We start from the raw sequence: 56,450 nt of genomic DNA, 5'->3' as shown, positions 1-56,450 counted from the left end.
ACGCGGTCTCACAGCGACTGCGCGACAGTCTCTCGCTTGCACTGAGGTGTGATTCAGAGACATCGGGGGATGCACGCACAGGCAACCGCAAAACCTCACCGGATCAGGGTGGCGATTGCCGTTCGCAAGCGCGTGCGACACAGGCATGGGCATCCGTCTATGGGAACGACGGACAAATGCGTAACCGTACCGTTGGCGATGGCGGCTCAGGTGCGGCGACGCTGCATCGCCGTGGCACGGGGGTGTTTGCCGGGGTGGACGCGCCCTTCGCCGACGCATGGCGCGCCGGTATGTTCGGCGGACTGGGGCACAGCACGTTCAACACGGGTGCCAGCGCGTCGGGCAACAGCAACGACGCGCAGATCGGCGCTTACGTGAATCGGCGCTTCGGACGTCTGGGCGCCACGGTCGGTGGCGCATACGGCTGGCAGCAGATCGGCGCACAACGCGCCATCGCCATCGGACCCATCTCACAGACCGCGCGGGCGACATACGACGCCGCCGTATGGCAGGTGTTCGGCGAGGCGGCGTGGCGTCTCGACGCCGGGCGCGTCAGCGTCGAGCCCTTCGCAAACGTGGCTTACGCACGCGTGCGCACCGATGCCTTCGATGAATCCGGCAGCATTGCCGGGCTCCATGCCGACGAACAGTCGCACGGCGTCACGTTCTCCACCGCAGGCCTGCGCGGTGAGACCCCCTTCGCCATGGGGACCGGGCTTGCGGCATCGGGACGCTTACGATGGTCGGCCGGGTGGCGTCATGCCTACGGCGCGAACACCCCGGACATGCAACTGGCGTTCTCGGGGACGTCTACAGCATTCACCGTGGGGGGCGTGCCGATTGCCCGCGATGCAGCGGTCGTCAGCGCGGGTATCGACGCTTTCGTGGGCGATACCGTCACGCTCGGCGTGAGCTATTCAGGTCAGTTTGGCGGCAAGGTCAGCGACAACGCGGTGTACGGCAACGTCAACTGGCGCTTCTGATGTGCGCTGGCATGGGGACTCGCCTGTAACGACCGCCTCCGGTAAGCTCCGCAGTATTGCGCGCCCACCCGTTCAGCACACGCTGCGCGCGCTCCCGCGATCACGACCGGAGGCCGTCCCCCATGCCGTCCTACAACATTCGATTCAAGCGCGCCTACGATGCCCCCGATTCCGCCGACGGCCAGCGTGTTCTCGCCGACCGCCTCTGGCCCCGTGGGTTGGCCAAGGTCAAAGCGCACATCGACTTCTGGGCAAAAGACGTTACGCCGAGCACACCACTGCGCAAATGGTTTCATGATCATCCCAACGAGTTCTCCGAGTTTCGGAGTCGCTTCCTCGAAGAACTGTCAGTGCTGGAGGCCGAGCACAACACCATGCTGACCGAACTGCGCGCGCGTCTGAAGGAAGGGTCGGTCACGCTACTCACTGCGGCGCATCGACTGGAAGACGACGAAGCGCATACGCATCTTCACGTCCTCCGTGACTTTCTTGAGTCGCATTGACGACTTTTCGGGTTCGACAGATAAAACGGCATATCGCCGTGCGGCACAGCATTCCGCTGTCTGAAACGACGCGTCACGCTATCGCCTCGTCCGAAACCCGCATGACGCCTCGGTTCCCCCGGTCAACGGGACGGGCCGCACCGGAATTTGCTATAAACGCAGAAAGCGTCATCTGCGACATCGTCTGCGCTGTACCCCCGTGCTGCACCTCTTGCCGTACCTCGTTCGCTTACTCTCGTTGCCACGATGGCAACGTCATGCCTCATGCTTGTTCCACTGATTGTTGCCTGCGCGCTATTCATGGAGAACATGGATTCCACCGTGTTGTCCACTTCCTTGCCGTTGATCGCGAAAGATCTCGGCGAGAGTCCGATCACGCTCAAGCTCGCCCTCACGACGTACCTCATCAGTCTCGCAGTCTTCATTCCGGTCAGTGGCTGGATCGCCGATCGCTTCGGCACGCGTAATGTCTTTCGCATCGCCATCGGCGTGTTCGTCGTCGGCTCCATCTGCTGCGGCATCTCGACCAACTTGCCGGAACTGGTGATCGCTCGCTTCGTGCAAGGTATGGGCGGCGCGATGATGGTGCCGGTGGGTCGACTCGCACTGCTCAAATCGGTGGAGAAGCGCGACATGGTGCGCGCGCTCAACTATCTCACGATCCCGGCGCTGGTCGGTCCGGTGCTCGGTCCGCCGCTCGGTGGCTTCGTCACGACGTACTGGCACTGGCGCTGGATCTTCTTTATCAATATCCCCATCGGGGTGCTCGGTTTCATCCTCGCGACGAAATTCATCCCCGATCTTTATGAGGACGAGGTACCGCCGCTCGACGTCAAAGGCTTCCTGCTCTCGGGCTTCGGACTGTCGATCCTGATGCTGGGCCTGTCGACCATTGGACGTCATCTGATCCCGACGCCGCTCGCCCTCGGTCTGGTCGCCCTCGGCGCTGCGCTGATCGTCGCGTATCTCCGCCACGCGAAAGGGATTGCGCATCCGTTGTTGCGGCTCGATCTCTTTCGCATTCCCACGTTCCGCGCGGGTGTCGGTGGCGGCACGCTGTTTCGCATTGGCGTAGGTGCGACACCGTTTCTCTTACCGCTGATGCTGCAACTCGGCTTCGGCATGACGCCGCTGGAGTCGGGCGCGCTGACGTTCATCTCGGCGGCCGGTGCAATGTTCATGAAGACGCTCTCGCTGCGCATTCTTCAGCGCTGGGGGTTCCGCCGTGTGCTGATGACGAATGCCGTCATTGCGGCGGCGACCATCGGGGGGTATGGACTCTTCACCGACCAGACCTCGCATCTGGTCATTCTCGGCACGCTGTTGTTCGGCGGTTGCTTCCGCTCGCTGCAATTCACGAGTCTGAATGCGATTTCCTACGCCGACGTGCCGGGGCATCGCATGAGTCAGGCGACGAGTCTCGCCAGCGTCGCACAACAGGTGTCGCTCACACTCGGGATCACGATTGGCGCAGCGGTGTTGCAGACGTCGTCGTGGCTGCATGGGCGCGACCATGTGACGAACGTCGACTTCCCGTGGGCGTTCCTCGTCGTCGGCCTGATCGCCGTCAGCTCCACGATCTCGATTGCGCGGCTTTCGCGCGATGCGGGCAGCGAACTGGCACAGCGCACCTGATACGCTTCATGCGCGCACAAAAAAGCCCGAGACTTTACGTCCCGGGCTTTTTCGTTTGCGCGATGTGCCGCTTCTGGCGACACGCACTTCAGCGCATCGCTTAGCGGAAGATCACCGTCTTGTGGCCGTTCAGCAAAATGCGGTGCTCGGCGTGAAAGCGCACCGCGCGCGCGAGTGCGACACATTCCACGTCGCGACCGATGGCGGTCAGTTGCTCGGGGTCCATCGTGTGGTCGACTCGCTCGACTTCCTGCTCGATGATCGGACCTTCGTCGAGGTCGGACGTCACGTAATGCGCCGTCGCCCCGATCAGCTTCACGCCGCGGTCGAACGCCTGATAGTACGGCTTCGCGCCCTTGAAGCTCGGCAGAAACGAATGGTGGATGTTGATGGCGCGGCCCGCCAGCTTCTTGCACAGATCGCTGGAGAGCACCTGCATGTAACGCGCCAGCACCACCAGATCGATGTTGTTGTCTTCGACCAGCTCGAACACCTTGGCTTCCTGGGCCGCCTTCGACTCGGGCGTCGCGTTCATGAGCGGCAGATAGTGGAACGGGATGTTGTAGCTTGCCGCCAGTTGGTAGAAATCCTTGTGGTTCGAGACGATCACCGGGATTTCGACGTTGAGCTGACCGGTCTTGTAGCGGAACAGCAGGTCGTTCAGGCAGTGGCCGATCTTCGACACCATGAGCATGACGCGCGGCTTGATCGACGCGTCGACCAGTTCCCATTCCATCTCGAACTGCTCGGCCAGCGGTGCAAAGTCACGCTGGAGCGACGCCAGATCGGTCTGGCCCGGCAGTTGCTGAAAATGCACGCGCATGAAGAAGCCGCCCGTGAAGCGATCGTTGAACTGCGCCGAGTCGAGAATGTTGCCGCCGCGCTCGACCAGGAAACCGGCCACCGTGTGGACGATGCCGGGACGGTCCGGGCAGGACAACTTCAGAATGTAGCTATTTTCGATCGGTGCCATGATTGCTCCTGGGCAAAGGCTTGCAATGAGCGTTGCAGTGTTGAAATTCGGTGATTCGTCGATTCGATGTCGGTTGCGCGCGCACTCGGCATCAGGCGCAGTCCGGCGCGAACTTACTCGTCCGCTGGCTTGAACAACGCCTCGATACCGGCGCAGTCTTTCACGCGGATCGCGCCTTCGCGCAGCAGGAAGTCGAGGCTCGCGAGGCTTGCATCGACCGTCATCTTGCCGCGCGCGATCACGTCGCGTACGTCGCCCGCCGTGCACAGCCAGTGCGCGCTCGCCTCGCCGTCCTGATTCTCGGGAACGAAGCCGCGCGGCAGCGCAAGATCGTAGACGAAAATCTGCTCGGACTGCACGCCTTCGGGAATTTCCGCAAGGATGTGCAGCGTACGGCCCGGACGCGCTTCGTTTGCCAGATGCGCCGGAATACCCGCTTCTTCCCAGCACTCCTTGACCAGCGTGTCGCCCACGCCAATGCCGTTACCGATGCCCCCAGCCGACAGGTTGTCGAGACAGCCCGGATCGGTGGCCTTGAGCACGCTGCGGCGTGCGATCCACATCTTCGGCGCTTCGCCGACGAAACGAGCGGGTACGTAGCCGTTCACGTGCACGGCGAAGGTGCGCGTGCCAAAGAAGCGCGAAGCAGCGCGTTCGATCCACGCGAGCGGCGCGTCGTACAGACGCTGGCGGATCGCGTAATGCTCGTTGCGCCAGCCGGTGATGCGCCCCTCGGCGGCGAGGGCTTCGATCACGGGTGCCAGCGCCGCCGTGCGGGCTTCGCACGTATCGTGACGCGGATGAATGCGCACGGCGAGCGAACTGATCTCGAACACGTCGGGCCAGCGGCACAGCGACTCCACGTCGCTACGGCGAATCCATCCAAAACGCTGCGAGCCGATCACGAGCGGCAGATGCGCTCGGTCGTCGAAGCGGCGCGCCGCCGCAATACAAGCAAAAGACATACGTCAGAGACCGGACGCGCGCCAGGCGGTGGCGCGCGAAATCGAGGCAAAAGCGGCATTTTACAGAAGCGGCGACGAGTTCGCCCGAAGCGCGGGGATCGACCGCCCCGCGTCGGCACGCATCGTCCGTCGAACAAGGCTTGCCGACTTCGGGCCCGGCGCACGATGCAGCCACACAGACCTTCGGCGTTCAGCCCTTCACCCGCTCGCCTTTCGGGTCATACAGTGCGCGCAACTGCACCCGCGCGTCGAGCAGTTCGCCCGCGAGATCGACCTGATAACGACCGGTCTCGATGTACTCGGTGGACACGGGGCCATCCGGGTTCGTCAGATAGGCGAGGCCCACGGGCGCGTCGATGGTGTGGCCAAAGGCCGCCGAGGAGATGAACCCGACCGGCTGAGCGTCGCGCAACACCGCTTCCCCGCCCCACAGCATCTTGTCGCTCGCCCCGTCGAGCGCGACGCTGACGAGCCGACGGCGTACGCCCTTCGACTTCGCAAGTTCGACGGCTGTGCGTCCCGTGAAAGCGATGTCGCTTGCCAGCTTGCAGGCGAACGTCAATCCCGCCTCGACCGGGTTCGCATCCGGCGTCAGTTCGCGTCCCCATGCGCGATAGCCCTTCTCGATGCGCAACGAATCGATGGCGTAGTAGCCCGCGTCCTTCAACCCGAACGCTTTGCCCGCCGCATGCAACGTCTCGTAGACGCCGAGCGCGAATTCGACCGGCACGTACAGCTCCCAGCCGAGTTCGCCCACATAGGTCAGACGCGTCGCGCGCACCGTCGCGTAGCCGAGATCGATCTCGCGGCTCGTGCCGAACGGGAACGCCTCGTTGGAGAAATCGGCTTTGGAGACCTGCTGCAACAACGCACGCGAGTTCGGCCCCATCAGCGCGAGCACGGCGTACTGGCCGGTGACGTCGACCACGGTGCAGCGCGGATCGTCGGGCAGGCTGGCGATGCGCCGCTCCAGATAGTCCATGTCGCGTGTCGTCTGCGCCGAGCCCGTGACCATCAGATACTGGTCCGGCGCGAGCCGTGTGAGCGTGAAGTCCGATTCGTAGCCGCCGCGCTCGTTGAGCATCGCGGTATAGACGGTGCGCCCCGGAGCCACGGCGACGTCGTTGCTACATAAGGTCTGCAACACGCGTTCGGCGTCGCGTCCCTTGATCAGCAGCTTCGAGAACGAACTCATATCGAACAGCGCCACGGCGTCGCGACACGCGCGATGCTCCTGCGCACTCCACGTGTGCCAGTTCTGCTGACCGAAGCTGTAATCGATGCTCGCCTGTTCAGGTGACGGTGCAAAGAAGTTCGGCCGCTCCCATCCCATCTTGCTGCCGAAGCATGCGCCCTTCGCAAGCAACGTCGCATACAGCGGCGAGCGCCGAAACGGACGCGCCGTATCGAGTTCGCGATTCGGCCACGGCATGGCGTAATGCAGACCCAGCGTTTCCTTCACGCGATCGTGAAGCCATGTGTCGTTGCCGTTAAAGCCTGCGAAGCGGCGGATGTCGACCGGCCAGAGATCCATCGTCGGCTCGCCCGCCACGATCCATTCGGCGAGCGCCATCCCCGCCCCGCCCGCCGACGCAATACCCATCGAATTGAAGCCCGCGCCGACGTAGAAATTCCGAAGCTCCGGCGCTTCGCCGAGGATGAAGTTGTTGTCCGGCGTGAAGGATTCCGGCCCGTTGTAGAACTGGCGGATCTGCGCCGTCTCCAGCGCAGGCACACGAATGAGCGCGTTCTCCATGAGGATCTCGAACTGGTCCCAGTCGTCGGGCAACAACTGGAATTCGAAATTCTCGGGAATGCCGTTCATGCCCCACGGCTTGGCATTCGGCTCGAAACCACCCATCACGAGACCACCGACTTCTTCCTTGAAGTAGATGTAGCCGTCGGGATCGCGCATGACCGGCAGATCGGTATGTACGCCCGCGATACGGTCGGTCACGATGTAGTAATGCTCGGCGGAATGCAGCGGCACGGTCACGCCGCACATGCGCCCCACGGCCTTGGCCCACTGACCCGCACAGTTGACGACGATCTCGGCGTCGATGCGTGCGTGCTCGCCGTCCTTGTTCTGCCACGACACACCCGTCGCCGTGCGGATACCGTTGGGCGACGCCGTATGAATCTGCGTGATACGGGTGTTCTCCGCGATGCGCACGCCCCGGCTGCGCGCACCGCGTGCGAGCGCCTGCGTGAGGTCGGTCGGATTGGCCTTGCCGTCGCCGGGTAGCCACACGGCGCCCACGAGATCGTCGGTGCGCATGACCGGCCAGAGTTCGCCCGCTTCGCGCGGCGAAATCACGTCGCACTGCACGCCGTAGGCGCGCGCCACGGCCGCCGTGCGCTTGAGCTGCGTCATGCGCTCGGCGCTACGCGCCACCGACAGCGAACCGCACTGCTTCCATCCCGTGCCAAGTCCCGTCTCCGCTTCCAGTTCGCTGTAGAGCTTCGTGGAATAGCGGATGAGCTTCGTCATGCTTTCCTGCGAACGCAATTGCCCCACCAGCCCGGCGGCGTGCCACGTGGTGCCGCACGACAATTGCCCCTGTTCCAGCAACACGACATCGGTCCAGCCGAGCTTGGCCAGGTGATAGGCAACGGAACAGCCGACGATCCCGCCGCCGACGATGACGACACGGGCATGAGTAGGCAAGACTGAAGGCATGGACGGACTCCGGAAAGGCATGCACCAGCCAACGCCGGGCAGTGACATGAGGGATGACACGAGACTACTGAAACTTAACGTTCATTGCACTAATTTGCAACAATACAACACATAATGCAAAACAAAATAACGAACACATTGACGGCATCAATGCCGCAATCACGCGTGCGCGAGGCCTGCGCCGACATGCCTTCGCCCGTACGATTTGTGTTTCGCGGTCGTTTACGCAAAAATATACGAAGTATAAATAAAGACGAACCACGCCATGACGACAGCGCACGCTTTCATCGCCACCAGCCTTGACGGTTTCATCGCCCGGCCCGATGGCGACATCGACTGGTTGCTGCAACGAGACGACCCCACCGAGGATCACGGCTACGCCGCCTTCATCGCCGACAAGGACGCGATCGTGATGGGGCGCGGCACGTACGAGAAGGTGCTGACGATGGGCCCCTGGGCCTACGATCTGCCCGTGACGGTGTTGTCGACGCGGCTGGCGAACACGCCGGTTCCCGATGCGCTCAAGGAAAAAGTGCGCTTCTCCGACCTGGCGCCCGGTGCGCTGATGCAGGCGTTGGCGCGGGAGCGGGTGGGCCGGATTTATGTCGACGGCGGAAAAGTGGTGCAGTCGTTTTTGCGCGAGGGGCTGATCGCGGACATCGTCGTCACGACGGTGCCGGTGCTGATCGGTGCGGGGAGACCGCTGTTCGGCGCATTGTCGGAAGATGTCGACTTGCAGTTGATCGACAGCCGTCGCTTTGCGTCGGGATTGGTGCAGTCCGCTTATCGGATCGTCGCGTGACGCGGCCGCGCGGAAGGCCCGCACAGGGCAACGGGGTCACCAGGGACGCAATCCTGACGACGGCGCTCGCGCTGCTCGACGAGGCGGAAACGACCGGTGGAAAGGGACTGAGCATGCGCGCGCTGGCCGGTCGGCTTGGCGTCACGCCCATGAGTCTCTACCATCACGTCGAGGATTACGCCGGGTTGCTGCGTGCGTTGTCGGACGCGGTGTATGCCGACGTGCTCAAAGACCTCGAAGCGGGCCTCGCGTGGCATGACGAAGTGCGCGAAATTCTGATCCGGTATCACGCGGCAGTGCGTCGCCATCCGCAACTGACGCTCGCGATCTTCGCCACGCCCGAGGCATTTGCCGGTGTGACGCGCGAGATCACGGACCGGCTGACGGGGCTGCTGCAAAACCTGACGACGCAAGCGCGCCTGTGGCGGAACATCCTGATCGATCATGCGCATGGCAGTGGCCTGCCCGTTGCGCGCGAGAACGACGCGCCCGCCGCGCCGCCACCCGGCGATGACGACTATCGGCAGGCACTCGATTGTCTGTTGTCAGCGCTCGAGCCGCGACGTCAATAGGGCGAGCAGCGTATCGCCCGCCGCCTCAAGCGCCCCGTCGTTATCGATCACCGAGAGCGGAATGCCTTCAGGGGGTGTCCAGACCACGCTGTGCGCGACACGCTTGTCGAGCGCGTCGCCGGATTCGCGGCCACGCTTCGCGAGACGTTGCGCCCGCACTTCAGGGTCGACGCGAATCTCCACGAGGTGCAGACGTTCGGCATAGCGCGCGACGACTTGCGCCAGGAACGCGCGCGAGCCATTCACCACGACATTCGCGCCCGCATGCATCCACGCGTCGATTTCGACGCCGATGCCGTAACGGCAATCGTGGCTTTCCCAGTCGAGTGCGAAGCAACCGAGCGAATGCCGCATCGCAAATTCGGCGTGCGACAACGCAATGTGGTTCTCCCCTGCCGAGGGCGCACGCGTGATGTAACGATGCGCGAAACACACCGGCGAACGAGGGGACGACATGTGATCGAGCTTCGCTCGTGCGTACGCAAGCAACGAGTCCTTGCCCGCACCGGACGGCCCCATTACGTAAAACAGACGTGCGTGATTCATGCCGCTTCCCTGAAGGCAAAACGTTCGAACATGAGGAAGGGCTCGCCTGGGGTCGGTTGCACGAAGACTGCGAGACTTTCGACGCGCATCGGCCCGAGCGCCTGTACGCGCGGCTGCCACCAGTCGGTGATGAGCGTGGCGTCTGCCGCCGTCACACGGTCGGAGAGCGTGACGTGAAAACGAAATTCGTCGAACACGTACGGATACCCCCACTGCGTCAGCCACTCGCGCTGACGCGACGTTAGCTGTTGCGGATTTCTTTTGGCCAGTTCGACCTCGTTCATCGGTGCACGCAGCGTGTCGAACGCCTGCACGCAATCGGCCGCCAGCGCATTCACCGCCTTCTCGTCGGCAGCGCCTGCCTTCGGACGCAACGCCACGAAGCCGGACGACTTGCCATTGTCGGTGCCGATCACGTCGGTATGAACCGTCAGATCGAACGGCACGTGACGCGCCGCCACCGCCGTCGCAATGCCCGACAGATCGCTCAGTCGCGCCTGCGGTGCGAGCCGCATCGGCGCTTTGAGCGTGGCATGCAACCCATAGCGGCGCGGATCGACGGTGAGGTCGTGCAGCGAACGCGATAAGCCAGCCACCGTCGGCGCATGAAGCGTGCGCGCCGTGATGGCGTCACGCCCGAGCCAGCGGCTGCCTTCGTTCCACCAGCACGAACCGGCAGGCGGCGCGTAGTAGATCGCAAAGCGTGCCACCGACAAGTCGAGTTGCCGTCGCTGCAGTTGCTGTTGCTGTACTTCGTTCATTCGGTCGGCCCCTGCACCACAAGCTGCATACGATCTGCCGGGAAGTAGGCAATGCCGTATTTGATCGGCTTGCCTGCTTCGTCCACATCCGTACTTTCTACGCTCAGCACGGGCTGCTGACGGTTGATCCCGAGGTGACGAGCGATGTCGGCGTCCGGCATGCGCGCACCGATGCGACTCTCGAGACGCGTGTAGTCCTTTACGCCAAAGATAGCGAGCGTGGCGCTGATCGTCTCATGCTCTGCGAACACCTCCGGAAAGTCGGGAAAGCGCGACGCCGGAAACCAGTTCTCGCTGTACGCCAGCGGCAGTTCGATGCCTTGCGTGTCCAGACTGCGCCGCGCCAGCTCCAGCCGATAGACCGGTGCGCCTGCACGCAGTCCGAGCGCCTGCGCGACACCCCCTTCCGCCTTGAGCTTGTGCGCAGAAATGATCTGCTGCGCGGTCTTCAGATTGTTCTGCGACAGGTTCTCGGTAAAGCGCGTGCGGCGCCCGATCACATAACCGATGGCGGCCGCCTGCACGAAGGTGCCGCGTCCGTGCTCGACGTTCACGAGACCCTGCTCGGCCAGACCGAGAATCGCGCGGCGCACCGTGTGACGGTTCACCCCAAAGCGCTGCGCAAGGTCCGTCTCGCTCGGCAGACGGTCGTCAGGCGCACCTTCGCCATAACGACGCTCGCCGATTTCGGTGGCCAGAATCTGCGCGATCTGCCGCCACACCGCAACACCGCCGCCCCGTTCGAGTTGTGCTGTCATCAAATTGACACCCCGGAAAGTTGTAATGAGGCCGCTAGCAGTCCCCATCTGACGTTGTTGCGATCATATACACGTCTATACGACTAGACAAATATGTCAATCACATCTCCCGACACCCCACATGACGAGGACGGCGCCACCCCGCAGAAGCAGGCGGACCGCGCCCGGTGGCTTGCGTTGTTTGCACGCGCCACGCACGACGAACTCGACGACGCCATCGCCCGTTGCCCCGACGCCCCGCAGTTCATCTGGCTGCGCGCCCCGCAGACCGGTCTCGTGCTGGTGCAGGGCCGCGTGGGTGGCAGCGGCGATCGCTTCAACCTCGGCGAGACGACCGTCACGCGTTGCACGCTGCGTCAGCAGGACGGCGTGGTCGGCACCGGCTATGTGCTGGGTCGCGACGCCGAGCGCGCCGTGCGTGTGGCGCGTCTGGATGCCCTGATGCAAATGCCGCAGCACCGCGCCGTGCTTGCCGCCGGTCCACTCGCGGCGATCTCTGAACGTCTGGCCGCCACCGCAGCGCAGAACGACGCCGACGTGGCGGCCAGCCGCGTCGAGTTCTTCACCATGGTCCGGGAGGCCTGAATGTTGACGGCAACCATGCCCGACTGGTCGGCACTGCAACCCGGTTTCGACGATCCGGTCCACGACGCTCAGGGCGTCTTCCGTGCAGTGCTCGATGCCCTCGCCCGCCCCGGTCAGTTGCGCCAGGTCGGCCAGCGTCTCGGCCATAGCGACGAAGCCAGCATCGCTGCGCGCGCCACGCTGCTCGCGCTGGCCGACGCCACGACGCCCGTCTGGTTGCAATCACCGCTGGGCGAAGTGGCCAGCGCCCTGCGCTTTCACACAGGTGCGCCGCTGCTCAGCGGCGAAGCGGGTCTCGCGCAAGCGCAATTCGCGTTGCTCACCGATCCCGCCAGTTGCCCGGCCCTTGAGCGCTTCGCCTTCGGCACGGCCGAATCGCCGGAACACAGCGCCACGCTGATCGTCGACGTTCCCGCACTAAGCGTGGGCCACACCGGCGACGGACTGCATCTGCTGCATCTGCTGCATCTGCGGTTGCGCGGCCCAGGCATTCAGACCCATGCGGACGTCACCGTCGGTGGTCTTGACGCCGCCTTCTGGCAGGCGCGCGCCGCACTCGCGTCGCGCTTTCCCGCCGGTCTCGACCTGTTGATCGCCGCTGGCGACACGGTGCTCGGGCTGCCGCGCACCACGCATGTGGAGGTTTGCTGATGTACGTCGCAGTCAAAGGTGGCGAGCGCGCCATCGAACAATCCTGGGACCTGCTCGCCAAGGCGCGGCGCGGCAATCCCGACATCCCCGCGCTCACCGTCACGCAAATTCGCGAACAGATGCGTCTCGCAGTCTCGCGGGTAATGAGCGAAGGTGCGTTGTACGACGAAACGCTCGCAGCGCTGGCCATCAAGCAGGCATCGGGCGATCTGGTCGAAGCGATCTTCCTGCTGCGTGCGTATCGCACGACATTGCCGCGTCTGGGCACCACGAAACCAATCGATACGGCGTCGATGCGTCTGTCGCGCCGCATCTCGGCCACGTTCAAGGACATGCCCGGCGGACAGGTGCTGGGGGCCACGTACGACTACACGCAGCGTCTGCTGGACTTCGCGTTGCTGGCTGAGGGTCTTGACGGCGAGACGTCCGACGCACCGCTCGCTGGCGAACGTTGCGCGAGCGCTGCAGCGACCGCAGCGCCACGACCGTGCGCCGCGGCCGAGATCCCGGACGTGCCGCCCATCGCGGCCACCACGCGCGTCACCGACATCATGAAGCGCGACGGTCTGCTCGAACCACTGAACACCAACGGTGCCGACCCCGAGCCGCACGACCTCGTGCACTCGCCGCTCTTTACGCCAGCGTCGCGCACGGCGCGGTTGCAGAACCTCGCACGCGGCGACGAAGGCTTCCTGCTCGCGCTCGGCTATTCCACACAGCGCGGCTATGGCAACGATCACCCGTTCGCGGGCGAAATTCGTCTAGGTCAGGTAGCTATCGAGATCGTGCCGGAAGAACTCGGCTTCGCCATCGACATCGGTGAAATCGCAGTGACCGAGTGCCAGATGGTCACGCAGTTCGGTGGCAGTCAGGACGTCCCGCCGCAGTTCACGCAGGGCTACGGACTGGCGTTCGGCCACAACGAGCGCAAGGCGATGGCGATGTCGCTCGTTGACCGCGCACTGCGCACGAACGAACTGGGCGACGAAGCCAACTCGCCCGCGCAGCAACAGGAGTTCGTGCTTTATCACAGCGACAACGTCGAAGCGTCGGGCTTCGTACAGCACCTGAAGCTGCCGCACTACGTCGACTTTCAGGCCGAGCTGGAACTGGTGCGCCGTCTGCGCGCAGAGCACGCCGCGAAATACGCTCCATGCGGCACGCAAGCGAGCGACGACGCCACTGCCCCCACCACTCAGAACGCTCAGGAGGCCGCATGAACGACGCCGCCACGTTGCAAGACACCTCCCGACCGTCTGCGGCAAGCGCCGCCACGGCCGACGGCTATAACTTCGCGTTCCTCGACGAACACACCAAGCGCATGATCCGTCGCAGCCTGCTCAAGGCTGTGGCCATCCCCGGCTATCAGGTGCCGTTCGGCAGCCGCGAAATGCCGCTGCCGTATGGCTGGGGCACGGGCGGGATTCAGGTCAGCGCCGCCGTGATCGGGGCCGACGACACGCTCAAGGTCATCGATCAGGGCGCGGACGATACGACCAACGCCGTGAACATCCGTCGCTTCTTTGCGCGCACGGCCGGTGTCGCCACCACGACGAAGACGTCCGAGGCAACCGTTATCCAGACGCGCCACCGCATTCCCGAAGTCTCGCTGCACGACGGTCAGATCCTCGTGTTTCAGGTGCCGATGCCCGAGCCGATGTTCCGTCTGGAGCCGCGCATCGTTGAATCGCGCAAGCTGCATGCGCTCGGCGAGTACGGCCTGATGCGCGTGCGTCTGTACGAAGACATCGTGCGTCACGGTGCAATTGCGACGACCTACGACTACCCGGTCATCGTCAACGGGCGCTATCTGATGTCGCCCTCCCCGATTCCGAAGTTCGACAACCCCAAGCTGCATATGAATCCGGCGCTGCAACTCTTCGGCGCGGGGCGCGAACGACGTCTGTACGCGATTCCGCCGTACACGTCGGTCGAGAGTCTCGACTTCGACGACTACCCGTTCGAACCCCAGAAGTGGGACGCGCATTGCGCCCTGTGCGGCGCAACCGACAGCTTCCTCGACGAAGTCATCACCGACGACGAAGGCACGCGCATGTACGTGTGTTCGGACAGCGACTATTGCGGCGATCGCACGTCCGCGAACGTGGCAGATGTGGCGCACGCCGCGAAGGAGCGCGCATGAACGCCGTGATGGATTCCCTGCGACCGGTCGAACGTCATACGGCACCGCTGGACGAACCGCTGCTGCGCGTGAAGGGACTGGGCAAACACTACGGCGACCGTATCGGTTGCGCCGACGTGAGCTTCGATCTGTGGCCGGGCGAAGTGGTCTGCGTGGTCGGCGAGTCCGGCTCGGGCAAGTCGACGTTGCTCAACGCGCTGGCCCTGCGTCACGCCATCGACGCCGGATCGCTCCACTATCGCGGCACCGATGGCGTACTGCACGACCTGAGCGCGCTGGACGAAGCGCACAAGCGTCGCCTGCTGCGCACCGAGTGGGGCTTCGTCGAGCAAAACCCGCGCGATGGGCTGCGCATGAACGTGTCGGCGGGCGGCAACATCGGCGACCGTCTGATGGCCGTCGGTGCGCGTCACTTTGGGGACATCCGCGAGAAGGCGCGCCACTGGATGGCGCAAGTCGAACTCGATCCGGCGCGTGTGGACGAGATGCCCGGTGCGTTCTCGGGGGGCATGCAGCAGCGTCTGCAGATCGCCCGCAACCTCGTGACCGAGCCGCGTCTCGTCTTCATGGACGAGCCGACCGCCGGACTCGACGTGTCGGTGCAGGCACGTCTTCTGGACCTGCTGCGCTCGCTCGTGGAGCGCCTTCATCTTGCCGCCATCATCGTCACGCACGATATCGGGGTGGCACGACTCATTGCGCATCGTCTGATCGTCATGCAGGCGGGACGTGTGGTCGAAGCCGGGTTGACCGATCAAGTCCTCGACGACCCGCAACATCCCTACACGCAATTGCTGGTTTCCTCGGTACTGCCCGTATGAACTCCGGAACGAACCTTACTACGTCAGCAACGTCGCTCAGCGGCGCGGCCCTTACGCTCGGCACGCGCGAAGACGACGTTGTGCTGCGCGCACAAGGTCTGCACAAGACCTTCCGTCTGCACGCGCAGGGCGGCGCGGCGATCCCGGCGCTCGAAGGTGTCGACCTCACGGTGCGACGCGGCGAATGCGTGGCGCTCGTCGGCCCTTCAGGCTCGGGCAAGAGCACGCTGCTGCGTTGCCTGTACGGCAACTATCTCGCAGGCGAAGGCCGTATCGAGATTCGTCACGATGCAGGTCAGGGCCAACACTGGGTCGACCTGACGACCGCCACCGCCCGCGAAGTGCTCTCGGTGCGTCGCACCACGCTCGGCTACGTCAGCCAGTTTCTGCGCGTGATTCCGCGCGTCACCACGTTAGACATCGTGGCGGAGCCGTTGCGACGGCTGGGTCACGGCGACGCCGACGCCGCCGGTCGTGCGCGCGATCTGCTCGCGCGTCTGAACATCCCCGAGCGCCTCTGGTCGCTCGCCCCGGCGACGTTCTCCGGCGGCGAACAGCAGCGCATCAACATCGCGCGCGGGCTGATCGCCGCCGCACCGGTGCTGCTGCTCGACGAGCCGACCGCGTCGCTCGACGCGCAGAACCGCGCCGTGGTCTCGCAACTGATTACCGAAGCCCGTGCAGCGGGGAGCGCCATCGTGGGCATCTTCCACGACGAGGCGACCCGCGACGAAGTGGCGACGCGAACGCTCGCCATGCGTCCGGTGCTGCGTCCCGCACATTGATCCCCGGAGTCTGTCCATGCTTATCAAGAACGCTCGCATCGTCACGCCCGACACGACCTTCACCGGCGTGGTCGAAGTCCGCGAGGGTCTCATCCACGCGGTGGAGGAAGGGACGACGCAGTCCGCTGAAGCCGTCGACTGGGAAGGCGATTATCTGGTGCCGGGGCTTGTCGAGCTGCATACCGACAATCTGGAGAAGCACCTCGCGCCGCGCCCCGGCGTGTACTGGAACACGCACGCGGCCTTCGCGATTCACGATGCTCAGGTGGCTGCGGCGGGTATCACGACGGTGTTCGACTCGCTGGTGATCGGCGAGCGCGACGCCCCGGGTCTGCGCAGTCGCAAGCTGCAGGCCGAGTGCGGTCAGGCGCTGCTCGACACCATCGAAGCGGGGCTGTTCCGCGCGGATCACTTTCTGCATCTGCGCTGCGAAATCGCGACGCAGGACGCGGCCGACACGTTCGCCGACATGTGCGATCACCCGCTGCTGCGTCTCGTGTCGGTCATGGATCACACGCCGGGTCAACGTCAGTGGCACGACCCGGTGCTGCACCGTCAGTATCACGAGCGCAACGGCAAAGTGCCGGACGCGCAATGGGATGCGATGCTCGCCGATCTGCGTGCGCAGCAGGAGAAATACGCGATTCCGCATCGTCGCACCATCGTCGAGATGAGCCGTGCGCGCGGGCTTCCGCTGGCGAGCCACGACGACACGTCGCTCGAACACGTGGAAGAAGCCGAGCGCGACGGTGTGGCGCTGTCGGAATTCCCGACGACGCTGGTCGCTGCGCGCGCAGCACACGACAAGTCGATTGGCGTGATCATGGGGGCACCGAACGTGATGCGTGGCGGTTCGCATTCGGCCAATGTGGCGGCAGCGGAGTTGGCACGTGAAGATGTGCTCGACATTCTGTCGTCGGACTATGTCCCGGCGAGCCTGTTACAAGCGGCGTTTCAGTTGCACCGGGACCATGCGGACTGCGGCTGGACGCTCTCAAAGGCCATGCGCACGGTGTCGTGGAATCCGGCGCAGTCGGCCGGTCTGACGGATCGCGGCGGCATCACGCCGGGCCTGCGTGCCGACATGGTGCGCGTGGCCGTGCGCCCCGGCATGCCGCCGATTCCGCGTGCGACGTATAGGGTGGGGCAGCGGATCGCTTGACGTGACGTGAGGCCATCGCGACGGAAGACTGTCGCGGTGGCTGGCGAGCCGCAAGAATGAAAGGGCGCTTCGGTGCCCTTTTTTCGTTTCGTCGACCCCGGTGCGCCGCGGCCGGAGGTCCTATTAGGAAATTTCGTCACGATTGTCAATGCAAAGGTTGACAGCTAGACCCGCACCGAACGGCGTTTCTACACTTTGATGACCGGCGCGTCCCGATGCTGTACAGCGCCGCACAGCGTGATCATGACGAGCGTCGGCTCACGGCTCGCGCCTTCAGAGGATCGACAGGAGCATCGCGATGATATCGAACAGAATCAGGGGATCGTTTCAAGCCGGAACGTTCATGAATGCAGCAAGGCGCCCGGAAAGAACACTCGATCGGATACGTCTGTTTTGCAACCCCTACCCGGAAGAACGTCCCTTCGCCATTCAATCCGTAGCGCCATGGGGATTTGTCTTGCCTGGCGAGTTTGTCGAGTTTCTCGCTCCGATATACGTTGAGATGGACGCCCACCGCGTTCCCTTCGGATCGACGTTCATTCTGCACTTCGTGTCGGAAGACGGGACAGGCGCGCAAGAAACGAGTCAACTCTATCTCGGTCCAGGTCCTATCACCGGCATGGTGCTGCCCAATGCCTGGCTCAGACCCTTCATAGGAAAGCGCGCGACCATTCACTACGAAGTCGAGTGGCCCGACGGGCAACGCTATCCCGGGCCCGGAATCGACTTCCTCATCACGCCGTTTCTGAATCCCCAGGAGGTCCATTTCGAAGGGTTGGCTGATGGTGAGGCGCTGGATCCGGAGAAATTTCCAGACGGCATTCTGGCCACGGTTCGCCGCGTTCCGACGCTCGAGCCCTACCACTTGCCGATTTTTCGCTTCGGCGTGGTCGGCTGGAAAGCCCCCTCCTACACTACCATCCAGGCTCGCGAGTATCGGGTCGACGGACTGGAGAACGGACCGGTGAGCGTGAGGATCGATCCCGATGCCTACAGCGGACTCTACGAACAAGGCTACACGGAGATTTTTACGACCTCGTTGCTGGAGGTACAGATGATTCCGTCCCCGAACCCGAACATGAGGGAGTTCTTCCTGATAGGGAGTTTCGACATCCTTCCGCCCAACCGCTGAACGAAAAAGGGCGCCGAAGCGCCCTTTCTCTTTTCCACAGCGTCCACACTGCGTACCGCGCACAGCTACTGCACAACATTCGTTTCGACAGATCGGCCCGATCCGTCAGATCACCATCTTGCGCACGCGGGCCGAGAAGACGTCGATACACGTCACCACGATCACCATGATCACCATCACCGCGCACGTCTGAGCGTACTGGAAGCTGCGAATCACTTCGTAGAGCACCACACCGATGCCGCCTGCGCCCACCATGCCGACCACCGACGCCGAACGCACGTTGGACTCGAAGCGGTACAGCGTGTACGAGATCCACAGCGGCATGACCTGCGGCAGCACACCGTACAGAATTTCGTCGATGGCGCGAGCGCCCGTCGCACGCACGCCTTCCACCGGACGCGGGTCAATCGCTTCGACCGCCTCGGCGAACAGCTTCGAGAGCGTGCCCGTCGTGTGCACCCACAGCGCGAGTACACCGGCGAAGGGTCCCAGGCCAACCGCCACGATGAAGAGCATTGCGAAAACCATTTCGTTAATCGCGCGGCACGCGTCCATCACGCGACGCACCGGCTGATACACCCAGGCAGGCACCATATTCGACGCCGAGAGCAATCCCATCGGAATCGAGCAGACGACTGCGAGTGCCGTGCCCCACACCGCGATGTGAATCGTCACGAGCATCTCGTTGACGTATACGCGCCAGTCGCGGAAGTCGGGCGGGAAGAAATCGTGCGCGAACTGGCTCATGTTGCCGGAATCGCGAATCAGATCGAGCGGGCGCATGTCCGCGCCGCTCCACGACCACACCAGGACCAGAAAGAAGATGCCCCAACTGATCAGGGACAGCCACGAACGCTTGGGCGGCTCGCCCGGCAGGCGGCCATTGGCAGTGATTGAGGCGCTGGTGTTCATGTCGAGTACCACGTGTCATACCGGCGCGGCTGCCACCGGCGAAATTTCGGACCGCTGAGGAGATGGCAAACCCGGCGCCCGGGTCCGCCATCGCTTGAATCGTCTTGCTTCGACCCGCGCATTCGCCTCTGTGACGAAGCGACGCGCAGCGTGTTGCTACCTATCGCTTACTTCGTCTTGCTCAGCTCTTTGTCGAGTGCTGCCAGCTTGCCGTCGAGGTCTGCCAGTTGCGTCTTCTTCTTGGCGGCGTCGATGTTGGCGTCCGACTCAAGCTGCACCTTCTGCTTGAACAGTTCGAGCTGACGGATCGGCAGCAGTTGAGCATCGGACGACGCGCGGAAACCGCCGTAGTTGTAGATGTTCTTCAGCACTTCCTTCTCGTGTGCGTCCTTGCCATACGAGAGGAAGAAGTCGCGAACCTTCTTCTTCGTGGCTTCCGGCAAGTCCTTGCGCCACAGCAGCGGATCCGACGGAATCAGCGGCGACTTCCAGATCACATGCACCAGCTTGGCCTTCTCCGGCTGCGTAGCTTCGAGCTTGTTGAGCTCTTCGGTGTTGTTCGTCGCAACGTCCACCTGATTGTTGATCACCGCCATCAGATTTGCGCCGTGGTTCGAACTGCGCGCCGTCTTGAAGTACGTGCGCGGGTCGATGTTGTTCTTCGCGAACACGTAGTAACCCGGCACCAGCGTGCCCGACGTCGACGTCGGATCGCCCAGACCGAAGTTGATCTTCTTGCCGTTCTTGATCACGTCGTCGAGCGTCTTGTACGGGCTCGATGCATTCGAGATCAGCAGCGAGTAGTAACCCTCGGTGCCGTCGGCGTACATGATCTTCGCGAAGACTTCGCCGTTCGAGCGGTCGACGGCTTCCATCGCGCCTTTGTTGCCCATCCATGCAAGCTGCACTTTGTTGAAGCGCATGCCTTCGATCACGCCCGCGTAGTCGGTGGCGAAGAACGGGGTCACCTTGATGCCCGTTTGCTTCTCCATATCGTCGATCAGCGGCTGCCAGCGTTGGCGCAGCGCTGCACTGGAATCCGTCGAGATGATGCCGAAGTTGATTTCCTGCGCGTTTGCCGCCGCGACCGAGGCGAACATGGCCGCGCCGGCCAGCAGGGTTTTCCACAGTTTCATGAGAGCAAGCTCCTGGTCAGATAGGTCTTAAGTGAGGCTTAGGGACATCGAGGTGAGGAATGGGGCTTGCGCTTCGGCCGGCTTCGCTTCGCCGGTCGCCGCCGCTTCGGCATCTTCCGAGTTTTCGTTGAGCAGTTCGCCTGCCTGCACGCCATACAGTCGGCGCAGCAGGTCCGGCGTGAGCGCCGAGGACGGGCCGTCGTACACGACGCGGCCCTGATGCAGCGCCACCGTGCGCACGCAGTAGCGCATGGCAACGTCCACCTGGTGCAGCGAGACGACCACCGTCAACTTGTGATCGCGGTTCATGCGCGCGAGCATGTCCATGACCTTGCGCGCCGATTCCGGATCGAGCGACGCAATCGGCTCGTCCGCGAGAATGATCTTGGCGCCCTGCACAAGCGTGCGTGCAAGTGCTGCGCGCTGTTGCTGACCGCCCGAGAGCGTGCTGGCGCGCTGGAAGGCAAAGTCGGCGATGCCGACTTCCGCCAGTGCCGCGAGGGCAGCCTGACGCTCAGCCGCCGTGAAGCGGAACATCAGACTGCGCCACAGCGGCACGCGAGCCAGCAGCCCTGTGAGCACGTTGGTGATGACCGGCAGGCGGCCCACCAGATTGAATTGCTGGAAGACGAAACCGATGTCGCGTCGAATCTGACGCACTTCGCGCACGATACGGCCGTCGCGCTGGATCGGACGACCCAGAATTTCGATGCTGCCCGGCTGCTGGTCCGCCGGCACGAAGCCTGCGATGTGACGCATCAGCGTCGACTTGCCCGAGCCGGAGGCCCCGATCAGGGCGATCATTTCGCCCGGCATGACCTTGAGCGCCACTTCGTCGAGGGCACGGCGGCTCCCGAAGGTCTTGGTCAGTCGCTCGATTCGAATCGCTTCGTCCACGGTTCACCTGTGAGTCAGTTCGCCGGTCGGCCCCGATGCCCTGTGATGCGCGACGTCCTCCATGAGGAGTTGTCGCCCGCATCGCTCGACTAGCTGTTTTGTGGCAATTTGTGCCAAAAGTGAACGCAGTCTAAGAAGACCGGATGACAAGACAGTGACAATCGGTCAGCTTTTTTCCGAGCGACCAAAACCCTTATGTGCTCAATGGCTTGGCAACGTTTTCGGGGCAACGCCACGTGTCGGAAAAAAGCTGACCACGTCAGGATCGGTGACATGATGCGGGGGCGGCGTCGTCGCCATACGCCAACTTTGTCTACATATTTTCAGCCGCCTGACGAACAGGTATCGACAGGAAAATCCACCGCATGAGGCCGTGCGACAAGCCCCTCGCGGCGCGTTTGGCGGGCGGGACTTTCAGGGGACGACACGCGTCTTGGCGACGTGTGGCGTGGTGTGGCGACCTAAGGCACACGTCTGCAATCGGTGCCTCGGATTACCGGCTGGGCGACGAGTGGAATGGCGATGGCAAGGAGGAACGGCACGATCTCGCCCGGTGGACAGATCGGGGTCTCGTCGATCCGGCAAACGCAAATCGACGAGAACGACGGCATGACAGCGACGGAATCGGGTCAAGCCACGATGCGCAGCATCAGGCGATCAGCAACTCCGGGCCGCGCGCGCGAAGCTGGGCCAGCATGCTCTTGTGCGGGGCGGCGTCGCTGATGAGGTAGCGGGCCGCTTCGAAGTGACGGATACGCACGGGCGTTACGCGACCGAACTTGGTGTGATCCGCGACGACAGCCGACACGTTCGCACACAGCAGCATGCGTGCGCGCAGCTCGGCAGCCGCGCGGTTGAAATCGGTGATACCGCCATCTTCGGTCACGCCGCCCACCCCGATGAACGCGAAGTCTGCGTGATATTGCGAAATCTGGTTGATGGCGTCCCAACCCTGCACGGCGTCTTCGTTGTCCTGCAACTCGCCGCCAAGCAGCGTCACGCGATTGTCGTGATGGCGGCCGAGCAGGCGCGCGATCTGCCAGTCGTTGGTGTAGATGCGAAGCCTGTGTTTGGAGAGCAGCGCCTGTGCGACGGCGCGCGTGGTCGTGCCGTAGTCGATGATGACCGACGCGCCGTCGTGCACCAGCTCTGCCGCGCGCACGCCGATGGCGCGCTTGCCCACGGCGTTGACGTTCTCGCGTAGCGTCCAGTCGGGCTCGCTCCGGTCGGCGGCCAGCGCACCGCCGTGGGTCATGAGCAGCAGACCGCGCGCGGCGAGCGTGTTGAGGTCGCGTCGCACGGTCTCGCGCGAGACACCCAGTTCCCGCACCAGGTCGCTGATGGCCAGCGCCCCGGTCTTGGCAAGTTGTTCGAGCACGTATTGTTGGCGTTGTTCGGCAAGCATGATCGAGCAATATCAGTTGGACTACGAATGACGGGACGACGTCCGCGAATCCGGGAACGTCACGTGTCGCGCATTACCCCTGTAACGCGACACGCAATCCCAGACCGACGAAGATCGCGCCGGCCACACGATCGAGCCAGCGCCCCGCCCCCGGACGGCGCTTGAGCCACGTCCCCAGCACGCCCGCGAACCAGCCGTAGGCGCTGAACACGACGATGGTCTGGGCCATGAACACGAGGCCGAGCAGCACCATCTGCCAGCCCGGATGGGCGGCGTCGGCACTCACGAATTGCGGCAGGAATACGAGGAAGAACAGCGTGACCTTCGGATTGAGCATGTTCGCGAACACGCTCTGACGGAAGACGGCGCCGAGCGACTGCGGTTCGGTGTCGCTTGCCAGCGTCAGCGCACCGCGCGCACGCAGCGCCTTGATGCCGATCCAGATGAGATAGGCCGCACCGAGCAGCTTGATCGTCTCGAACGCCCACGGCGACGAGCGCAGCACGGCCGCGAGGCCCACTGCGGCAATCGTCGTGTGGAAGAGGCAGCCGAACGTGAAACCGGCCGCCGCCGCCAGTCCAGCGCGGCGGCCCTGCGCGATACCGCGTGCGATGACCTGCATGTTATCGGGCCCCGGCGCAAGCGTGATCGCCACCGAGGTCAGCAGGAACAGCCAGAGATTGGGCATCGGTGCGTCCGGGTCGGAAAGTCAGAAATCGGGCGGCGCGTTCAGTGCGCCCAGTGCGCTACGTGCGCTCAGTGCCCTTCGAACGAGCACAGCAGAAAAAGGTCCAGTCCGGCATCGCGAATCAGCTTCGATCCGCCCAGCTCCGGCAGGTCGACGATGGCCGCCCCTTCGATGACCGTCGCGCCGAGGCGCTCCAGCAGCTTCTTACCGGCGAGCATCGTGCCGCCCGTAGCGACCAGATCGTCGATCAGCAGCACGCGGTCGCCGGGACCGCAGGCGTCGGCGTGAATCTCGACCGTCGCACTGCCGTATTCCAGCTCGTACTCTTCGGCGACCGTCTGATAGGGCAGCTTGCCCTTCTTGCGAATGGGGATGAATCCGATGTTCAGCTCGTACGCGAGAATCGAGCCGAGAATGAAGCCGCGCGCATCGAGGCCCGCAATATAGTCGGGGCGTTGCGCCATATAGCGATGGACGAACACATCGATGAGCACCCGCAAAGTGCGCGGGTTCTTGAGCAACGGAGTGATGTCGCGGAACTGCACGCCGGGTGCGGGCCAGTCCGGCACGGTGCGGATCTGGCTCTTGATATAGGCGGCAGGGGACTCGTCGATCTGCACGGGGATCCTTCTTTCGGTACTGATAGGGAACACGCCACATTATGCCAAAAAGGCCCGGCCTGCCTGTGACGGTCGGACGTTGCGCCCTACGGGTGCCCCAGCAGCCGCGTCTCCGCCGCCACCAGCTTGTCGGGCAGGCCGCGCAGTACGACGATGTCCTCGGCCATCAGACGCGTCTCCGCCACCGGTTCCACGCCGCGAATGCCGTGCCGCCGGATCGCCGTCACCGTCACCCCGAGTTTGTCCAGTCGAAGCTCGCCCAACGTACGGCCGACGGCCGCCGCATTGAGCGTGAGCGGCACCGATTGCAGGCGCACCTGTTCGCGCTCGCCGCCTTCGTCTTCGTCGTCCAGCCCGTGGAAGTAGCCGCGCAACAGGCTGTAGCGCTCGTTACGCGCCTGCGCCACCCGACGCAACACCCGGCGCATCGGAACGCCCATGAGCACCAGCGCGTGCGAGGCGAGCATCAGGCTGCCCTCCACGATTTCCGGAACGACTTCGGTGGCCCCGGCGGCGATGAGGTCGTCGATATGCGTGTCGTCGACCGTGCGAACGACCACGGGCAGCGTCGGCTCCAGCGCCTGCACCTGCGCGAGTACCTTGAGCGCCGCCGGCGTGCTGTCGTACGTCACCACAATGCCCGCCGCCCGGTGAATCCCTGCCGCGACGAGCGCTTCGCGCCGGGCCGCGTCGCCGAACACCACGGTCTCGCCGGAGCTGGCGGCCTCCATCACGCGGTCGGGGTCGAGGTCGAGCGCCACGTACCCGATGCCCTCCTGCTCCAGCATGCGCGCGAGGTTCTGACCGCATCGACCGTAGCCGCAGATGATCACGTGCCCCGACGTCTTGATGCTCTGCGTCGCGATCTTGGTCATCTGCAACGACTGCATCATCCATTCGTTGGCGACGAAGCGCAGCGCAACGCGGTCGGCGTTGATGATGAGGAACGGCGCGCACAACATCGAGAGCAACATCCCCGCGAGCACCGCCTGCGACAGCGACGGGTCGAGCAGACTCCGGTCGATCACGAGATTGAGCAGCACGAAGCCGAACTCACCCGCCTGCGCCAGCCCCAGCCCGGTGCGGATCGCCGTGCCCGGCGGGCTGCCGAACAGACGCGCCAGCCCCGCGATGAGCGTGAATTTGACGATCAGCGGACCGACGAAGAACAACAGCACGAGCAACGGCTGCTTGAGCACGATGCTCGGATTGAGCAGCATGCCGGTCGTGATGAAGAACAAGCCGAGCAGCACGTCGCGAAACGGCTTGATGTCGTCTTCCACCTGATGGCGAAACGGCGTCTCGGCAATCAGCATGCCCGCGATGAACGCGCCCAGCGCCATCGACAGCCCCAGATGCTCGGTGATGTAGGCCAGGCCCAGCGTGAGCAACAGCAGGTTGAGCATGAAGAGCTCTTGTGAGCGTCGCGCGGCCACGATGTGGAACCAGCGGCCGACGAGTTTTTGCCCAATCCAGAGGAGCAACGCCAATGCGCCGGTGATCTTGAGCGCCGCCAGCGACAAGGCGAGCACCAGCGCCTTCGAGTTGCCGCCCAGCGCGGAGATCACGATCAGCAGCGGCACCACGGCCAGATCCTGAAACAGCAGCACGCCCATGATGTTGCGGCCGTGCTCCGTCTCCAGTTCGAGCCGCTCGGCGAGCATCTTGGTGACGATGGCCGTCGAAGACATGGCCAGCGCGCCGCCCAGCGCCACCGAGGCCTGCCATGAGAACGACCAGAACAGGTTGACGAGTGCGCCCAGCCCGACGGCGACGAGCAACGTCCCGAGCACCTGTGAAACGCCGAGTCCGAGCACCACCCGTCTCATGCTCTTTAGCTTGGGCAACGAGAATTCGATGCCGATGGAGAACATCAGGAAAACGACGCCGAACTCCGCGAGGTACTGCACGCGCTGCGAATCGGCCGCCAGCCCCAGCGCATGCGGGCCGATGACGATGCCCACGCTGAGATAGCCCAGCATCGGCGGCAGATGGAGCATGCGAAACAGCACCACCCCGACGCAGGCGGCAAACAACAAGACGAGAGTGAGTTCGAGCGGCGATGCCATCAGCTAGGGTCGGTTTCCTGAGTGATTCCGGGTGAGCGGGGTGCGTTGTCTTGCCAATGTCACGCAAGGGCCGTGCCAGCGTACGTCCGGACGGCGACCCGGGAAGCGCAAACCGGACCGGTTCGGGCGATGTCCCGAACGGCGCAGGACGGGGCGCGGGGCCAGACGTGGCGCGGCTGTCCTTCGACGCCACGTCCGTTTTGATATACTCCGCGCATGATAGCGAAAATCAATTCAGGCCGGGCACTAGAGGTCGCCCGGGAGGTGTTGCGCACTGAAGCCGACGCCATCGAACGCGTGTCCGCACACCTCGACGACAGCTTCTTCAAAGCGGTCTCGCTGCTGCTTGCCTGCCGCGGGCGCGTCGTCGTCACCGGGATGGGCAAGTCCGGCCACATCGGCCGCAAACTCGCTGCCACGTTCGCCAGCACCGGCACCCCCGCATTCTTCGTTCACCCTGCAGAAGCCAGCCACGGCGATTTGGGCATGATCACGGCGGATGACGTGGTCGTCGCCCTGTCCAACTCCGGCGAAACGGGTGAGCTCGTCAGCATCCTGCCGATGATCAAGCGCATCGGCGCGAAGCTCATCGCCATGACCGGCAACGCCGCATCGAGCCTTGGCCGTCTGTCCGACGTGCATCTCGACGCACACGTCGAGAAAGAAGCCTGCCCGCTGGGCCTCGCGCCCACCGCCAGCACCACGGCCGCCCTCGCTCTGGGCGACGCGCTCGCCGTCACGCTGCTCGACGCACGCGGCTTCGGCGCGGAAGACTTCGCCCGCTCGCATCCCGGGGGGGCATTGGGCCGCCGGCTGCTGACCTTCGTGCGCGATGTCATGCGTACCGGCGACGCCGTGCCGCGCGTGCGCTCCGACGCCAATCTCTCCGACGCGCTAATCGAGATGACCGCCAAGGGTCTCGGCATGACCGCCATCGTGGATGCCGACGATCGCGTCGTCGGTATCTTTACCGACGGCGACTTGCGTCGTTTGTTCAAGCGTACACTCGATTTCACCTCGCTGAAGCTGGCCGACGTGATGAAGGCCGATCCGCGCACCATCGATCCGGACAAGCTCGCCGCAGAAGCCGCCGAACTGATGGAACGCTTCGGCATCATGCAGTTGCTCGTGACGGAGAACGGCCGCCTTGTCGGCGCGCTGAACGTCCACGACCTGTTCGCCGCCAAGGTCGTGTGAGTTGTCTGCCCAGAGCCGTCTGCCAATGAGTCATCCGAGTCAAGCGAATCCCCCCAACGCCTCCGGCATTGCGCCCTTCGACGCAGCGGCCGCCACGCTTCGCGCGGCGCGTCTGCGCGTCATGGTGTTCGACGTCGATGGCGTGCTGACCGACGGCGGCCTGCGCTACGGCCCGACCGGCGAAGTCATCAAGACCTTCGATTCGCTCGACGGCCACGGTCTGAAGCTGCTGGGCGAAGCCGGCATCGTCACCGCCATCATCACGGGACGTCAGTCGGATATCGTCGCCAAACGCGCGGCGGATCTGCGCGTCGTGCACGTCTATCAGGGCGTGCACGACAAGCGCACCGCATTTGAAGACCTGTGCGCCAAAGTCGGCGTGACGGCCGACGTCTGCGGGCATATCGGCGACGACTGGCCCGACCTGCCCGTGCTCACGCGCGTGGGCTTTGCCGCCTGCCCGGCCAATGCGCACATCGAAGTGAAGGCACGCTGTCACTGGATCGCGAGTACGCGCGGTGGCGAAGGTGCCGCACGCGAGTTGTGCGACTTCATCTTGCGCGCGCAGGGGCGTTACGACGCCTTGCTCGCCGAAGCCATCGCCTGACGCGCCGGGAGAGTCGATCCACTCATGGCCATCCAACGCGTCTCGCCCGCTTCGCTGATCGCGATCGCCGTCCTGGCAAGCCTTGCGGCCGGCACCTACTGGCTCGTGCAGCGCACGCTGCCGTCCGACGCCGACCGCGCGCCGTACGTGAAGCAGCACATCCCCGATTACTACGCCGACGACATGGTGATCTCGATGCTTGCGCCCAACGGGGTGACGCAGTACCGCGTCAACGCCGTCCACATGACGCACTTCGAAGACGACCAGACCACGGCCATGACGATGCCGGCCGTGCGCGCCTTCACGCCGGACCAGCCCGAGGTGACCGCCACGAGCAAGCGTGGCACGCTCAACGCCGATATGTCGATCGTCGATCTGTACGACGACGCGGTCGTGGTGCGTCAGCCGGGGCCGCGCGATCCCGAAATGCGTGCGCTGTCCGAGCACTTCCAGGTGCTCGTGAACGAAGACATCGTGCGCACCGAAAAGCCGGTGCAGCTCTTCCGCGGGTCGTCCGTGATGTATGGCGACGGCATGATTTTCAATAACATCTCGCGCGCCGTACAATTGCTCGGCAATGTTCACGGCACGATCCAGCCGGCGGAACTGGGCGCCAAGCGCCCGCCGCCGTCCGGCCAGTCCGCTGCGCCGGCCGCCTCACGCGCGCCATCTCAGACTCCTCAGGGCCCCAAGACCCCATGACCGATCGCCTTTCACTGCGACCCGCCTCCGTATCGCTGCGCGCGCTTCGCGCGCTGGCCACCGCCTTCGCCGTCCTTGGCGCGCTGGCCGCGCCGCTGGCTCACGCCGAACGCGCCGACCGCGACAAGCCGCTCAATATCGAGTCGAACCACATGAGCTATGACGACCTGAAGCAGGTCAACATATTCACCGGCAACGTGACGATGACCAAGGGGACGATTCTCCTGAAGGCCGATCGCGTCGAAGTGACTCAGGATCCGGAGGGTTATCAGTACGCCACGGCTTACTACAAGCCGGGTGGCCCGCTCGCCTACATGCGTCAGAAGCGCGACGGCATCGACGAGTACATCGACGGCTGGGGCGAGACCATCTATTACAACGGCAAGACCGAAGTCGCCACGCTGACCACGCGGGCCACGCTCAAGCGTCTGGCCGGCGGTACGAAGGTGCTCGACGAGATTCACGGCAGCGTGATCACGTACGACACCTACAATGAGGTCTACACCGCCAACAGCGGTGCCGATCAGGTCACCCCCAACAATCCGAACGGCCGCGTGCGCGCTACGCTCGCCCCTCGCAACGCCACGGGCGCACAGGCGCCGGCGCCGGCGCCGGCACCGGGTGCCGCGCCCAAGGGCGACCTGCCGCCGCTGTCGCCTTCCAAGAACATCGGGAATCCGCGTGAGTAATTCTGCCAATAGCAACGTCTCGACCATCAACCCGGGCGCAGGCCCGGTGGGCAAGCCCAGCGCGCTCGTCGTGCGCTCGCTCAAGAAGCAGTACGGCGCGCGTACCGTCGTTAAGGATGTGTCGCTCGACGTGAAGAGCGGCGAGGTCGTGGGTCTGCTTGGCCCGAATGGCGCGGGCAAGACAACGTCGTTCTACATGATCGTGGGGCTGGTGCCTGCCGACGACGGCGAAATCCAGCTCGACGGCAACCTCATCAGCGAACTGCCGATCCACGAGCGCGCCCGCATGGGCGTCTCGTATCTGCCGCAGGAAGCGTCGGTATTTCGCAAGCTCACGGTCGAAGACAACATTCGCGCCGTGCTTGAATTGCAGGTCGATGCACAGGGCAAGCCCCTCAAGCGCGACGAAATCGAACGCCGCATCGAAGCCCTGCTCGACGAGCTTCAGGTGGGCCATCTGCGCGAGAATCCGGCGATGTCGCTCTCGGGCGGCGAGCGTCGTCGCGTCGAAATCGCACGCGCCCTGGCCACACAACCGCGATTTATATTGCTCGACGAACCGTTCGCGGGCGTCGACCCGATCGCCGTGCTGGAAATCCAGCGGATCGTGCGCTTTCTCAAGGACCGAGGCATCGGTGTCCTGATTACCGACCACAACGTGCGCGAGACGCTGGGTATCTGCGATCACGCGTACATCATCAGCGAAGGCTCGGTGCTCGCCGCAGGCACGCCTGACCAGATCGTCGCCGACGAAAGCGTCCGCCGCGTCTATCTGGGCGAAAATTTCCGGATGTAAAGCAGATTTTTCGCATGTAAACCCTGCCTCCGATAGGCGTCAGGGACGGTTCCGTTGGCGTGACAAAGCCTCTACAATGAAGGCGAGACCGCTATGAAACCGACTCTTCAACTCCGCACCTCGCAGCACCTGACCCTCACGCCGCAGTTGCAGCAATCGATCCGGTTGTTGCAACTGTCGACGCTCGAACTTCAGCAGGAAGTCGAGCACGCCCTCACCCAGAACCCGATGCTCGAACGCGAGGACGATTGGCTCGCCGGTTCGGTACGTGTGGGCACAGACGGGTCGCTACGCAACGAGCGAGGTTCGTCGTCCAGCGGTTCGAACGACAACGGCCCCGACGCCGCTAACGGTCACGACGAAGCACGCGAACTCGATGGCGAGGCCCGCTTCGACGACAACGCGCCGGATAACGGCAGCGACTGGAGCCTGAACGACTTCGCCCGCTCCGGCAGCGCATCGGACGACGACGACAATGCGCGTCCGCAGCTGCACGTCGACCATCCCAATCTGCGTGAACATCTGCTGGCTCAACTGCGCCTGACCAAGGCCTCACCGCGCGACCGCGCGCTGGTGGAATTCCTGATCGAATCCCTGGACGAAGACGGCTACCTTGGTAGCCTGCTCGACGAGATTCAGGCCGAAATGCCCGAGGAGCTGGCGCTCGAAACGGAAGAGATCAACGCGGCGCTGGCGCTACTGCAAAGTTTCGACCCGGCGGGCGTGGGCGCCCGCAGCCCGGCCGAGTGCCTGCGCCTGCAGCTTCAGCGACTGCCCGCAAGCGCTGTGCGTACGCTGTCGCTGCGCATCGTCACCGATCACCTGGAACTGCTGGCCGCGCGCGATTACACGCGTTTGCGCCGCCTGCTGGGTGTCGGCGAAGACGGCCTGCGCGCCGCGCATCAGCTGATTCGTTCGCTGGACCCGTTCCCGGGCTCGGCTTACGGCGCGCCCCAGGCCGACTACGTCGTGCCGGACGTGCTGGTACGCAAGCAGGGGAGCGGCTGGACGGCGGAGCTGAATCCGGAAGTGATGCCGCGTCTACGCATCAACGAGATGTATGCGCGCATTCTCCGAAATAACCGGAACGATCCGGGAACCGGCAACCTCCAACAGCAGTTGCAGGAAGCGCGCTGGCTGATCAAGAACATCCAGCAACGCTTCGATACGATCCTGCGGGTGGCGCAAGCCATTGTCGAGCGTCAAAAGAACTTCTTCACGCATGGCGAAATCGGCATGCGGCCCTTGGTTTTACGCGAGATTGCTGATACGCTGGGTTTACATGAATCCACGATTTCACGGGTGACAACGAGTAAGTACATGCTCACTCCATTTGGAACCTTCGAGCTTAAGTACTTCTTCGGATCGCACGTGGCAACGGAAGCCGGAGGCGCTGCGTCATCGACCGCTATCCGCGCACTCATCAAGCAACTCATAGGAGCAGAAGACCCGCAGAGCCCCCTTTCCGATAGCCGTATCGCGGAACTGCTGGCAGAGCAAGGTTTTGTGGTGGCGCGGCGCACTGTCGCGAAGTACCGCGAGGCCATGCGAATCCCCGCAGTGAACTTGCGCAAATCTTTGTAGGACAGTCCTGGTGCGCCATGTTGGCCGCTGGGGCATCACGCCGCAGTGCGACATTGCGTCACGTCAATGGCTCGCACCCTCGCTAGCCAGCGTCAACGTTGACGCGGCCTGCACTTCGGCATTTCAGCAAGGAGAGCAGCTATGAATCTGAAGATCAGTGGACACCATCTCGAACTCACGCCGTCGCTGCGCGAATTTGTCGTCAACAAGCTTAACCGCGTGTTGAATCATTTCGACCAGCTCATTGGCGCCGAGGTGATCCTCTCTGTCGACAAGACCAAGGAGAAGAGCGGACGCCAGATCGCGAGCGTCACGGTGTTTCTCAAGGGCAAGGAAATTTTCGTCGAGAAGTGTGACGAGAATATGTATGCCGCCATCGACAAGCTGATCGACATGCTCGACCGCAAGGTAATGCAGTACAAGGATAAGGTTCAGGATCACGGTCGCGAAGCCATCAAGCACCACGAACTTCCTCCAGAGGCGGAACCGCTGCAATAGCATCGTTCAGGCGTGGTCATCGCATTGGCTGATACCGACGAAAACCCGCAAGGAACCCCCTTAGCGCATATCCGTCTGTTGTAAGTCTGGCATCACCCACCGCGGGGCCGTTGAACGGCCCCTTTTGTATGGTTCGCCCCACTTCCGTGACTTGCCGCGAGCGCGGCGGCGAGTGGTCTATAATGCGAGGTCAATCGGGGGTTGGAGGGCGACCATGCGTTCGCCCGCATTACAAGATGAACCGTTTAGCCAAACTCATACTCGAGTCCAACATCCTGCTTGGACTGTCCGTTACCAGCAAGAAGCGCCTGTTCGAACAGGTCGGCCTCCTCTTCGAGAACAATGCCGGGCTTTCTCGCGCTGTGGTAACCGACAATCTGTTCGCCCGTGAGCGTCTCGGCTCGACGGGTCTTGGCGAAGGTGTCGCGATTCCGCATGGACGCATCAAAGGCCTGAAGTTTCCGGCCGCCGCGTTCATCCGCCTGGAAGAGGCCATTCCGTTCGAAGCGCCCGACGGTCAGCCCGTCTCCCTCCTGTTCGTGTTGCTCGTGCCCGAGCAAGCGACGCAGCAGCACCTCGAGATCCTGTCCGAAATTGCGCAGTTGCTCTCGGACCCCGAGATGCGCAGTATCCTGATCAACGCGCCCAGCGCCAACGATGTCCACGCCGCGCTGACGAACTGGAAGCCCTGAGTCGTCCCGCGTCGTCAGCGCACCGGTACGAATCGCCGCGAACACACACGAATTCCGTAGCTCCCACACCCAACCGAACGAGGCGACGCGGTGGAACTGACCGGCATCAACGCGCAAAGCATTTTCGACGACAACGCCGCGACGTTGCGTCTGTCGTGGCTCACAGGCCATGAAGGTTGGGAGCGCGGCTTCACGCCGGAGAGCGTGGCGACCGCCACCTCAAGCGCGGACCTCGTGGGCCACCTGAACCTCATCCACCCGAACCGGATTCAGGTGCTCGGCGAAGCCGAGCTACGCTACTACCAGCGTCTCACGGACGAGAACCGCAAGCGTCACATGGGCGAAGTCATCGCGCTGGAACCGCCGTTCCTCGTGGTGGCAGATGGCCTCGAAGCGCCGCCCGATCTGGTGCTGCGCTGTACACGCTCTTCCACCCCGCTGTTCACCACGCCGCTGTCGACGGCCTCCGTCATCGACAGCCTGCGTCTGTACATTTCTCGCGTTTTCGCGCCGCGCTGCACGATGCACGGCGTTTTCATCGACATTCTGGGCATGGGCGTGCTGCTCACCGGCGACTCCGGCCTCGGCAAGAGCGAACTCGGTCTGGAACTGATCAGCCGTGGACACGGCCTGGTGGCCGACGACGCAGTCGATTTCGTGCGTCTCGGGCCGGATTTCGTCGAAGGCCGCTGCCCGCCGCTGCTGCAAAACCTGCTGGAAGTGCGCGGTCTCGGTCTGCTCGACATCAAGACCATCTTCGGTGAGACGGCTGTGCGCCGGAAAATGAAGCTCAAGCTGATCGTGCAACTGGTGCGCCGTCCCGATGGCGAATTCCAGCGTCTGCCGCTCGAAGCGCAGACGGTCGACGTGCTGGGCCTGCCGATCAACAAGGTGATTCTGCAAGTGGCCGCCGGGCGAAACCTCGCCGTGCTGGTCGAGGCGGCCGTGCGCAACACGATTCTGCAACTGCGCGGGATCGATACGCTCAAGGACTTCATGGAGCGTCAGCGCCAGGCCATGCAGGACCCGGACGGCATGCAGGGCAAATTGCTCTGAGCGTGCGCAGTCGGTGAATCGACTGCCCGAAACAGCCGAAACCTTCCGGGTATACCGCTACTTTTGCGTTTTTCTGTCAACGCCGCGCGATTGCGGCGCGTTTTCTAACATGTTGTAATCGCAACGCGGTTCATCCCCGTGCCCGTGCGTCACGACCTTTTGGAGAGACGATCATGAAAAAAGCACTCGCTGCACTGCTTCTGGTATCCCCGCTGCTCGCATCGCCCGTGTTCGCTCAAACCGCCGCCGCCCCGGCATCCGCCCCCAAGGCGACCAACGCCCAACAAGACAAGATGAAGGCTTGCAACTCGCAAGCGACCGGCAAAACGGGTGACGACCGCAAGGCCTTCATGAAGCAGTGCCTGTCCGCTGGCGGTGCCGCACCTGCCGCCAAGCAAACGCAGCAGGAAAAGATGAAGACCTGTAACACGCAAGCCAGCGGCAAGAAGGGCGACGATCGCAAGGCATTCATGAAGCAGTGCCTGTCGAACGCTCCGGCAGCTTAAGTTTGACGCCGGGCGCTGACGCCTGACGAGCCTGACGGCGCCCCACGCGGGCGCCGTTTTCGCTTTTGGGTCGGGATTCTCGAAAATGCAGCGAAAGCAGCGGGGACGCCCTCGTTTTTGTCCACGTGACACCCGTACGACACAATCGCTTACCATGATGGTTGTATTCGGAAAATGTCATGAAGATCGTACTGATTACCGGCGTCTCCGGTTCGGGCAAATCGCTCGCCCTGAACGTCCTCGAGGATGCGGGTTACTACTGCGTCGACAATCTGCCGTCGCGCTTTTTGCCTGAACTCGCCGTCTACCTCGGCACACAGCACTACACACGCCTCGCGGTCGCCATCGACGCGCGCAGCGGCAGTTCGCTCGCCGAACTGCCGCCGATCATCGGCGGTCTGCGCCGTTTCGGCCATGACGTCCGCGTGCTGTTCCTCAATGCGACCACACAAACGCTGGTGCAACGCTTCTCGGAGACGCGCCGCCGTCACCCGCTTTCGTCGACGGGTGACGACACGCTCTCGGCCACCGGCTCACTCGTCGAAGCTATCGAGAAAGAGCGTGAGATGCTCAGCAGCGTCACCGAACTGGGTCACCAGATCGACACCAGCAATCTGCGCGCGAGTGCGCTGCGCCGCTGGATTCGCGAATTCGTGCAGCACGATCAGACCGGCCTTACGCTGATGTTCGAATCGTTCGGATTCAAACATGGTGTGCCGCTCGACGCCGACCTCGTCTTCGATGTCCGCTCGCTGCCCAATCCGTATTACGACCTGCAATTGCGCCCGCTGACCGGACGCGATCAGCCCGTGATCGATTTCTTGTCGGCCATTCCCGAAGTGGACGAGATGATCAACGACATCGGCGCCTATCTGCAAAAGTGGTTGCCGAGCTTCATGCGCGACAACCGCAGCTATCTGACGGTCGCCATCGGATGTACGGGCGGGCAGCATCGCTCCGTGTTCATCTCCGAGACGCTCGGCGCGCGCTTTCGCGACGAAGCGAGCGTACTCGTGCGTCACCGCGAACTTGCCCCCATCGATACGAAGTGAGGGGTCGCCGACTCGCTCAGGCCGGCAGCGACAACTGAGCGTCTTTCATACCGCGCAGCGACAGCGCGTCGGCGATCTTGCGAATCGGTGACGGCAACCCGGCGGCCACCACTCCCTCCCCGTCCAGCCACGCACGGTTGGCATCGTTGATCGATGTTGCCGACGACGCGGACAGCGTCACCATCCACGGTCGCAAATGCAATTTGAAGTGCGTGAAGACGTGCGTGAGGCCATGCAACGGCACGAGCGACTGCACCGCACCGACCTTCGCGCCCAGTGCCGCCGCATGCCTCACCAGACGCTCGCGCAGTAAGGGGTCGTCCGCGTCGCGTTTGTCGGTCGGCGGCGTGAGTTCCGGCAGACTCCACAGACCGCCCCAGATACCGCTGTCGGGACGTCGCTCGAACAACACGCGCTCGCCTGCACGAATGATCAGCACGTCGACGTAACGCTCCGGCTGCGCCTTTTTCGGCTTCGAAGTCGGCAATGTCCGCTCGCGTCCCGTCGCATGCGCGACGCAATCGCTGTCGAAGGGGCACTCGCCGCAGCGTGGCTTGCCGCGGGCGCACAGCGTGGCGCCGAGGTCCATCATCCCCTGCGTGTAGGCTGGCAAGTCGCTTTGCGGCAACAGCGATTCCGCCAGCGTCCACATCTCTCGCTCGATCTTCGGCGTGCCCGGGAAGCCTTCGATACCGAACACGCGCGCGAGCACCCGTTTGACATTGCCGTCGAGGATGGCGGCGTGTGCGTCGTACGCGAATGCGGCGATCGCCGCCGCAGTCGATCGGCCGATGCCCGGCAGCGTGGCGAGCGTTTCGGGATCTGACGGGAAACGTCCGCCATGAGTCTCGACGACGACCTGTGCGCAGCGATGCAAATTGCGCGCGCGCGAGTAATAGCCAAGACCGCTCCACAGCGCCATCACATCGTCTTGCGGGGCGCTGGCCAGCGCGGCGACGTCGGGGAAGCGTTCGAGAAAGCGGCCGTAATACGGAATCACCGTAGCGACCTGCGTCTGCTGAAGCATGATCTCGGACAGCCAGATGCGGTAAGCATCGCGCGTGTTTTGCCACGGCAGATCGTGACGGCCGTGCTCGGCCTGCCAGGCGATCAGACGCTGTGCGAAAGTGTCCGCGAGCGTGCTTGTGGTGGTGTCGTTGGGAGCGTTTTTCATAGCGTATTCGGGGGAAGCTTTATGTACTGCGTTCGACCGTAGATGAGGACACCCTTCGTCAAACCAATGTCCGACCCATCTCAATCCGACATCGACTGAATCTGTGTGGAACGCCTGCGTGCTTTCTCACCGTTATTTCTGACATTTCGGGCAGAAGAACGTGGAGCGCTGTCCCTGCACGATCTGCCGGATCGTCGTGCCGCACACGCGACACGGCTGGCCCGCACGGTCGTAGGCGAAATACTCCTGCTGGAAATAGCCGCTCTGTCCGTCGCTGCCGACGAAGTCTCGCAACGTACTGCCGCCTTTTTCGATGGCCGCTGCGAGCACCGTCTTGACGGCTTGCGCAAGCTTCTCGGCACGCGGGCGCGACAGCTTGCCCGCTGCCATGCGCGGATGAATGCCTGCACGGAACAGGCTCTCCGAGGCGTAGATGTTGCCCACCCCCACGACGATGCTGCCCGCGAGCAGCGCCTGTTTGATGGAGACGGTGCGTCCGCGCGTGCCTGCGTAAAGCCATGCGCCGTCGAAATCGTCGGTCAGCGGCTCGACGCCAAGACTGGCGAGCAGCGGATGCAGCAGCACATCGCCCGACGCACGCGGATGGAAGAGGACGGCCCCGAAGCGGCGCGGGTCGCGATAGCGCAGCGCGCATCGTTCGAAGACGAGATCGATATGGTCGTGAACGCCCGCGCTCGGCAGCGACTGCGGTTCCGGCACGACGCGCAACGTCCCGGTCATACCCAGATGCACGAGCAACCAGCCGGGCGCGTATTCGAGCAGGAGGTACTTGCCGCGACGGGTAACACCGATGAGCGTTTCGCCGCGCAGCAGGGCGTCGAGTCCGGCGGGCACCGGCCAGCGCAACGACCCGTTGCGCACGTCGATGCGCGCGACACGCGTGCCGGCTACGTGCGGCGCGATACCGCGGCGGGTGACTTCGACTTCTGGGAGTTCAGGCATGCCTGCGAACGTTTGCTGAGGATTTAGACTCTATTGTATCGGGCGCGCTACAATCGCTCGAAACCTGCCGTGGATCCCTATGCCGAACACCCGATTCCAGTCCATTCCCGCCGCCGACCGTACCGCGGAAACCGTGGCACCCGTGGTTTTGCGCCTGCGCGGCGCCCTGGCTCGCGGGGCCTGGGCCGGAGCCACGGCGCTTGGCGTGACCTGCGCCAGCGCAATCATGGCATTCCTGCCATCTTCGAACGCTTTCGCCCAATCCGGACCGGCGGCGCAGACCGCGCCCAAGGCACCTGCCGCGCCTGCCAAGGCCAGCGCACCGGGTGCCGCGAGCCGTGCCGACGCTGACGTCGACAGCGAAGACGTCGCACCGAACGCGAACGTCCCGCGCGAGAAACTGCCGAACGTTGCGCTCAGCAGCGAGATCGTCTTCGAAGTGATGGCCGCCGAATTGAGCCTGCAACAAGGCAATCTGGCCCCCGCCTTCAATACCTACGTGGCCCTGGCCAACCGCACGAAGGATCCGCGCATGGCGCGCCGCGCGGTTGAGATTGCACTCGGCGCACGCCAACTCGGCGACGCCCTGATTGCCGCCAAGCTGTGGCATCAGCTCGACCCGTCGTGGCGTCCGGCCACCCAACTGCTGGCCAGCCTCGAGGTCGGCACCGGCCATCTGGCCGAGGCCGAACCGCTGCTGGTCGACGAACTGAACAAGGTGCCTGAAGCGCGTCGTGGTCAGGCCATTCTCGAATTGCAGCAGATGATCGCCCGCAGTCCGGAGCGCGCCACCGGCATCGATTCGCTCAAGCGCATGCTGGCGAGCGACATGCAGCGTCCGGAAGCGCAGCTCGCCCTCGCCCGTTCGCAGCTCGACGCAGGCGACACTGCCGGCGCGCGCACGTCGCTCGAAACTGCACTCAAACTCAAGCCCGATTACGAAGCCGCCGCCCTGCTCTACGGTCAGATGGGCCCGGCGGAGCGCACCGGTGCAATCGCCAGCCTGAAGTCGTTCCTCGACCGCAATCCCAACGCCAAGGAAGCCCGCTTCGCCTACGCCAAGCTGCTGCTTGCCGACAATCAACTCGACGCCGCGCAAAAGCAATTCGAAACGCTGGAAAAGCGTTACCCGCATGAGTTGTCGACGCTGATGGCGCTCGCACTGCTGAACCTGCACGCCAATCATCCGGAACAGGCCGAACAGTATTTGCAGAAGTACGCGACGGAAGCCGAGCAGCAGAACACCGACGGCGCGCAGGCTTACGTCTACCTCGCGCAGATCGCGCAGGACCGCAAGGATTACCCTGCCGCCGACATGTGGCTCTCGAAGATTCGCGAAGACAGCAACGCCTATCTGCCCGCACAAATCGGCCGTGCGCAGTTGCTGGCGGACCAGGGCAAGCTCGACGAAGGCCGCGCGCTGTTGCACGGCATCAAGTCGAGCGAGCCGCGTGAGCAACTTGCGCTCAAGCGTGCCGAATCGGATCTGCTGGTCAAATCCAAGCGTTACGACGATGCGGAGAAGTTGCTCGCCGTCGAAGTCAAAAACCATCCGGACGATGCCGACCTGCTCTATCAGTACGGCATGGTGGCCGAACTGAACAAGCACTACGACGTGATGGAAAAGGCGATGCGCCGCGTGATGGCTTCGCAGCCGGATAACGCGCAGGCGTACAACGCGCTGGGCTACTCGCTCACCGAGCGCAATACACGACTGCCGGAAGCACTCAAACTGCTGCAAAAGGCGTCGTCGCTCTCGCCGGAAGATCCGTACATCATGGACAGCCTCGGCTGGGTGAAGTACCGCCTCGGCGACAAGTCGCAAGCACTCGAACTGCTGCGTCGTGCATACGGCATTCAGGCGCAGGCGGAAATCGGCGCGCATCTGGGCGAGGTGTTGTGGGAGTCGGGGCAGCAAGACGAGGCGCGCAAGACCTGGCGCGAGGCGCTCAAGCTCGATGGTGACGACGACACCCTGCGCTCGACGATGAAGCGTTACAACGTCGCGCCTTGATGACCGGAATGACGTTAGCACGTATGGTCGAGAAGTCTCAATTTGCGGCGCGACGGTCGACGCAACGCGCCGACGTTTCGAAATTCGTTCGTGCAGCCGCTCTCGTGGTGGCCTGCACGGCGAGCGTCATCGCAACGGGATGTGCCAGCCTCGCGCCGCCGACACCCGTCGAGCCGACCGCCGGTACAACCGTCGAACACTATCGCGGCCGCTTCTCGGTGCGCTACGAGCAGAACGGCGAAGCACGTAACACGTACGGCAATTTCGACTGGCAGCAGAACGGCGAGAACGCCACCGTCCAACTGCTCGACCCGCTGGGTCAGACGCAGGCAATCGTGCGCGAGAATCCGCGAAGTGCCTCGCTGGAACTGCCGGGCAAGGCACCGCTCACCGGACCTCGTCTCGAAGACGTGATGCACGATGCGCTCGGCTTCGCGTTGCCGGTGGGCGGTCTGCGTTACTGGCTGCGCATGCAGAGTGCGCCGGGGTCGCAGGCGAGCATCGAACGCGATCCGCAGACGCAGCGGCCCACTCATCTGAAGCAGGACGGCTGGTCCATCGACTATCAGGCGTATTTCGACGGCACACCGTTGCGCGTCAAACGTGTCGATCTGTCGCGCGATCTCGGCGGCTCTCCGCTCGCCGTGCGACTGGTGATCGACGAATAAGCCCGCGCCCTGTACCCCCCTCCCATTCATAGTCTTCCGTTTTTGCCTCGCCATGTACGAAATCCTGCGTGACTGCCCGGCCCCGGCCAAGCTGAACCTGTTCCTGCACATCGTCGGACGACGGCCTAACGGGTATCACGAACTGCAAACCGTCTTTCAACTGATCGACTGGGCCGACACGCTGCATTTCGAGCGCCGCGACGACGGCCAGATCGTTCATACGAATCCGCTGCCCGGCGTGCCGCCGGAGACCGATCTGACGGTGCGCGCCGCGCGCCTGCTGCAAGAACGCTGCGGCGTGCGTTTTGGCGTGGATATCGGCATCGAGAAGCGTCTTCCGGCCGGTGGCGGCATTGGTGGCGGCAGCTCGGACGCGGCGACCACGCTGCTCGCGCTCAACCGCATGTGGCAGCTCGATCTGCCGCGCGAAACCCTCCAGGCACTGGCCCTGAAACTCGGTGCAGACGTGCCGTTTTTCGTTTTCGGCCGCAATGCCTTCGCAGAAGGCCTCGGCGAAGAACTGCACGCCGTGGATCTGCCGCAGCGCCACTTCCTTGTGGTGAACCCGCGCGTGCACGTCGCGACCAACAAAATATTTACGGATCCCCTGTTGACAAGGGATACGAAGATCGTCACAATGGCGTTCTTTCTTGAGCACGCCAACAAAAACGTGTTCGAAACGGATGAAATCTTCCGTAACGACATGCAGGCGGTTGTCACTCGAGAATACGCGGAAGTCGCTGCTGTGATTGACTGGTTCAGAACCTTCACCACTGCACGCATGACGGGATCCGGTGCTAGCGTGTTTGGTGTATTCGACACGAAAGCGGATGCGGAAGCAGCATGCAAGCGATTGCCGGAGCGCTGGATGGGTCAAGTGACCACTAGCCTGGCCGAACATCCAATGTTCGCCTTCGCGTAAAAGGGTTTTTACTTTGTTGCGTTTCCTACAACGCAGCGAAGGCATCGGTTAGTGTAGGGGAGTCGCCAAGTTGGTTAAGGCACCGGATTTTGATTCCGGCATACGAGGGTTCGAGTCCTTCCTCCCCTGCCAATTTCTTCTGTCGTAAAGTCTCAGCATCCAATCGTCCCGCAGGTAGCCAGATGAGTAGTGATAACCTGATGGTATTCACCGGGAACGCCAATCCCGCCCTGGCCCAAGCGGTCGTCGACACCCTCGGTATCCCGCTTGGCAAAGCCATGGCCAGCCGGTTCTCGGATGGTGAGATCCAAGTCGAAATTCAGGAAAACGTGCGCGGCAAGGACGTCTTCGTCCTCCAGTCGACGTGCGCTCCGACCAACGACAATCTGATGGAACTGATGATCATGGTCGACGCGCTCAAGCGCGCTTCTGCCGGCCGGATCACCGCTGCCATCCCGTATTTCGGCTACGCCCGTCAGGATCGTCGCCCCCGCTCGGCGCGCGTGGCGATCTCGGCGAAGGTCGTAGCCAACATGCTGCAAATCGCAGGCGTCGAACGCATCATCACGATGGACCTGCACGCCGACCAGATTCAGGGCTTCTTCGATATCCCGGTCGACAACATCTACGCTTCACCGCTGCTGCTGCAAGACGTGCGTGCGCAGAACCACGAAAACCTGCTGGTGGTGTCGCCGGACGTCGGCGGCGTGGTCCGTGCCCGTGCCCTCGCCAAGCAACTGCATTGCGATCTGGCCATCATCGACAAGCGTCGTCCGAAGGCTAATGTCGCTGAAGTGATGAACATCATCGGTGAAGTCGAAGGCCGTACCTGCGTCATCATGGACGACATGGTCGACACCGCCGGTACGCTGTGCAAGGCCGCACAAGTGCTGAAGGAACGTGGCGCGAAGAAGGTGTATGCCTACTGTACGCACCCGGTGCTTTCGGGCGGTGCCGCAGCGCGCATCAATGCCTCGGAGCTGGATGAAGTGGTCGTCACCGACACCATCCCGCTGCGCGACGACTCGAAGGGCGGCAAGATTCGCCAACTGAGCTGCGCGAACCTGCTGGCCGAGACGTTCTCGCGCATCCGTCGAGGCGACTCGGTGATGTCGCTGTTCGCGGAATAAGCGTTCGGTAAGTTTTTGCGACGGCGCCTGTGTGGCGCCGTTGTTATGTCGGCGGGGAGCCTATCCCCGCCTTTGTCGTTCCTGAACCCCGTGTTTTTCGACGGGAAATTCAGGAAGAAATCGCTGCCTGGTCGCGGGCAGCTCAAGGAGTTGTTATGAAAGTCGTCGCTTTTGAGCGTAATCTGCAAGGTACGGGTGCGAGCCGCCGCCTGCGCAATGCCGGCAAGACCGCGGGCATCGTGTACGGTGGTAACGTTGATCCGCAACTGATCGAGCTGGATCACAATGCCCTGTGGCACGCCCTCCGCAAGGAAGCTTTCCACTCGTCGATTCTCGAGCTGGAAGTTGCTGGCAAGACCGAACAAGTGCTGCTGCGCGATGTGCAGTACCACCCGTTCAAGCAACTGGTTCTGCACGTTGACTTCCAACGTGTCGATGCGAACAAGCCGATCCACGTCAAGGTGCCCCTGCACTTCCTGGGCGCAGAAAACGCCCCGGCCGTGAAGCTGGCTTCGAACGTGATCAGCCACATCCTGAACGAACTGGACGTTAGCTGCCTGCCGAGCAAGCTGCCGGAATTCCTGGAAGTCGACCTGTCGACGCTGGAAGCTGGCAAGACGGTTCACGCCAAGGACGTCAAGCTGCCCGCCGGCGTGACGCTGACGCTGCACGTCGAGCAAGAAAACCCGGTGGTGGCGCAAGCCGTTCAACCGGCTGGCGCTGCTGCTGACGAAGCGGCTGCTTCGGCTGAAGGCGAAACGCCGGCTGCCTAAGCCTCGTTCGCTAGCTTTCAGCGGCGACGCTGGACGCAAGACCCGCCGCGACATCATGTCCGGCGGGTTTTTTTATGGCGGCGCGCATGCCACGGTGGCGCGTGCCAAGATCCTGATACCGAAATGATCAAGCTGATCGTAGGGCTCGGCAATCCGGGCGCCGAATACACTGCGACGCGTCACAACGCGGGCTTCTGGTTCGTCGACGCACTGGCGCAGCAATGCGGCGCATCGCTCACCCACCAGAAAAACTTTCAGGGCTTCGCCGCGCGTACGCGCGTGGCCGGGAACGAAGTGTGGCTGCTGGAGCCGCAGACCTTCATGAACCGCTCGGGGCAGTCGGTCGTCGCACTGGCTCGCTTCTACAAGATCCTGCCGGATGAGATCCTCGTCGTGCATGACGAACTCGATTTGTTACCCGGCACCGTCAAGCTCAAGCGTGGCGGTGGTAGCGGCGGGCACAACGGCCTCAAGGATATTGCTGCGCATCTGACGACGCCCGAGTTCTGGCGTCTGCGTCTGGGCATTGGACATCCGCGCACGCTGCAACCGGCCGGCAGTCAGCAACAAGTGGTGGACTTCGTGCTCAAGCCGCCGCGCAAGGAAGAACAGGCGCAGATCGACGACGCCATGTCGCGATCGCTCGACATCGTCGACCTGGTCGTCAAGGGTGAGATGGAAAAGGCGATGATGCGCCTGCATGCGACGCCGGGGAAGTGAACCGGCGGCGATATCCGGAAGCGCTGGCGGAGCAGAATGAGCGGCCGGGCGCCGCTCGATCCCGACTGGGACAGCGGGAATCCTTCTCCGGCATTCCCGCGAGTCGCCACGCAGACACGCTCAATGGCAGGCGGGATTCAGGCCGCTCAGGCCATCCGGTTCATTCAGACTGACTTGGCGGCCTGAAGATGGGTGTACTTCTCCAGCAGTTGCGTGGGCGTCTCGACATGCTCCGGATTGATGGGAATACACTCCACCGGGCACACCTGCACACACTGCGGTTCGTCGAAGTGTCCGACACACTCCGTGCATTTATTCGGATCGATCTCATAGATCTCGACCCCCATCGAAATTGCGTCGTTCGGGCACTCAGGCTCGCACACGTCGCAATTGATGCATTCGTCGGTAATCATCAGTGCCACTGTCGACTCGCTTTCCTCTGGCCGTTCATTGACTTGCGTGAACCCCGGCGAACGGCGGCCGTTACGGTTCCTGGAACAATTCCTCGATTATACGAAAGTTAGCGGGTGTCCACTTGCCGTCGCCGCGACGGACACCGCCACGCTCCCGCTCCATGCACCGGTTCGTCTGTCGACCGGCCCACTTTGGTGCACGACGCACCGTCGGGCGGAGTGCCCATGCCTGCATCGGCGTGCGCCAACCTCGCACGCCGCGCCGTATCGACGTCAAGGCTATCGCCATCAACGCTCCCGACCGGCTGGCACGGTTAGTGCTTTATCACTGAGCACCACTGGTCGTACCAGTTCGACCGCCGTGACCTGCGCGCGTTATTGCGTACGCAAGCCCCTTTTACGTCATCGTCGTTGCTAAAGCCTAGGAGTTCCAGTCATGCCTGCGTTCCTTCATCAAGCCGGTCGTCGCCGGATGCTGCAAGCGGTTGTCGTTGCGTCGCTGGGAGGTCTCGCAGGCCTCGCCCATGCCGATGCCCTCCAGACCGTCGCCAAGACCGGTGTCATCCGCATCGCTATCCCGCAGGACTTCCCGCCGTTCGGCTCGATCGGCACCGACCTCAAGGTGCACGGCTACGACATCGACATGGCGGAACTGATCGGCAAGGAGATCGGCGCGAAGGTCGAACTCGCACCGGTCATCAGCACGAACCGCATCGCGTATCTGACGACGGGCAAGGTCGACGTCGTGATTTCATCGCTGGGCAAGAACGCCGAACGCGAGAAGGCGATCGATTTCACGAAGGCGTACGCGCCGTTCCCGAAGAGCGTCTATGGTCCGCAAGACATTGCGATCAAGGTGCCCGCCGACCTCGCCAACAAGACCATCGCCGTGACGCGCGGCTCGACGGAAGACCTCGCACTGACCGCCGTCGCCCCGCCGAGCGCGAACATCAAACGATATGAGGACAACAACGCGACGGCGGCGTCGTATCTCGCCGGTCAGGTGCAGCTCGTGACGCTGGGCAACATCGTGGCGAACGCTGTGCGCGAGAAGAGCAAACAGCGCGCCTTCGATCTGAAATTCCCGGTTGAAGAAACGCCCTGCTACATCGGTGTGGGTAAAGGCGAAACGGCGATGGTGGCGAAGCTGAACGCGATCATCGACAAGGCGAAGGCCGATGGTCGCCTGAACGCGATGTCCGTCAAATGGATGCAGGCACCGTTGCCCGCCGGATTCTGATCCACATCGCGCACGAACGCACAGTCAGACAGTCGCTTCGATTTGCGGGCTGCGTCGCGATGCGATGCGCCGCGCCGCTTCGGTCGTCGCACTTAAGTCAGTGCGCTTAAACCTGTCCGCAACAAAAAACCCCGCAGTGTCGAAACACACTGCGGGGTTTTTTCTGACGTCACGTGAAATGATCGGTAACAACGCAGGCATGCTTAACGCTTCGGCTTCGGCTTCAGCGTCATCTCACCGACTTTCCTGGACAGCCATTTTTCGACGGCCGGGCACACGAACATACTGACACCGCCCCCAGATGGTCGATCCTCACGGCCCGGGTGCCCTCAGGCCTTCTCCGATACCGCTAGCAATTGCGCAATGCGCTGGGACGCACTCAAGGCCAGCCCCTTCGCCTCGACGGCATTGAGAAGTTCCTGCCCCGATGCGTCCACTTCGACCCCCTTGAGTACTGCGGTAGCGTCGTTGAGACGACACGCCTTGAGCCACGCACTCATTTCGGGGTTCTGCTCCCACCGCGTGTAATTGTCCAACGTCGGTGCCAACATCCTTAAGAAATCGATGGGCTTTTCTGGCGGGCGCACGGGCACGCACATCGCATTCTGTTCCTGCTGATTCTCCACGTGCGCTTCCACCCATGCGGCAACGCTGCCTGAAAAGACGGGGCGGCACCAGCGGAGGAACAAGAGGTTGATCGTGCCATCCTGGAACACCGGTAGCTTCGGCCAAAGCGAATACGGAACCGCGGAGGCACTGCAATCGATATACAGCGTGTCTGGATCTGCGTCGAACTCCCCACGCTCCAGCACGATGCGCGAGGGTTCGATCGCTTGCAGGCGGCCCAGCCGCACGATCTCCCCGATCTTGCGCAACTGAGCCAGCTCCCCGCGAGAGACGAGCGCGCAGCGGTAAACCGTGGGTTCGACTGCGGGGTCGATACGCATTAATACGCCCCCTGCCTCAAGCCGCAGGAACATGTCGGAAACGTCGCTTGCGTCGCGAATTGCATCGAATTGCACTTCGCAGCTTTCGAAATAGCGCCGCCAGCCCATTTGGCCGGGAAGCAGGATGGCTCGGTCCATCATCCAGGGGTCGCGCGGCACGATCCAGCGAATACGCTCGTAAGGTACGCCATTCTCGATCAGCCAGATGCACGCATCCATGCCGGTCTTGCCCGCGCCAACGACTGTGTAACACGAGTATGGCCGTGCCACCTTCGCGAGGTCGTTGCAAGGAATACATCGCACACCGTCTGCCACGCTGTACTTGGGCGGGTGAGTGGATGGCACCTCGGTGTTCGAAAGCGTGCCGTTCACCCATTTGCGTCGCACGTGCACCTCATGCTCGGCGCCGCTCAACAGCGAGCGGAAGCGGTGAGTGTTGCCCTCGCTCGCGAAATGATCGCATTTTGGGGACCACTGCACGCGGCCAGAGGCGAGGAAACGTTGTTTCATCACCAATTCGAAATACGCGAGCACTTCGGCCCCCGTGGCAAGCCTGGGCATCCCTTTGTTGAAGCCCGTCAGCTCATAGGAGCCGTCGCTTAGTTCGAGTGATGGCACGCCATACCACGCGGCCGACAAGTGCAGTCGCACGTGCGGATAAGCATCGTTCCAATGGCCGCCCGGACGGTGGTGGCGATCGACCATCACCACGCGCGCGTCCGGCGACTCACTGAGCAACGTGTCCACGAACGCCATGGCTAAGGCGCCCGTCCCTGTTACGAAATAGTCCGTCTCAATCCGTTCCATCTCACTCTCCTCGATAGGAAACTTCAAAGTCACGTCATAACGATTTCGATGCGATGCGCGCATCGGATTTCGGTAATGGAAAGCCCCGTCCGCACATAATTGCAGCTTGCGCAACCGCGAAGGGAACGCCGGGTTCCCAAAAAACTGGGGCCGCTTGCGACCCGGTTACGGCACCTGGACGGGATGAAGTCGCAAGAACGCTCGCCGTTGGGCTCAATGACGCACGACTAAAGTGAGCGCGCATGCCTTCCTTCATCGGCATACGCTCAGCAACACGTCGGGGACTGTTTGGGCAGAAACTCCGCTTCCAGCGGATGGATATCTCGGACGGTCCGCCGGATTTCCCGTTGTCGGGCTCGACAGGGACCGGCCTTGGGCCAGCCGTTACGTTCCCGGTACGGAACTGCCGATGGCCGACTGAAAACGGTGTCCGCCATGGATGCGTGGCGCCACAGCCTGAAGGCGGCTGGAAGCGTTTTGAAGTGATGGAAAAAAACGAATCGCCAAGGCAACAAAAAACCCCGCAGTGTCGAAACACACTGCGGGGTTTTTGCTCACGTCACGCGAAACAACCGGTAACGGCGTAAGTCAGCTTAACGCTTCGGCGTCATCTCGCCGACTTTCGTGACCAGCCACTTTTCGACGGACGGGAACACAAACTTGCTGACGTCGCCACCCAGTTGAGCGATCTCGCGCACGATGGTGCCCGAGATGAACTGGTATTGGTCGGACGGTGTCATGAACATCGTCTCGACATCGGGCAGCAGGTAGCGGTTCATGCCCGCCATCTGGAACTCGTATTCGAAGTCGGACACCGCGCGCAGCCCGCGCACGATCACGCGCGCCTGATGCTTGCGCACGAAGTCCTTGAGCAAGCCGGAGAAGCCTTCGACGCTCACGTTCGGATAGTGTCCGAGCACTTCGCGCGCGATGTCGATCCGCTCTTCGAGCGAAAAGAACGGCTTCTTGTTTCGGCTGTCGGCCACCCCGACCACGAGCTTGTCGAAAATGCCCGCCGCACGGCGGACCAGATCCTCATGGCCTCGGGTCAACGGGTCGAACGTCCCCGGATAGATCGCCACTACCATGCCAACGTCTCCTCGCGGCTGGGGACCGCTGCTGCGTACTTATTCATTGTGGTCTCTAGGTTTTCGGAATCGATTCAAGCAAATGATAATGCACCGCTCCGGCTTTCGCCCGGCGCAGGCACACGAGGCCCAGTTCCGCGAGCGCATCGTCCTCCAGGGGGGCGTCCGACTCGGCATAGATCACGCCGTTCGGCGCGAGCAGACGGGCGGCCGGGGCCAGCAGATCGTTCAGCCAGCCACTCGCGAACGGCGGATCGAGGAAAATGACGTCGAAAACCCCGGGCGAGAGTGTGGTTATCAGGCGTCTGGCGTCCGCCTGCACGATCTCGATCTGTTTGGCGTCGAGTTTGGCCTGATTGGCGCGCAACTGACGAATGGCCGGCGCAGCGGACTCAACCAGCAACACCCGCTGCGCACCACGCGAAGCGGCCTCGAAGCCGAGCGCGCCGCTACCCGCGAAGGCGTCGAGGCATTGCATGCCCGTCAGGTCCTGCCCGAGCCAGTTGAACAGCGTCTCCCGCACGCGATCGGGGGTCGGCCGCAGACCGTCGCCCGGCGGCACCGGCAGCGGCGTACGCTTCCACTGACCGCCGATGATGCGGACCTGCTGCGGCGCGCCGCGCGCCACGTTACCTGCACCGGACTTCATGGCGTCCTCCGCAATACGGCTTGACCGGGGGCACCGCTGACGGTGGAAAAATGGGGTCGCGCGCGTCGTTGCGCACGCAGAGAATCCAAAATCATGACAATTCACGCTACATTGTTGAGGCGAAACATACCACATCGCCCGCGCCTCATGCCCCATAGGCCATGCCCCATAAGGGAAGGCGGCGCGCGGCGGTGCATAGATCCCGGCCGGTGAACGTCCAGTTTGCGACGCAGTCCCAACGTCGATCCTACGTGGATCCACCGCTGCACCATCGTTGTCCCCCGGCCACCCGATAGGAGACCGCAGATCCGCCATGACCGATGCCGCCATCGAGGTAACCGAGCTATGCAAGGCCTATGACGGCCGCCCTGTGGTCGATCACCTGTCGCTGCGCGTCGCACCGGGCGAGTGCTTCGGCCTGCTGGGGCCCAACGGTGCGGGCAAGACGACCACGTTACGCATGCTGCTGGGCCTTGTCACGCCCGACGCTGGCGAGATCCGGCTCGGCGGCCTGCCCGTGCCGAAACTCGCACCGCAAGCGCGCCGCCGCGTCGGCGTCGTGCCGCAGTTCGACAATCTGGACCCCGACTTCACGGTGCGCGAAAACCTGGCGGTCTTCGGACGTTATTTCGGACTCGCCTCGGCCGATATCAAGGAACGCGTTCCGGCGCTGCTGGCGTTCGCCCGTCTCGAATCGAAAGCGGATGCCCGCGTCAGCCAGCTCTCGGGCGGCATGAAGCGACGCCTCACGCTCGCGCGCGCCCTCATCAACAATCCCGACGTACTCGTGCTCGACGAACCGACGACCGGGCTCGATCCGCAGGCCCGGCATCTGATCTGGGAGCGGCTGAAATCGCTCATGAACGAGGGCAAGACGATTCTGCTCACCACCCACTTCATGGAGGAAGCCGAGCGGCTGTGCCATCGGCTGTGCGTGATCGACGCCGGATGCAAGATTGCCGAAGGCACGCCCCCCGAACTCGTGGCGCGCGAAATCGGGTGCGATGTGGTGGAAGTCTTCGGCGACGTTCCGCACGCCCTCCTCGCCAGCCTCGCCCCGTTCGCCGATCGCATCGAAACCAGCGGCGAGACGCACTTCTGTTACGTTCGCGACGCCGTGCCGGTCGTGGGTGCCCTGCAGGACCAGCCGGGGGTGCGGTATCTGCATCGCCGGGCCAATCTGGAGGATGTCTTTCTGAAGCTCACGGGTCGGGAGATGCGCGATGACTGAGTACCCCATGTCGGCAGATGCGCCGCGCTACCTGCCGGGCGTCACGCCCTGGATGGGGGTCTGGCGACGCAACTTCCTCGTCTGGCGCAAGCTTGCGATTGCCTCGATGTTCGGCAATCTCGCAGACCCGATGATCTACCTCTTCGGCCTGGGTTTCGGTCTCGGCATGATGGTCGGCAATGTCGACGGCACTTCGTACATCGCGTTTCTCGCCGCGGGCACCGTCGGCTCCAGCGTGATGTTCTCGGCGAGCTTCGAATCGATGTATTCGGGCTTCTCGCGCATGCACGTGCAACGCACCTGGGAGGCGCTGATGCATACCCCGCTGACGCTGGGCGACATCGTGCTCGGCGAAGTCGTCTGGGCCGCCAGCAAAGCGGTGCTGTCGGGCGTTGCGATCCTGCTGGTGGCGAGCGTGCTCGGATACGCGCGCATCGACAGTCTCGCCGTGGTACTGCCAGCCGTTTTGCTCGCGGGACTCGCATTCGCCAGCCTTGCCATGGTGATGACGTCACTCGCGCCGAGCTACGATTTCTTCATGTTCTACCAGACGCTCGTGATGACGCCGATGTTGCTGCTCTCCGGCGTGTTCTTCCCGTTGTCGCAACTCCCGGCGGCGGCGCGTCATGTAACGGAATGGTTACCGCTCGCGCACGCGGTCGCGTTGATCCGTCCAGCCATGCTGGGGCGTGCCATCGACCTGCCGTGGCTGCACGTGGGCGCACTCGTCGTCTACACCGTCGTAGGCTTTTCCGTCGCGCTGGTGTTGTTGCGTCGCCGGATACTTCGATAGCGTTCGTGAGCGGATCAGACACGTCGGCCAGAAGGCAAAACGGCACCAGAAAATCCCGGTGCCGTTTTTTCGGACGTGATCAGACGTGCGGACTACACACCGCTGTCACTTCCCAGGCTGGCTCGCTGTCGGCGTAGAGCTCGGTGCGGCTGCGCCTGCACTCGCCGCGCCGAACACGTCGCTCGGCCCGACGACGACAGTCACAAGGCGATCCGGTTGCACGTGACGTACAAACGCGTCCTTCACCTGCGCCGCCGTCACGGCTTCGACCTTGGCGGTCCACGTGTCGAGATAGTCGAGCGGCAGGTTGTAGAAGCCAATGGCCGCCACGTTCGCCAACAGTTTGCGGTTGCTGTCCAGCCGCAGCGGGAATCCGTTGGTCAGGTTGTCCTTCGCAGCCTGCATTTCCTCGGCAGTGGGGCCGTCCCGAACGAATCGGGCCAGCGTCTCACGCACGACCTTGAGCGCTTCGGGCGCCTGCTCGCGACGCGTCTGCAAGTTGATCTCGAACGGCCCCTCCTGCAACTGCGGCACGAAGCCACTCGATACGCCGTACGTCAGACCGCGTTTCTCACGCACTTCCGCCGTCAGACGCGACACGAAACCGCCGCCGCCCAGCACGTAGTTCCCCACGAGCAACGGGAAGTAGTCGGGATCGCTGCGCGCCATCGACGCCTGCCCGGTCGCGATGTGCGCCTGCTCGGCCGGGCGCGGCAGATCGATCTGCACCGCGCTGCGCAGCGCCGCCACCGGCGGCATCGTGGGCGGTGTAACGCCGACGGGCATGGCGTCCGTCAACTGGGCGACCAGCTTCTCGGCCTGTGCGCGGTCGATGTCGCCAACGATGGAGACGACCGCCCGCTTCGGGCTGTACATATCGCGATAGAAACGCATCAGATCGTCGCGCTTCACGGCGTTGACGCTCGCCACCGTCGGCGTCACGCCATACGGGTGACTGCCGTAGATCGCGCTGCGAAAGGCCTTCTCGGCAATCGCCTCGGGCTTCGTATCCGATTCGGCAATCGCCGACGACAGACGCGCCGTTTCGCGCTTGAGCACGACCTCGGGGAACGTGGGATGTTGCAGGAATTGCGCCAGCGTACTCACCGCCGCATCGCGCTCGGCCGCCGAAGATAGCGTGCGGATGGTGACGGTCGCGGCGTCGCGTCCGGCGCTGGTCGCTTCCATCGCGCCCACGTCGGCGAAACGGTCGGCAATCTGCGCCTCGCTCAGCGCGGGATGCCCGCCTGCGGCCGCCGCGCCAGCGTCGAGCAACCCGGCCGTCAGCAACGCCAGCCCGGACTTGCCTTTCGGATCGTAGCGGCTGCCCGCATCGAAATCGATGTTCACGTCGATCATCGGGATCGAACGGCTTTCCACCAGCATCACCTTGGCACCGGACGGTGCGACCCAGGTCTGGATCGGCAGCGCGGCGCCGGCCGTGAGCGGTAGACCCGCCGCCAGCGCGCCCGCGGCTGCGCAAGCCATGACACCCGTTCGCGCGGGCACGGAGAACGCACGCAACAGTGCGGAAATTTTCATCATCGTGTGTGGCCCTCTCAGCGCATGTTCTTCAGGTCTTGCGCCCCTTGGGCGCGGCGCTTGCGTGTCGCCTCGTCGATCGGCTGCGGCACGAGCGTGGCCACCGTCAGCGACTCATCGCCGAAGTACTTGCCCGCCACCGCCTGCACCTGCGCAGGCGTGACCGCCTTCACCTTTTCAAGCATGCGATCGATCTGACGCCAGGAGATGCCAGACATCTCGTTCAGCCCGATTTCCATCGCCTGACCGAACACCGAGTCGCGCTTGTAGATCTGCGACGCCACCACCTGCGCCTTCACGCGCTTGAGCTCGGCCTGGGTCACGCCGTGTGCTGCGATGTCGGCGATCTGCGCACGCAAGGCCTTCTCGAGCTGCTCCGGCGTCTTGCCCTGCGCAGGGGTCGCGTCCATGATGAAGAACTGCGGGCCGCGGCCCACGCCGTCGTAACTCGCGCCGACATCGTTCGCAATGCGCTGCTCGCGCACCAGACGGCTTGTCAGACGCGCGTTGCCGTACCCGTCGAGCACGGCGGAAAGTACCTGCAATGCGTAGACGTCGTCGTCCTTCTCAACGTCGTTCAGACGCGGCGCACGCCATGCGAGCATCACATTCGGGTTCTCTGCCGGTGCTTTGACGAACACGCGGCGCACGCCCATCTGCGCCGGTTCGTTCTGCGGACGACGGTCCGGCAACGCGTGCGATTTGATCGGGCCGTAGTACTTCTCGGCAAGCGCCTTGACCTGTGCGGGATCGACGTCGCCGCTCACCACGACCACGGCGTTGTTCGGCGCATACCAGCGCTCGTACCAGTCGCGCGTGTCCTGCACGGTCATGTGCTGGAGATCGTCCATCCAGCCGACGATCGGGCGACGATACGGATTCGCGACGAGCGCGGTCGCCATCAGTTGCTCGTAGAGCAGGGCACGCGGCTGGTCGTCCGTGCGCAGACGACGCTCCTCCATCACCACCTGAATCTCTTTCGCGAACTCGTCGGCGGAGAGCGTCAGATTCGCCATGCGATCGGCTTCGAGACGCATCATTTCCGGCAGACGCGACTTCTCCGTCTGCTCGAAGTACCCGGTGTAGTCCTTGCTGGTAAAGGCGTTCTCGCGCCCGCCGAGCGCGGCGACCTGACGGGAGAACTGGCCCGCGCCGACGGTCTTGGTGCCCTTGAACATCATGTGCTCAAGCGCGTGGGCGACGCCGGTGGTGCCGTTGAACTCGTCGAGCGACCCGGCGCGATACCAGACTACGTGGGCGACCGTCGGTGCCCCGGTGGTCTTCGCGCACGATCAGCCGCAGACCGTTCGAGAGCGTGAATTCCGAAGTGTTATCCGTTGTCTTGCTGCCGCCGGTGTCGGCGGCGTGGCCCAGGCTCATCACACCAGCCAGGGCCAGTCCGGCCAAGGCGTGTCGCCAGCGCATGGTTCCCGTCATGGATCCCCTTTCGCCCATCATGGACGTCGATTCGCGTCTGATAAAATACGTCGCATTTCCCGCGTCGGAAACAACGACTTGCCCATTGTAGGGCGTTTTGTGCGACGCGAATGGCAGGACAAATCATAGTCGCACGCCGATAGCGCGCCCCCACGTCGAGTTCCTCACCCCATGTTCAGTTTCTTCAAGCGCTTCAAGTCGGGCGGCAACAAGGCCGCCGAAACGAGCCCCGCACCGACCGAATCGCCCGAATCCGAAGCGTCTTCCGCAGACGTTTCGCAGACGCAGGATCCGCAGCCGTCCACAAACCAGCCGACGACGTCGGCTCGGTCGGCTGCGCCCGCACAGCCTGCACCGCTCGCGCCGTCCTCCTCCGCTTCCGCGGCCGCGCCGACGCCAGCCGTCCAGCCCGCGCAACCCGCACGACCCACCATCAGCCTTGCCGAAAATTCGGCACAGTCCGAGCCAGCGCGGGGCGATATCCCAACGACACCCACGCCGGTTGCGGTTGCACCGACGCCTGCCCCGCAGCCGACGCCGGTCGCCCCTGCCGTTCAAAGCGCGCCCGTTGAGCCTGTTGAACCCGTCGCCCCGGCAGCCCCGCCGCCCGCCCCGGTCGTCGTGAAAGACGCGCAGGGCGAAGCCATCGGCGAAATCGTCTCAGCGCCGGCACCTGAGCCGGCCGCCAAGCGCTCGTGGCTGACCCGCCTGAAGGCCGGGCTGTCGAAGACGAGCTCGGGCATCACGAGCATCTTCGTCGGCGTGAAGGTCGACGAGAACCTGTTCGAAGAGCTCGAAGGCGCCCTCCTGATGAGCGACGCAGGCGTGGAAGCCACCACCTACCTGATCGACGCCCTGCGCAAGAAGGTCAAGGCCGAGCGTCTGACGGAAGGCGAACAGGTCAAGCGCGCGCTGCACGACCTGCTCGTCGACCTGCTGCAACCGCTCGAACAGAGTCTCGTGCTGGGCCGCGAAGCGCCGATGGTCGTGATGATTGCGGGCGTGAACGGCGCAGGCAAGACGACCAGCATCGGCAAGCTCGCCAAGCACTTCCAGCACTACGGTCAGTCCGTGCTGCTCGCGGCGGGCGATACGTTCCGCGCGGCAGCCCGCGAGCAACTGGCGATCTGGGGCGAACGCAACAACGTCGCCGTCGTTGCGCAGGAAAGCGGCGATCCGGCAGCCGTCGTGTTCGACGCCGTGAGCGCCGCCCGCGCGCGCAAGATCGACATCGTGATGGCGGACACGGCAGGCCGTCTGCCCACGCAGTTGCACCTGATGGAAGAACTCAAGAAGATCAAGCGCGTGCTGGGCAAGGCGGCCGACGGCGCGCCGCACGAGGTGCTGCTCGTCATCGACGCCAACACCGGCCAGAACGCGCTCACGCAGGTCAAGGCATTCGACGACGCCCTTGCGCTCACCGGTCTCATCGTGACCAAGCTCGACGGCACGGCAAAGGGCGGCATTCTGGCGGCCATCGCCCGTCAGCGTCCGGTCCCGGTGTACTTCATCGGCGTGGGCGAGAAGGTGGAAGACCTGCAACCGTTCTCGGCCCGCGAGTTCGCCGACGCCCTGCTGGGCTAAGCCGCGAACAACACCGCAAAGCTGACGTATCAAAACAAACGGCCCGCACACTCACGTGGCGGGCCGTTTGCTTTTCGTCTGCGTAACGACGTTACACCTGCTGCGCGACGAGCCCCGCGCAAAGCCCCCACATCATGAGACCGACCACGCCGTCGAGAATCTGCCACGCACGGGCACGCGAGAAGAGCGGCGCGAGCAGACGTGCGCCGTAACCGAGCGCCGTGAACCAGAGGATGGACGCGATCATCGCGCCGCCTGCGAACCACACGTTGGCCGGCGACGGCTCGCGGGCGCCGATACCACCGAGCAGGATCACCGTGTCCAGATAGACGTGCGGGTTGAGCAGCGAGAGCATCAGCACGAGACCGGTGGCGCGTTGCCAGGACATTTCCTGCGTCGCCGCGCGGCTACCGTCCGCCTGCAACGCCCCCGCGCCGCGAAACGCCGCGCGCCACGCCCGCAAGCCGTAGAGGAACAGGAACGCCGCGCCGCCCCACGTCACGATCGTGATGAAGCGCGGATAAGCGGCAATCAGCCCGCCCATGCCCGCCACGCCTGCGGCGATCAACGCCATGTCGCAAATCGCGCAGACCGTCACGACGATGCCGACGTGACGTCGCAAAATCCCCTGACGCAAGACGAACGCGTTCTGCGCGCCAATCGCCATGATGAGGCTGGCGCCGAGCGCCATGCCCCGCCAGAAAGCCGGATCGATCATCGGCCACTTACTCGGCGTCGGGTTGCGCTTCGGGTGCGGCGCGCTGGAAGGCTTCGAGCGTCTGGCAATGCGCG

Annotated in this window: 56 protein-coding genes, 1 tRNA gene and 1 pseudogene (2 of these 58 only partly in view); 35 read left to right on the top strand and 23 right to left on the bottom strand. The window is 63.5% G+C overall.

Translation table 11 applies throughout. The annotated features are described in order from the left end of the window. The 3 genes from MB84_RS29760 to MB84_RS02935 form a co-directional block, all read left to right on the top strand. Positions 1-983, top strand: the final stretch of a protein-coding gene (locus tag MB84_RS29760) for an autotransporter-associated beta strand repeat-containing protein (protein WP_169834978.1). 7,648 nt of this gene lie to the left of the window's left edge; only the last 983 of its 8,631 coding nucleotides appear in the window; its start codon lies off the left edge, out of view; its stop codon occupies positions 981-983. Positions 984-1,105: 122 nt separating this feature from the next. Then, complete coding sequence (locus MB84_RS02940) at positions 1,106-1,486, top strand: DUF488 domain-containing protein (RefSeq protein WP_046290692.1); 381 nt, start codon at positions 1,106-1,108, stop codon at positions 1,484-1,486. Positions 1,487-1,750: 264 nt separating this feature from the next. Next, entirely contained in the window at positions 1,751-3,121 is a 1,371-nt protein-coding gene (locus MB84_RS02935) for an MFS transporter (RefSeq protein ID WP_046290691.1), read from the top strand. Between the two features lie 100 nt (positions 3,122-3,221). Here the strand turns inward: MB84_RS02935 and purU are convergent, their stop codons facing one another. The 3 genes from purU to MB84_RS02920 all read right to left on the bottom strand — a co-directional run bounded on the left by purU (position 3,222) and on the right by MB84_RS02920 (position 7,739). Beyond that, positions 3,222-4,094 carry a formyltetrahydrofolate deformylase gene (purU, locus tag MB84_RS02930; RefSeq protein ID WP_046290690.1) on the bottom strand — a complete coding sequence of 291 codons (873 nt, stop codon included), beginning with the start codon at positions 4,092-4,094 and terminating at the stop codon, positions 3,222-3,224. A 113-nt stretch (positions 4,095-4,207) separates the two neighbouring features. Beyond that, the gene (locus tag MB84_RS02925; RefSeq protein ID WP_046290689.1) at positions 4,208-5,059 is read right to left on the bottom strand and encodes an NUDIX hydrolase; all 852 of its coding nucleotides are present in this window, start codon (positions 5,057-5,059) and stop codon (positions 4,208-4,210) included. Positions 5,060-5,249: 190 nt separating this feature from the next. Further along, positions 5,250-7,739 carry a GcvT family protein gene (locus tag MB84_RS02920; protein WP_046290688.1) on the bottom strand — a complete coding sequence of 830 codons (2,490 nt, stop codon included), beginning with the start codon at positions 7,737-7,739 and terminating at the stop codon, positions 5,250-5,252. 265 nt (positions 7,740-8,004) lie between these two features. Between MB84_RS02920 and MB84_RS02915 the strand changes: the two genes are divergently transcribed. Both MB84_RS02915 and MB84_RS02910 read left to right on the top strand, forming a co-directional pair. Next, complete coding sequence (locus tag MB84_RS02915; RefSeq protein ID WP_046290687.1) at positions 8,005-8,541, top strand: dihydrofolate reductase family protein; 537 nt, start codon at positions 8,005-8,007, stop codon at positions 8,539-8,541. Next, positions 8,538-9,113, top strand: coding sequence for a TetR/AcrR family transcriptional regulator (locus tag MB84_RS02910; RefSeq protein WP_046290686.1), 576 nt, complete (start codon positions 8,538-8,540; stop codon positions 9,111-9,113). Before MB84_RS02915 ends, MB84_RS02910 begins: the two co-directional genes overlap by 4 nt. Here MB84_RS02910 and phnN read toward each other — a convergent pair. From phnN to phnF, 3 genes are read right to left on the bottom strand one after another with little or no spacing between them, the layout of a single operon-like run. Next, entirely contained in the window at positions 9,087-9,659 is a 573-nt protein-coding gene (gene phnN / locus MB84_RS02905) for a phosphonate metabolism protein/1,5-bisphosphokinase (PRPP-forming) PhnN (protein WP_046290685.1), read from the bottom strand. The two genes, MB84_RS02910 and phnN, sit on opposite strands and share 27 nt — an antisense overlap. Next, complete coding sequence (locus MB84_RS02900; RefSeq protein ID WP_046290684.1) at positions 9,656-10,420, bottom strand: DUF1045 domain-containing protein; 765 nt, start codon at positions 10,418-10,420, stop codon at positions 9,656-9,658. The genes phnN and MB84_RS02900 overlap by 4 nt, the downstream gene beginning before the upstream one ends. Continuing rightward, positions 10,417-11,178 (bottom strand): phosphonate metabolism transcriptional regulator PhnF, encoded by a 762-nt coding sequence (gene phnF, locus MB84_RS02895; RefSeq protein ID WP_046290683.1) that lies wholly within the window; start codon positions 11,176-11,178, stop codon positions 10,417-10,419. The genes MB84_RS02900 and phnF overlap by 4 nt, the downstream gene beginning before the upstream one ends. A 93-nt stretch (positions 11,179-11,271) precedes the next feature. Between phnF and phnG the strand changes: the two genes are divergently transcribed. From phnG to MB84_RS02855, 8 genes are all read left to right on the top strand, one after another. Next, positions 11,272-11,763 carry a phosphonate C-P lyase system protein PhnG gene (gene phnG / locus MB84_RS02890; protein WP_084009579.1) on the top strand — a complete coding sequence of 164 codons (492 nt, stop codon included), beginning with the start codon at positions 11,272-11,274 and terminating at the stop codon, positions 11,761-11,763. Then, entirely contained in the window at positions 11,764-12,414 is a 651-nt protein-coding gene (gene phnH, locus MB84_RS02885) for a phosphonate C-P lyase system protein PhnH (RefSeq protein WP_046290682.1), read from the top strand. Then, on the top strand, positions 12,414-13,634 hold the full coding sequence (locus MB84_RS02880; RefSeq protein ID WP_046290681.1) for a carbon-phosphorus lyase complex subunit: 1,221 nt from the start codon (positions 12,414-12,416) through the stop codon (positions 13,632-13,634). The genes phnH and MB84_RS02880 overlap by 1 nt, the downstream gene beginning before the upstream one ends. Then, complete coding sequence (locus MB84_RS02875) at positions 13,631-14,557, top strand: alpha-D-ribose 1-methylphosphonate 5-phosphate C-P-lyase PhnJ (RefSeq protein WP_046290680.1); 927 nt, start codon at positions 13,631-13,633, stop codon at positions 14,555-14,557. Before MB84_RS02880 ends, MB84_RS02875 begins: the two co-directional genes overlap by 4 nt. Before the next feature lie 8 nt (positions 14,558-14,565). Next, positions 14,566-15,378 (top strand): phosphonate C-P lyase system protein PhnK, encoded by an 813-nt coding sequence (phnK, locus tag MB84_RS02870; RefSeq protein WP_046293339.1) that lies wholly within the window; start codon positions 14,566-14,568, stop codon positions 15,376-15,378. Then, the gene (gene phnL, locus MB84_RS02865; RefSeq protein WP_084009577.1) at positions 15,375-16,163 is read left to right on the top strand and encodes a phosphonate C-P lyase system protein PhnL; all 789 of its coding nucleotides are present in this window, start codon (positions 15,375-15,377) and stop codon (positions 16,161-16,163) included. The genes phnK and phnL overlap by 4 nt, the downstream gene beginning before the upstream one ends. Positions 16,164-16,179: 16 nt before the next feature. After that, on the top strand, positions 16,180-17,325 hold the full coding sequence (locus MB84_RS02860; protein WP_046290679.1) for an alpha-D-ribose 1-methylphosphonate 5-triphosphate diphosphatase: 1,146 nt from the start codon (positions 16,180-16,182) through the stop codon (positions 17,323-17,325). 343 nt (positions 17,326-17,668) lie between these two features. Then, positions 17,669-18,457: a hypothetical protein gene (locus MB84_RS02855; protein WP_157122620.1), complete on the top strand. Its 789-nt coding sequence runs from the start codon at positions 17,669-17,671 to the stop codon at positions 18,455-18,457. A gap of 105 nt (positions 18,458-18,562) precedes the next feature. On the opposite strand, the gene phnE is transcribed toward MB84_RS02855, so the two are convergent. The 7 genes from phnE to MB84_RS02820 form a co-directional block, all read right to left on the bottom strand. Beyond that, complete coding sequence (gene phnE / locus MB84_RS02850) at positions 18,563-19,369, bottom strand: phosphonate ABC transporter, permease protein PhnE (RefSeq protein ID WP_039402142.1); 807 nt, start codon at positions 19,367-19,369, stop codon at positions 18,563-18,565. Between the two features lie 167 nt (positions 19,370-19,536). Continuing rightward, positions 19,537-20,505 (bottom strand): phosphonate ABC transporter substrate-binding protein, encoded by a 969-nt coding sequence (phnD, locus tag MB84_RS02845; protein ID WP_046290677.1) that lies wholly within the window; start codon positions 20,503-20,505, stop codon positions 19,537-19,539. A 27-nt stretch (positions 20,506-20,532) separates the two neighbouring features. Beyond that, positions 20,533-21,402 carry a phosphonate ABC transporter ATP-binding protein gene (phnC, locus tag MB84_RS02840; RefSeq protein WP_046290676.1) on the bottom strand — a complete coding sequence of 290 codons (870 nt, stop codon included), beginning with the start codon at positions 21,400-21,402 and terminating at the stop codon, positions 20,533-20,535. Between the two features lie 649 nt (positions 21,403-22,051). Continuing rightward, on the bottom strand, positions 22,052-22,807 hold the full coding sequence (locus MB84_RS02835; RefSeq protein WP_046290675.1) for a DeoR/GlpR family DNA-binding transcription regulator: 756 nt from the start codon (positions 22,805-22,807) through the stop codon (positions 22,052-22,054). A gap of 73 nt (positions 22,808-22,880) precedes the next feature. Then, the gene (locus MB84_RS02830; RefSeq protein ID WP_046290674.1) at positions 22,881-23,495 is read right to left on the bottom strand and encodes a LysE family translocator; all 615 of its coding nucleotides are present in this window, start codon (positions 23,493-23,495) and stop codon (positions 22,881-22,883) included. Between the two features lie 68 nt (positions 23,496-23,563). After that, complete coding sequence (locus tag MB84_RS02825) at positions 23,564-24,115, bottom strand: adenine phosphoribosyltransferase (RefSeq protein ID WP_084009576.1); 552 nt, start codon at positions 24,113-24,115, stop codon at positions 23,564-23,566. An 86-nt stretch (positions 24,116-24,201) separates the two neighbouring features. Continuing rightward, entirely contained in the window at positions 24,202-26,184 is a 1,983-nt protein-coding gene (locus MB84_RS02820) for a monovalent cation:proton antiporter family protein (protein ID WP_046290673.1), read from the bottom strand. Between the two features lie 216 nt (positions 26,185-26,400). Between MB84_RS02820 and MB84_RS02815 the strand changes: the two genes are divergently transcribed. The 11 genes from MB84_RS02815 (at position 26,401) to rapZ (ending at position 35,563) form a co-directional block, all read left to right on the top strand. Next, positions 26,401-27,381, top strand: coding sequence for a KpsF/GutQ family sugar-phosphate isomerase (locus MB84_RS02815; protein ID WP_046290672.1), 981 nt, complete (start codon positions 26,401-26,403; stop codon positions 27,379-27,381). Between the two features lie 121 nt (positions 27,382-27,502). Then, a complete protein-coding gene (locus MB84_RS02810) occupies positions 27,503-27,988 on the top strand; it encodes a KdsC family phosphatase (protein WP_046293336.1) in 486 nt (161 codons plus the stop codon). Positions 27,989-28,012: 24 nt separating this feature from the next. Further along, positions 28,013-28,690, top strand: coding sequence for an LPS export ABC transporter periplasmic protein LptC (gene lptC, locus MB84_RS02805; RefSeq protein ID WP_046290671.1), 678 nt, complete (start codon positions 28,013-28,015; stop codon positions 28,688-28,690). Continuing rightward, positions 28,687-29,379, top strand: a complete 693-nt coding sequence (gene lptA / locus MB84_RS02800; protein WP_046290670.1) for a lipopolysaccharide transport periplasmic protein LptA — start codon at positions 28,687-28,689, stop codon at positions 29,377-29,379. The genes lptC and lptA overlap by 4 nt, the downstream gene beginning before the upstream one ends. 25 nt (positions 29,380-29,404) lie before the next feature. Continuing rightward, complete coding sequence (gene lptB / locus MB84_RS02795; RefSeq protein ID WP_046293335.1) at positions 29,405-30,175, top strand: LPS export ABC transporter ATP-binding protein; 771 nt, start codon at positions 29,405-29,407, stop codon at positions 30,173-30,175. 93 nt (positions 30,176-30,268) lie between these two features. After that, positions 30,269-31,759 carry an RNA polymerase factor sigma-54 gene (locus tag MB84_RS02790; protein ID WP_046290669.1) on the top strand — a complete coding sequence of 497 codons (1,491 nt, stop codon included), beginning with the start codon at positions 30,269-30,271 and terminating at the stop codon, positions 31,757-31,759. Positions 31,760-31,900: 141 nt separating this feature from the next. Next, complete coding sequence (gene hpf / locus MB84_RS02785; RefSeq protein ID WP_039395515.1) at positions 31,901-32,257, top strand: ribosome hibernation-promoting factor, HPF/YfiA family; 357 nt, start codon at positions 31,901-31,903, stop codon at positions 32,255-32,257. Between the two features lie 236 nt (positions 32,258-32,493). Continuing rightward, on the top strand, positions 32,494-32,949 hold the full coding sequence (gene ptsN, locus MB84_RS02780; RefSeq protein WP_046290668.1) for a PTS IIA-like nitrogen regulatory protein PtsN: 456 nt from the start codon (positions 32,494-32,496) through the stop codon (positions 32,947-32,949). 90 nt (positions 32,950-33,039) lie between these two features. Then, a complete protein-coding gene (gene hprK / locus MB84_RS02775; RefSeq protein WP_039395509.1) occupies positions 33,040-34,005 on the top strand; it encodes an HPr(Ser) kinase/phosphatase in 966 nt (321 codons plus the stop codon). Between the two features lie 173 nt (positions 34,006-34,178). Then, a complete protein-coding gene (locus MB84_RS02770) occupies positions 34,179-34,511 on the top strand; it encodes a PsiF family protein (protein WP_046290667.1) in 333 nt (110 codons plus the stop codon). A 179-nt stretch (positions 34,512-34,690) separates the two neighbouring features. Beyond that, complete coding sequence (rapZ, locus tag MB84_RS02765) at positions 34,691-35,563, top strand: RNase adapter RapZ (protein ID WP_046290666.1); 873 nt, start codon at positions 34,691-34,693, stop codon at positions 35,561-35,563. 16 nt (positions 35,564-35,579) lie between these two features. On the opposite strand, the gene mutY is transcribed toward rapZ, so the two are convergent. Both mutY and mutM read right to left on the bottom strand, forming a co-directional pair. Further along, positions 35,580-36,737, bottom strand: a complete 1,158-nt coding sequence (gene mutY, locus MB84_RS02760) for an A/G-specific adenine glycosylase (RefSeq protein WP_046290665.1) — start codon at positions 36,735-36,737, stop codon at positions 35,580-35,582. 132 nt (positions 36,738-36,869) lie between these two features. Next, complete coding sequence (mutM, locus tag MB84_RS02755) at positions 36,870-37,700, bottom strand: bifunctional DNA-formamidopyrimidine glycosylase/DNA-(apurinic or apyrimidinic site) lyase (protein ID WP_046290664.1); 831 nt, start codon at positions 37,698-37,700, stop codon at positions 36,870-36,872. A gap of 79 nt (positions 37,701-37,779) precedes the next feature. Between mutM and MB84_RS02750 the strand changes: the two genes are divergently transcribed. The 7 genes from MB84_RS02750 (at position 37,780) to pth (ending at position 43,927) form a co-directional block, all read left to right on the top strand. Beyond that, positions 37,780-39,714, top strand: coding sequence for a tetratricopeptide repeat protein (locus MB84_RS02750; protein WP_052652895.1), 1,935 nt, complete (start codon positions 37,780-37,782; stop codon positions 39,712-39,714). A gap of 8 nt (positions 39,715-39,722) precedes the next feature. Then, on the top strand, positions 39,723-40,382 hold the full coding sequence (locus MB84_RS02745; protein ID WP_245725469.1) for an outer membrane lipoprotein LolB: 660 nt from the start codon (positions 39,723-39,725) through the stop codon (positions 40,380-40,382). Positions 40,383-40,434: 52 nt separating this feature from the next. Further along, a complete protein-coding gene (gene ispE / locus MB84_RS02740) occupies positions 40,435-41,304 on the top strand; it encodes a 4-(cytidine 5'-diphospho)-2-C-methyl-D-erythritol kinase (RefSeq protein ID WP_046290663.1) in 870 nt (289 codons plus the stop codon). 55 nt (positions 41,305-41,359) lie between these two features. Beyond that, positions 41,360-41,436, top strand: a tRNA-Gln gene (locus MB84_RS02735). A gap of 50 nt (positions 41,437-41,486) precedes the next feature. After that, complete coding sequence (locus MB84_RS02730) at positions 41,487-42,434, top strand: ribose-phosphate pyrophosphokinase (RefSeq protein WP_039395490.1); 948 nt, start codon at positions 41,487-41,489, stop codon at positions 42,432-42,434. A gap of 155 nt (positions 42,435-42,589) precedes the next feature. Continuing rightward, positions 42,590-43,207, top strand: coding sequence for a 50S ribosomal protein L25/general stress protein Ctc (locus tag MB84_RS02725; protein ID WP_046290662.1), 618 nt, complete (start codon positions 42,590-42,592; stop codon positions 43,205-43,207). A 123-nt stretch (positions 43,208-43,330) separates the two neighbouring features. Further along, a complete protein-coding gene (pth, locus tag MB84_RS02720; protein ID WP_046290661.1) occupies positions 43,331-43,927 on the top strand; it encodes an aminoacyl-tRNA hydrolase in 597 nt (198 codons plus the stop codon). 164 nt (positions 43,928-44,091) lie between these two features. Here the strand turns inward: pth and MB84_RS02715 are convergent, their stop codons facing one another. Continuing rightward, positions 44,092-44,349, bottom strand: coding sequence for a YfhL family 4Fe-4S dicluster ferredoxin (locus tag MB84_RS02715; protein ID WP_046290660.1), 258 nt, complete (start codon positions 44,347-44,349; stop codon positions 44,092-44,094). 463 nt (positions 44,350-44,812) lie between these two features. Between MB84_RS02715 and MB84_RS02710 the strand changes: the two genes are divergently transcribed. After that, positions 44,813-45,580: a transporter substrate-binding domain-containing protein gene (locus MB84_RS02710; protein WP_245725549.1), complete on the top strand. Its 768-nt coding sequence runs from the start codon at positions 44,813-44,815 to the stop codon at positions 45,578-45,580. A gap of 329 nt (positions 45,581-45,909) precedes the next feature. On the opposite strand, the gene MB84_RS02705 is transcribed toward MB84_RS02710, so the two are convergent. From MB84_RS02705 to rsmD, 3 genes are all read right to left on the bottom strand, one after another. After that, the gene (locus MB84_RS02705; protein WP_211279339.1) at positions 45,910-47,397 is read right to left on the bottom strand and encodes an NAD(P)/FAD-dependent oxidoreductase; all 1,488 of its coding nucleotides are present in this window, start codon (positions 47,395-47,397) and stop codon (positions 45,910-45,912) included. Positions 47,398-47,927: 530 nt separating this feature from the next. Next, entirely contained in the window at positions 47,928-48,422 is a 495-nt protein-coding gene (gene coaD, locus MB84_RS02700; RefSeq protein ID WP_039395474.1) for a pantetheine-phosphate adenylyltransferase, read from the bottom strand. Positions 48,423-48,477: 55 nt separating this feature from the next. Beyond that, the gene (rsmD, locus tag MB84_RS02695) at positions 48,478-49,071 is read right to left on the bottom strand and encodes a 16S rRNA (guanine(966)-N(2))-methyltransferase RsmD (RefSeq protein WP_046290658.1); all 594 of its coding nucleotides are present in this window, start codon (positions 49,069-49,071) and stop codon (positions 48,478-48,480) included. A gap of 313 nt (positions 49,072-49,384) precedes the next feature. Between rsmD and nodI the strand changes: the two genes are divergently transcribed. Together nodI and MB84_RS02685 are read left to right on the top strand one after the other, a co-directional pair. Next, positions 49,385-50,302, top strand: coding sequence for a nodulation factor ABC transporter ATP-binding protein NodI (gene nodI, locus MB84_RS02690; RefSeq protein WP_046290657.1), 918 nt, complete (start codon positions 49,385-49,387; stop codon positions 50,300-50,302). After that, a complete protein-coding gene (locus MB84_RS02685; RefSeq protein WP_046290656.1) occupies positions 50,295-51,095 on the top strand; it encodes an ABC transporter permease in 801 nt (266 codons plus the stop codon). The genes nodI and MB84_RS02685 overlap by 8 nt, the downstream gene beginning before the upstream one ends. Before the next feature lie 105 nt (positions 51,096-51,200). On the opposite strand, the gene MB84_RS02680 is transcribed toward MB84_RS02685, so the two are convergent. Beyond that, positions 51,201-52,640, bottom strand: coding sequence for a M16 family metallopeptidase (locus MB84_RS02680; RefSeq protein WP_046290655.1), 1,440 nt, complete (start codon positions 52,638-52,640; stop codon positions 51,201-51,203). Positions 52,641-52,654: 14 nt separating this feature from the next. Continuing rightward, positions 52,655-54,074: pseudogene (locus MB84_RS02675) on the bottom strand (M16 family metallopeptidase). A 171-nt stretch (positions 54,075-54,245) separates the two neighbouring features. Between MB84_RS02675 and ftsY the strand changes: the two are divergent. After that, the gene (ftsY, locus tag MB84_RS02670) at positions 54,246-55,658 is read left to right on the top strand and encodes a signal recognition particle-docking protein FtsY (protein ID WP_084009573.1); all 1,413 of its coding nucleotides are present in this window, start codon (positions 54,246-54,248) and stop codon (positions 55,656-55,658) included. Positions 55,659-55,749: 91 nt separating this feature from the next. On the opposite strand, the gene MB84_RS02665 is transcribed toward ftsY, so the two are convergent. Beyond that, a complete protein-coding gene (locus MB84_RS02665) occupies positions 55,750-56,376 on the bottom strand; it encodes a LysE/ArgO family amino acid transporter (RefSeq protein WP_046290654.1) in 627 nt (208 codons plus the stop codon). Between the two features lie 7 nt (positions 56,377-56,383). Then, positions 56,384-56,450: the 3' end of a maleylacetoacetate isomerase gene (maiA, locus tag MB84_RS02660; protein WP_046290653.1), read on the bottom strand. Its footprint extends 587 nt past the window's final position; the window shows 67 of its 654 coding nt (coding positions 588-654); its start codon lies beyond the right edge, outside the window; the stop codon is at positions 56,384-56,386.

Origin of the sequence: Pandoraea oxalativorans, assembly GCF_000972785.3 — a bacterium.
In the GTDB taxonomy this organism is placed as follows: domain Bacteria; phylum Pseudomonadota; class Gammaproteobacteria; order Burkholderiales; family Burkholderiaceae; genus Pandoraea; species Pandoraea oxalativorans.
This window is presented reverse-complemented; position numbering and strand designations above follow the sequence as displayed.

Bases quoted from the DNA above. Each gene is read 5' to 3' on its own strand.
- MB84_RS02940 (WP_046290692.1), top strand. From the start codon at position 1,106: ATGCCGTCCTACAACATTCGATTCAAGCGCGCCTACGATGCCCCCGAT.
- MB84_RS02935 (WP_046290691.1), top strand. From the start codon at position 1,751: ATGCTTGTTCCACTGATTGTTGCCTGCGCGCTATTCATGGAGAACATG.
- purU (WP_046290690.1), bottom strand. From the start codon at position 4,094: ATGGCACCGATCGAAAATAGCTACATTCTGAAGTTGTCCTGCCCGGAC.
- MB84_RS02925 (WP_046290689.1), bottom strand. From the start codon at position 5,059: ATGTCTTTTGCTTGTATTGCGGCGGCGCGCCGCTTCGACGACCGAGCG.
- MB84_RS02920 (WP_046290688.1), bottom strand. From the start codon at position 7,739: ATGCCTTCAGTCTTGCCTACTCATGCCCGTGTCGTCATCGTCGGCGGC.
- MB84_RS02915 (WP_046290687.1), top strand. From the start codon at position 8,005: ATGACGACAGCGCACGCTTTCATCGCCACCAGCCTTGACGGTTTCATC.
- phnN (WP_046290685.1), bottom strand. From the start codon at position 9,659: ATGAATCACGCACGTCTGTTTTACGTAATGGGGCCGTCCGGTGCGGGC.
- MB84_RS02900 (WP_046290684.1), bottom strand. From the start codon at position 10,420: ATGAACGAAGTACAGCAACAGCAACTGCAGCGACGGCAACTCGACTTG.
- phnF (WP_046290683.1), bottom strand. From the start codon at position 11,178: ATGACAGCACAACTCGAACGGGGCGGCGGTGTTGCGGTGTGGCGGCAG.
- phnG (WP_084009579.1), top strand. From the start codon at position 11,272: ATGTCAATCACATCTCCCGACACCCCACATGACGAGGACGGCGCCACC.
- phnH (WP_046290682.1), top strand. From the start codon at position 11,764: ATGTTGACGGCAACCATGCCCGACTGGTCGGCACTGCAACCCGGTTTC.
- MB84_RS02880 (WP_046290681.1), top strand. From the start codon at position 12,414: ATGTACGTCGCAGTCAAAGGTGGCGAGCGCGCCATCGAACAATCCTGG.
- MB84_RS02875 (WP_046290680.1), top strand. From the start codon at position 13,631: ATGAACGACGCCGCCACGTTGCAAGACACCTCCCGACCGTCTGCGGCA.
- phnK (WP_046293339.1), top strand. From the start codon at position 14,566: ATGGATTCCCTGCGACCGGTCGAACGTCATACGGCACCGCTGGACGAA.
- phnL (WP_084009577.1), top strand. From the start codon at position 15,375: ATGAACTCCGGAACGAACCTTACTACGTCAGCAACGTCGCTCAGCGGC.
- MB84_RS02860 (WP_046290679.1), top strand. From the start codon at position 16,180: ATGCTTATCAAGAACGCTCGCATCGTCACGCCCGACACGACCTTCACC.
- MB84_RS02855 (WP_157122620.1), top strand. From the start codon at position 17,669: ATGAATGCAGCAAGGCGCCCGGAAAGAACACTCGATCGGATACGTCTG.
- phnE (WP_039402142.1), bottom strand. From the start codon at position 19,369: ATGAACACCAGCGCCTCAATCACTGCCAATGGCCGCCTGCCGGGCGAG.
- phnD (WP_046290677.1), bottom strand. From the start codon at position 20,505: ATGAAACTGTGGAAAACCCTGCTGGCCGGCGCGGCCATGTTCGCCTCG.
- MB84_RS02835 (WP_046290675.1), bottom strand. From the start codon at position 22,807: ATGCTTGCCGAACAACGCCAACAATACGTGCTCGAACAACTTGCCAAG.
- MB84_RS02830 (WP_046290674.1), bottom strand. From the start codon at position 23,495: ATGCCCAATCTCTGGCTGTTCCTGCTGACCTCGGTGGCGATCACGCTT.
- MB84_RS02820 (WP_046290673.1), bottom strand. From the start codon at position 26,184: ATGGCATCGCCGCTCGAACTCACTCTCGTCTTGTTGTTTGCCGCCTGC.
- MB84_RS02815 (WP_046290672.1), top strand. From the start codon at position 26,401: ATGATAGCGAAAATCAATTCAGGCCGGGCACTAGAGGTCGCCCGGGAG.
- MB84_RS02810 (WP_046293336.1), top strand. From the start codon at position 27,503: ATGGTGTTCGACGTCGATGGCGTGCTGACCGACGGCGGCCTGCGCTAC.
- lptC (WP_046290671.1), top strand. From the start codon at position 28,013: ATGGCCATCCAACGCGTCTCGCCCGCTTCGCTGATCGCGATCGCCGTC.
- lptA (WP_046290670.1), top strand. From the start codon at position 28,687: ATGACCGATCGCCTTTCACTGCGACCCGCCTCCGTATCGCTGCGCGCG.
- MB84_RS02790 (WP_046290669.1), top strand. From the start codon at position 30,269: ATGAAACCGACTCTTCAACTCCGCACCTCGCAGCACCTGACCCTCACG.
- hpf (WP_039395515.1), top strand. From the start codon at position 31,901: ATGAATCTGAAGATCAGTGGACACCATCTCGAACTCACGCCGTCGCTG.
- ptsN (WP_046290668.1), top strand. From the start codon at position 32,494: ATGAACCGTTTAGCCAAACTCATACTCGAGTCCAACATCCTGCTTGGA.
- MB84_RS02770 (WP_046290667.1), top strand. From the start codon at position 34,179: ATGAAAAAAGCACTCGCTGCACTGCTTCTGGTATCCCCGCTGCTCGCA.
- rapZ (WP_046290666.1), top strand. From the start codon at position 34,691: ATGAAGATCGTACTGATTACCGGCGTCTCCGGTTCGGGCAAATCGCTC.
- mutY (WP_046290665.1), bottom strand. From the start codon at position 36,737: ATGAAAAACGCTCCCAACGACACCACCACAAGCACGCTCGCGGACACT.
- mutM (WP_046290664.1), bottom strand. From the start codon at position 37,700: ATGCCTGAACTCCCAGAAGTCGAAGTCACCCGCCGCGGTATCGCGCCG.
- MB84_RS02750 (WP_052652895.1), top strand. From the start codon at position 37,780: ATGCCGAACACCCGATTCCAGTCCATTCCCGCCGCCGACCGTACCGCG.
- MB84_RS02745 (WP_245725469.1), top strand. From the start codon at position 39,723: ATGACGTTAGCACGTATGGTCGAGAAGTCTCAATTTGCGGCGCGACGG.
- ispE (WP_046290663.1), top strand. From the start codon at position 40,435: ATGTACGAAATCCTGCGTGACTGCCCGGCCCCGGCCAAGCTGAACCTG.
- MB84_RS02730 (WP_039395490.1), top strand. From the start codon at position 41,487: ATGAGTAGTGATAACCTGATGGTATTCACCGGGAACGCCAATCCCGCC.
- MB84_RS02725 (WP_046290662.1), top strand. From the start codon at position 42,590: ATGAAAGTCGTCGCTTTTGAGCGTAATCTGCAAGGTACGGGTGCGAGC.
- pth (WP_046290661.1), top strand. From the start codon at position 43,331: ATGATCAAGCTGATCGTAGGGCTCGGCAATCCGGGCGCCGAATACACT.
- MB84_RS02710 (WP_245725549.1), top strand. From the start codon at position 44,813: ATGCTGCAAGCGGTTGTCGTTGCGTCGCTGGGAGGTCTCGCAGGCCTC.
- MB84_RS02705 (WP_211279339.1), bottom strand. From the start codon at position 47,397: ATGCGCGCATCGCATCGAAATCGTTATGACGTGACTTTGAAGTTTCCT.
- coaD (WP_039395474.1), bottom strand. From the start codon at position 48,422: ATGGTAGTGGCGATCTATCCGGGGACGTTCGACCCGTTGACCCGAGGC.
- rsmD (WP_046290658.1), bottom strand. From the start codon at position 49,071: ATGAAGTCCGGTGCAGGTAACGTGGCGCGCGGCGCGCCGCAGCAGGTC.
- nodI (WP_046290657.1), top strand. From the start codon at position 49,385: ATGACCGATGCCGCCATCGAGGTAACCGAGCTATGCAAGGCCTATGAC.
- MB84_RS02685 (WP_046290656.1), top strand. From the start codon at position 50,295: ATGACTGAGTACCCCATGTCGGCAGATGCGCCGCGCTACCTGCCGGGC.
- MB84_RS02680 (WP_046290655.1), bottom strand. From the start codon at position 52,640: ATGATGAAAATTTCCGCACTGTTGCGTGCGTTCTCCGTGCCCGCGCGA.
- ftsY (WP_084009573.1), top strand. From the start codon at position 54,246: ATGTTCAGTTTCTTCAAGCGCTTCAAGTCGGGCGGCAACAAGGCCGCC.
- MB84_RS02665 (WP_046290654.1), bottom strand. From the start codon at position 56,376: ATGATCGATCCGGCTTTCTGGCGGGGCATGGCGCTCGGCGCCAGCCTC.